Raw genomic sequence first — 55853 nt, 5'->3', positions numbered from 1 at the left:
GGCTCACCCACACCCGGCACTGGCTGGCGACGCTGCTGGAGTTGATCACCAGTGGACCGGTGGCAGGGGAGAGCGTCGAATCGGCGCTCAGGAAGGGTTGGGTTCCCCATGGTTGGCCGACGGCGGATCGATCCCAGCCGAGCTCGATCAGCCGGGCGCGATCGGCCCAGGTGCCGGCCGGTGCGACCCCGGAGCTGCCCAGTGGGACGCCGGTCGCAGCGTAGAGGGGATCGCGGACAAAGGTGCCGATCACTGCCTGGGCGAGGGTGTCCGGCTCGGCCATGGCCTTGACGGCTTCGACGGCCCGCCCGGTGCCGGGATCGCTTGGCGTACCGGAGAAGCGGGCGACCGTCAGACCGGTGGAGCCACCGCTGGCGCCGCCGGAGAAGAGCACGGAGTGGGCGCCGCAGCCCCCGGTCCCGCTGTCCAGGGCGGCCAGGCCCTTCACGGTCCAGTAGGCGGCCCGGATCCCGCCGCCCTCGGCGGCCACCATGATCATCGGCCGGGCGCGCTGGCCGTTCACGTCGACCTCGCAGCCGCCGGATTGCTTCAGCCAGGTCTGGACCATGTCGCCGACCGGTGGCCGCCGCGGCGAGTCCTGAGCGGGAGTGTCGACCACTTGGTGGATGGTGCTGCCGCCGACGGTCAGACCGGCGAGCACGATGGCGAGGACCAGGACGCTGACCAACGGCGTACGCCGCAAGCCGAGGAGCCGGAAGATCTCGGCGGTGGGGCGCTCCTGGATCAGCAGGCCGGCCGAGGCGGCGATGCCGATCAGCAGGGTGAGCGAGGTGATGGTGACCGCGGAGACACCGGCGTACGCGGCTTGCCCCGGGAACACGGAGATGGCCAGGAACAGCGCCAGCACGCCGCCGAGCAGTGCCCACCGCCGGGCCAGCCGGGCCGGCGCTGTGCTCCCCATCGAAGCCATCGGATCCGGCACTTCTCCGGCGACGAAGGCCCAGCTGATCACCCACGGCAGCACGACCGCCACGATGCCGATGGCCAGGAAGAGGACCGACAACCCGAGCCCGACGCCGGTGACCTCGGGTCCGAGGGCGACCACCGACAGGAAGGAGCGGATCAGGCCGATCCCACCGACCGTGACAGCGGTGAGCGCCAATGCCCGCCCGATGAATCTGATCAGACTGACTTCCTGCGCGGTGAACTCGGGCGGGCGATCGGGGATGTACCAGTCTTCGCGGATCTGCCAGGCTCGGCGCAGGACCCAGGAGACCATCACGACCACGAGCGGTACGGCGCAGAACACCAGCAGTCGGGTGCTCAGCAGGTTGGCCGGGGGCATGAAGACTCGGGCGATCAGCGCGGCGACGACCGGGATCGCGATACCGAGCAACCACAGGCTGAGCAGCGCGTCTCCTTTGCCGGCCAGATGATGCAGCCGAGCAGCCAGCCGCCGGGGGTTGGTGACCAGCTCGACGAGCAGGCGGAGGATCAGCAAGAGATCCTCGAGGAGGCGGCGGATCAGGGGTCTGACCCAGGGCTTCTTGGGCACCCTGGAGTTCTCGGGCTTCCCTGGGTTCTCGGGTTTCTGGGTCGTGGATGTGGGCGCTGTTCTGGAGCCCGGGTTCGCCGGGTTGATCTGGTGGCGCACCGCCCAACCCGTACGGAACCGGCCGAGTGCCTCGAGCAGGAAGCCGACCCCGAGCAGCGCGATGACGGCGCAGCCGGCTTGCAGCCAGCCCTGGAGTCCGTTGGACACCCACTGGCGCTGGACGTCGGGGAGCTGCTCGAGGATCGCGCTGCCCGACAGCATGGTGAGCACGGCCAGCGGAATGATCATCGCGACGGAGAAGCGATGATGCATCAGCGCTCGCAGACTCCGGACGACAACCGCTTTCGGACTGTTGACGCCGCCGCCGTCGGCGCCTTCCTGTTTGGACTGGGGAACGACGAAGCGAAGGAGCAGGATCGCCGCGACCAGGACGAGAAGAACCCACTTGGCTGTGGTGCACCACCACAGCAGTCCCACCGGTCCGGACGGCGACCTGGTGATCATCAGCACCAGGATGCAGAGGTTCTCGACGAGATCGGCGAGGACCAGGATCGCCACCAACGCCCAGATCGCGATCCGCGCCTGTCCGGTCCGGAACAGGGCGGCCACCAGTCCGGCGAGCACGGCGGCATAGCAGACGATGAAGACCACATTGATGACGAGGAACCAGCTGAGCAGGGCTCGATAGAGCGGGTCATTGATCAGACTGGTGAGCACCTCGGGCCAGCCCGCGCCCCGCTCGATCCATCCTGGCCCGACCAGCACCGACAACGGCCAGGCCCGCCCCTGTTCGTCGACGATCCGACCGGACTGGGCATTGATCTCGCCGACCGCAACGGTGCATGCCACCGCGAGCGCGATGGCAAGTCCCCACAGATAGCGCCGGGCGCGTAGATGCTGCGGCACCACCTCCTGCTGGCTCCCGCTCATCGGCCCTCCCGAGCTCGACAATCCTGACTCGACGCATCGTGGCGTAGGTCTGGGCTTACCTACAAGAGTCGTGGGTGGGGGAGTGGATACGTGGGCGGATCCGGGTGGCTGAGCCTTCGAGCATGGACACTGGCGATGTGCGCTACCCGTGGGTGATCGCGGTCGTGATCAGCAGTTGGCTGTCGGCGGTAGCGATTCTGTGGGCCGGCAGACCGGCATCGCTCTGGGCGCGCGAGCATGAGGAGGATGAGTCATCTGGCCAAGTCATCATCCAGGCAGGTGTCAATTCTTGCCAACCCGCCCGGCTCGGACTCGTCGGGGGCGTCTGGGCGCGGGAGGCCGGTTCGCACACGCTTCGCCGATAGTCTGAATTGCGAAGGATCACGAAAGTTTGACGGCGCCCCGGGCGCAAAGGAGTAGCACTCTGTGGCGCTGAAGAAGTCAGACCTGTACAGCTCGCTGTGGGCGGGAGCGGACGAGCTCCGTGGCGGCATGGATGCAAGCCAGTACAAGGACTATGTCCTGACGCTGCTGTTCGTGAAGTACGTCTCGGACAAGGCCAAAGCAGATCCATACGCCGACGTTGAGGTGCCCGAGGGCGGCTCGTTCAATGACCTGGTCGCGCTGAAGGGCAAGCCCGACCTCGGTGAGCAGGTCAACGTCGCCATCCGCAAGCTGGCTGACGCCAACGACTTGCAGGGCGTCATAAACAACGCCGACTTCGATGACCCCGACAAACTCGGTAAGGGTAAGGAGCTCGTCGACCGACTGACGAAGCTGATCGGCATTTTCCAGGATCTCGACTTCACCGGCTCCCGTGCTGAGGGCGACGACTTGCTGGGTGATGCTTACGAGTACCTGATGCGTCACTTCGCCAGCGAGTCGGGCAAGAGCAAGGGTCAGTTCTACACGCCGGCCGAGGTATCGCGCGTGATGGCTGCGCTCATCGGCATCAAACCGGACACCCCGAAGTCGGCAACCGTCTACGACCCGACCTGCGGGTCTGGCTCCTTGCTGCTCAAGGTTGCCGACGCGGCACCGAACGGGCTGACGATCTACGGCCAGGAAAGGGACAACGCCACCCGTGCCCTCGCTGTGATGAACATGCACCTCCACGGGAGCGGAACGGCGGAGATCCGTCAGGGCGACACGATTACGAGCCCGCAGTTCCTCAGGGGCAGCGTGCTGCAGACCTTCGACTACCTCGTCGCCAACCCTCCGTTCAGCGTGAAGTCTTGGAACAACGGCCTGGAGAACGAGTACGGCCGGTTCGACGGCTACGGTCGCCCGCCGGAGAAGAACGGCGACTACGCCTTCCTGCTCCACATGCTCAAGAGCCTCAAGAGCACTGGCAAGGGGGCCGTCATCCTGCCGCACGGCGTGCTCTTCCGTGGCAACTCTGAGGCGACCATCCGCAAGGAACTCATTGGGCGCGGCTACATCAAGGGGATCATCGGCCTGCCGGCGAACCTGTTCTACGGCACCGGCATCCCGGCCTGCATCATCGTGCTCGACAAGGAGAACGCGCAGGCTAGGACCGGCATCTTCATGATCGATGCCAGCAAGGGCTTCGCCAAGGACGGAAACAAGAATCGTCTTCGCCCGCGTGACATGCACCAGATCATTGATGCCTTCGCGAATCAGAAGGAGATTGAGCGCTACTCGCGGATGGTGCCGCTCGCCGAGATCGCCGACCTGAGGAACGACTACAACCTCAACATTCCTCGCTACATCGACGGTTCCGAGCCCGAGGACATCCAGGATCTGCACGCCCACCTCAACGGCGGCATCCCGAACCGCGACCTCGACGCCCTCCAGGCCTACTGGGACGCCTTCCCCAGCTTGCGTTCGACTCTATTTCGGCCGTTGCGTGACGGCTACAGTGAGCTGGCCATCGACAAGTCCCATATCCAGAGGACGATCACAGGTTCTGCCGAGTACCAGACGTTCAAGACGAGCAGCAACGGGATCGTCAAACACTGGTGGAACATCCATGAGGCTCTCCTCCAAGGAATTACGCGCACCACACGTCCCGCTGACCTCATCGCTGAGCTCGGTGACGCGTTGCTCGATGCCTTCCGCTTGCGCCCGCTGATCGACGAGTACGGCGTGTACGAACAGCTGATGAGCTACTGGAACGACGTCATGCACGATGACGTCGCCCTGATCATGGGCGAGGGCTGGGACGGTGCAGCGAAGCCACGCGCCGCCCGCATCCTCGGATACGACAGGAACAAGAAGCCAAAGTACGAAACTGCACACATCACTTTCGGCACCGGTGTCAAGGCGCAGCGCTGGGTCATGGATCTTGTGTCGCCTGAACTGATCGTCGCCCGCTACTTCGCCAAGGAACAGGCGGAACTCGATGCACTGGAGGCAGGCGTGGAGACTGCTGGCCAGGCGATCGAGGAGTACGTCGAAGAGCACGCCGTCGAAGAAGGACTGCTGTTCGACGCAACCGACGACGACGGCAAGGTCACCAACAAGGCAGTCGCTGACCGACTCAAAGCAGCGAGGGCCGAAGGTGCCGACGGTGACGAGATCAAGGCACTTGTCCATGTCGTCGGCCTGTTCAAGCGAGAGACCGCCGCGAAGAAGGCTGCCAAGGAAGTCCGTCTCAAGCTCGACCAGCTGACGCTCAAGCGGTATGCGCAGCTCACTACCGCCGACATCCAGAGGCTCGTCATCGACGACAAGTGGGGTGCCCGCGTCGTCGCCGGAGTCCAGGCCGAGCGCGCCGCGCTGATCCAGAAGCTCGTGCAGCGCCTGAATGTGCTCGGCGCTCGCTACGAGCAGACCGTGGGCGACCTCGACGCGGAGGTTGAGGCGCTGAGCGTGAAGGTCACGGCTCATCTGGCCGCTATGGGGGTTGAGGCGAGATGACATCAACATGGACGACCACAACAATTGGTGCCCTCGCGCACGTGTCGCGCGGTGCATCGCCGCGACCCATCGCTTCGCCTCGCTGGTTCGACAGCAGCGGTGATGTGAGATGGGTTCGCATAGCAGATGTCAACCGCTCGAACGGCCGCACTCTACTCGCGACAACGCAAGCGTTATCTGCTGATGGTGTTGCGCGTAGTAGATACCTGAAGCCTGGAACTCTCATCATGAGCATTGCTGCGACTGTCGGTATTCCCGTGATTACCGGAGTCCCCGCTTGCATCCATGACGGCTTCGTCTCGCTTGAGAATCTCAAAGCAAACAAGAGATTCATGTTGTACCTACTGAAGGCATCCGAGCCTCGCCTTCGTGAAGCAGGACAGTCCGGGTCTCAGATGAACGTCAATTCCGACATCGTCCGCGGACTTACGGTTCGGATCCCCTCCAGTGTTGAGGAGCAGGCCCGCGTCGCGTCGGTACTCTGGGATTTGGATGACCTCATCGTTTCGCTTGAAAATGCGATAGTGAAGAAGCGAGCCATCAAGCAAGGCGTGATGCAGGAGTTGCTGACTGGCCGCACGCGCCTCCGCGGCTTCACCGATGAATGGTCAACACGTAGCCTGTCGACGTTTGGTACCTTCCTGCGGGGCGGCGGAATCAAGCGCGACGAGGTGCGGCAGGCCGGGGTGCCGTGTATCCGATACGGCGAGATTTACACCACATTCGAGGACTACACCATTTCAACAGTGTCGTTCGTTAGCGGGTCGGTGGCAGCGATGGCTCTTCCGCTTCGGTCGGGAGACATCCTCTTTGCGGGATCGGGCGAGACGAAAGCCGAGATCGGCATGAACGTTGCCTACATTGGGGACACTCCAGCGGTTGCGGGCGGCGACATCATAGTTCTGCGCGGCACCGAGTACGACCCCGTCTACTTGGCGACACTCCTCAATACCCCCGAGTTGGCGAATCAGAAAGCGCGCGGTGGTCAAGGAGACGCTGTGGTGCACATCAACTGGCGAGTCCTTGCAGGGCTCGAAGTCACAGTTCCAGAACTTCCTGAGCAACATGCAATCGCACAGGTCCTGATCGATGCCGACGACGAGATCGCTGCCCTTCAACGCCGCCTCGACGCCACCCGCGCTATCAAGCAGGGCATGATGCACGAGCTGCTCAGCGGGCGCACCCGGTTGGCCGTCAAGGAGGACGCAGCATGAGCACGGTCGGACAGGTCGAACGTAGGACGCAGGATCGCGTCGTCAAGTTCTTCCACGAGCGCCTCGGCTACGAGTACGGCGGCAGCTGGGAAGACCGCGCAACGAACTCGAACATCGAGGTCGCCTACCTTCGGGACAACCTTCTGGCGCGCGGCTACGACGAGGAGATCGTCGGCAAGACCATCAACGAACTCTCCAAGGCTGCGTCGGTCGGTGGAGCCCGCACGCTGTACGAGGCTAATCGCGAAGTCTACGATCTGCTTCGCTATGGCGTGAAGGTCAAGCGCGTCGTGGGCAACCAGTTCGAGACGGTCTGGCTTATCGACTGGGACAACCCCGAAGCGAACCACTTCGTCGTGGCTGAAGAGGTCGCGATCGCTGGCGCGCACAACAAGCGTCCCGACGTCGTGCTGTACGTCAACGGCCTGGCGCTGGGTGTCGTTGAGTTCAAGCGCTCGAAGGTGAGCGTCACTGAGGGCATCCGTCAGAACATCGGCAATCAGCGGACGGACTTCATCCGGCCATTCTTTTCTACCGTCCAGATCGTGTTCGCGGGCAACGACGTCGAGGGGTTGCGCTACGGCGTGATCGAGACACCGGAGAAGTACTGGCTCGCCTGGAAGGAGCCCGAGCACAGCACGGTCGGTGCCGACGTAGTTGAGCCACTGGACAGGGCGATCCTGCAGATGTGCTCGAAGGATCGCCTCCTCGAGTTGATCCACGACTTCATCGTGTTCGACGCTGGCGTGAAGAAGACTGCCCGCCACAACCAGTTCTTCGGCGTGAAGGCAGCTCAGGAGCGCATTGCGAAGCGTGAGGGCGGCATCATCTGGCACACCCAGGGGTCGGGCAAGAGCCTGACGATGGTGTGGCTTGCAAAGTGGATCCGTGAGCACCAGCCGAAGTCGCGCGTTTTGATCATCACCGACCGCACCGAGCTCGACGAACAGATCGAGAAGGTCTTCGGCGGGGTCAACGAGAGCATCTACCGCACGACTTCTGGCGCGGACCTGCTGACGCAGATCAACAAGCACGACCCATGGCTGATCACCTCCCTCGTCCATAAATTCCGCGGTGGCAACGACGACCGCGACGTTGACCGGGACAGTGAGGACTTCATCGCCGAACTGCACTCGCGGGTGCCTGTCGGGTTCACGCCGAAGGGCAACCTGTTCGTCTTCGTCGATGAGGCGCACCGCACACAGTCGGGCAAGATGCACCGGGCGATGAAGGAACTGTTGCCCGGAGCGATGTTCATCGGCTTCACGGGTACGCCGCTGCTCAAAGCCGACAAGGCGACCAGTATCGAGACCTTCGGATCGTTCATCCACACCTACAAGTTCGACGAGGCGGTCGAGGACGCCGTCGTGCTCGACCTGCGCTATGAGGCGCGCAACATTGAGCAGGACCTGACCAGTCCGGAGAAGGTCGACAAGTGGTTCGAGGCCAAGACCAAAGGCCTCACCGACCTCAGCAAGGCTCGCCTCAAGAAGAAGTGGGGCACGATGCAGAAGGTCGTGTCCGCCGAGCCCCGAGCCAAGCAAATCGTCCAGGACATCCTGCTGGACATGGAGACCCAACCCCGCTTGGTGAGCGGCCGCGGCAACGCGATGCTCGTGGGCGAGAGCATTTACCAGGCGTGCAAATTCTACGAGATGTTCGTCAACGCCGGCTTCAAGGGCAAGGTCGCCATCGTCACGAGCTACGTGCCGAACCCGAGCGACATCTCCAAGGAGGACTCGGGTGAGGGCGCGACCGAGAAGCTGCGCCAGTACGACATATATCGGCAGATGCTGGCCGGCTTCTTCGGTGTGCCTGCCGACCTGGCTGTCGGGCGGATCGAAGAGTTCGAGAAGGAAGTCAAGCGCCGATTCATCGAGGAGCCTGGCCAGATGCGGCTGCTCATCGTGGTCGACAAGCTGCTGACCGGGTTCGATGCTCCAAGTGCCACTTACCTCTACATCGACAAGAAGATGCGCGACCACGGCCTGTTCCAGGCCATCTGCCGGGTCAACCGCCTGGATGGCGACGACAAGACCTACGGCTACATCATCGACTACCGCGACCTATTCAACTCGCTGGAGTCCGCGATCACCGACTACACCTCGGGTGCTCTTGACGGCTACGAGGAGAAGGACGTCGAGGGGTTACTCGAGGACCGCGTCGACCAGGGCCGTCAGGATCTCGACGAGGCGTTGGAGAAGATCCGCGCCCTGGTCGAGCCCGTTGCACCGCCGAAGGGGACGCTGGAGTACCAGCACTACTTCGTGGCATCGGTGCAGGGAGACGCCGCTCAGATTAAGGCCAACGAGGTCAAGCGTGTCGAACTCTATAAGAGCGTTTCGGGCTTGGTTCGCGCGTACGCGGCGCTCGCCAACGACATGGATGCTGCCGGGTACACGCCCGCCGAGGCTGCGGCGATTAAGAACGAGGTGGCGCACTTTGTCGCCGTCCGTGATGAGGTCGAGCTTGGTGCTGGCGAGAACATCGACGTGAAGCAGTTCGAGGCAGGCATGCGCGCGCTGCTCGACACCTACATCCAGGCCGACCCGTCCGAGGTGGTGGCCACCTTCGACAAAGGGCTCGTCGACCTGATCGTCGAGCGCGGCGATGATGCGATTAGTGCTCTGCCGACGAACATTCGCAAGGACCCCGAAGCAGCAGCGGAGACGATCGTCAACAACGTCCGCAAGACGATCGTCGACGAGCGTGCGCTGAACCCGCGCTACTACGACCGGATGTCCGAGTTGCTTGATGCGCTCATCGAACAGCGCCGTCAGGACGCCCTAGACTACAAGGCGTACCTGCAACGGCTCATCGAACTCGCAACCAAGGTCGGCAAGAAGGAGTCCGACACGGTCTATCCCGAGTGGGCCAGGAACGGCGCGCAGCGCGCACTAGTGGACTTCCACTTCGCTGATCCCAATCTAGCCACCGTGGTCGACTGCACCGTGACGCGCCAGAGAGAGCACGGCTGGGTCGGCAACCGGATGAAGGAGCGCGCCCTCGCCCGCGAGCTTCGCCGCGTACTCCCTGACGGGTTTGACCGCTTCGATGAACTGTTTGAATTGGTGAAGGCACGGGATGAGTACCGCTAATGCCTACCTCACCGTCGCCGGGCTCAGGATCGATGTCATCTATAAGGACATCAAGAACCTGCACATCTCCGTGTACCCGCCGGTCGGACGTGTGCGGGTTGCGGCGCCGCACCGCGTCGACGAGGACGCGATCCGCTTGGCCGTCGTGCAGCGTCTGCCGTGGATCAAGAAGCAACGCGAGCAACTGCAGAACGCCGAGCGCCAGACCGAACGTCGCATGCTCTCGGGCGAGACTCACTACGTGTGGGGCCAGCGCCTGCGTCTGGACGTCTCACGGCATGGAAGATCGAGAGTCAGCGTTGCCGGAAAGACCCTTTGGCTGACAACTCCCGCGGACTACGACGAGGACCAGCGCCGAGCGGCACTCGATCACTGGTACCGCAAAGAGCTCAAGGCCGCTGTCCCGGCGCTGCTGGCCAAGTGGCAGCCGATCATCGGTGAAGAAGCCGCCAAGGTCGTCGTGCGCCACATGAAGACCAAGTGGGGCACCTGCCACCTTGAGTCGCGCTCCATCTGGCTCAACCCCGAACTGGCGAAGAAGAACCCACGCTGTCTCGAGTACATCGTGGTTCACGAACTGATCCACTTCATCGAGCGCACCCACAACGCACGTTTCATCGAACTCATGAATCTGCACATGCCCGACTGGCGGGCGCGTCGGGACGAGCTGAACGATGCGCCACTGTCGAGCGAGGAGTGGGACGCGGGGGCACGGCATGAGTCGTAGTGCCCAGCGCCCGGAAGTCAGTAGCCCCTGGAACCTCATTCCTCTGACGCCCGAGTATCTCGAGGCAGAGCATGGCGGCTACGTCGCGGCCATAGAAGCTGCCTTGGCGGACGTGCAGATCCGAAACATTGCGCTCTCCGGCAACTACGGCGTCGGTAAGAGCAGCATTCTTCGGGAAGTCGCGAGGCGGCAGGACGGCCGCGTTGTTGAACTCTCGCTGTCGACGCTCGCGCCGATTGAGGCGTCCAAGATCGATGACTCGGTGCCTATCCAAGCGACGACGCCGACCAACCGCATTCAGCAGGAGATCGTCAAGCAACTACTTTACCGCGAAGACCCGAGCAAGACACCCAGCTCACGGTTCCGACGCATCGAACGCTTCGGCTGGCGACGAGAGATCGGCACCGCGCTTGTGCTGGGGCTCGCCGCTGCGATCATCTTCCTGCTGACCGGTTGGACGGCGCAGATCGCTTCGGTGTTCACAGCGCCGAACGACATCGGCCCTTGGACTCACCTGATGGTCTGGGGTGTGGCAGCGGGCGCCGTCTTGGTGGTGCGCTCGCTGTTCTACGGGAGGCTCCGCATCAAAGAGTTGTCTGCGGGCTCAGCGACGGTCACGCTCGACGATAGCGCGATGTCCTACTTCGACCAGTACCTGGACGAGATCGTCTACTTCTTCGATGTTTCGGGCCGCGACATCGTCATCTTCGAGGACATCGACCGTTTCAACGACTCCCACATCTTCGAGACACTCCGTGCGCTGAACACGCTGCTCAACGCCTCGCCACAGGTCGAGAAGCGGATCCGGTTCATCTACGCGATCAAGGACAGCATTTTCGACCGAATTGGTCTTGAGGCGGAAGGTCGCAAGGTTGAGCCGGACGCGACGGACGATCCCGCGCAGGCCGAGGCGGTGCGCGCCAACCGCACAAAGTTCTTCGACCTCGTCATCCCGGTTGTTCCTTTCATCACGCACCGAAGTGCCCGCAACCTCGCGGCACAGCTACTAGGCGAGATCGAGCACAAGGTCGAGCCAGAGCTGCTCGATCTGGCTGCGCAGTACGTCCCCGACATGCGGCTGCTCAAGAACGTGCGCAACGAGTTCATCGTCTTCCGCGATCGGATCTTCTCCGGCGACGGCGAGCAGCTCGATCTGAGCCAGACCGAACTCTTTGCAATGATGCTCTATAAAAGCACCCACCTGACCGACTTCGAGAAGATCCGGCTCGGCACTAGCACGCTGGATGTCATCTACAAGGTCAGTCGTGAGTTGGTTGCCGAGAACATCAGGCGGATCGAGAGCGAACGGCGTGCGTTGCGTCGGCGGCTCGTGCGAATCAACGGAGCTGCTACTCGCAGCACCCAGCTGGGTCGGCGATTGCTGGCGCACGCGCAAAGGACCGTGCAGGCGGCGGGCTTCCGAACACAGTACGCGACGTACTCGATAGCCGGTGCTGTGAAGTCTGAGGATGATCTCAAGGGAGCGCAGTTCTGGACAGATTTCGTCTCCCCCGATGGAAGTCCAGTGCTCCAGTGGCGCAACGACTACGGTCAGCAGCTGTCGTTCACTCGTGACAGTCTCGTCGGCGCACTTGGCGATCCGCTCGATGCTGAGAGCTGGAGCGATGCGGATAGTGAAGCCTTGACCGAGCAGATCGCCGAGAAGACAGAGGACATCACGTTCCTGCGGAGCGCCGACCTTGGTGACCTCGTCAGACGACCGGAGTTCCGAGTCACCTACGAGGAAGCCGCTCGATCGTTCGAGTCAGTTGCCGAGTGGCTCCTCAAGCCCGGTTTGGCCTACCAGCTTGTTAGAGCTGGGTACATCAACCGGAACTTCACGCTGTATACCTCGACGTTCCACGGCGACCGTGTGAGCCCGGCGGCGATGAACTTCATCATCCATCACGTTGAGCGAGACCTGATGGACGAGCACTTCGGGCTTGACCCAGACGATGTCGACGCCGTTGTCCGCGAGCGAGGAAAGAGCGCGCTGAAGGAACCGGCGCTCTACAACATCGCCGTCCTCGACCGTCTCCTGGCAACCGACGTCGACGCGGCGGACATCATGATCCGTTCCTTCGTGGCCCTCGGGGAAAGTCAGACCCGATTCCTCCAAGCGTATCTCTCTGCCGGTGAGCAGCGTCAGCGGTTCATTGAGCGATTCACAACCGTCTCCTCTCGTGTTTTCCAGTACCTCGTGAGCCAGGCTGAACTGGATGATGCATCGCGGCTGCAGTTGGTCGATGTCGCACTGGCGCACCTTCCGTCGGCTAAGCAGCGAACAGATGCTGCGGTATCTGGCTACTTGGCAACGCACTATGCCGAATTTGCGGCGCTGACGTTCAACGAGACCGAGTCAGCCCAGGCGGAGCGTATTGGTGAGATCTTCGCGGACGCCTGCGTCACTGTGCCTCGCCTGGAGCCGCTCGGCCAACAGGTGCGGTCGTCGTTCGTGTCGCGCAACCTGTACGAGGTCACGCAGGAGAACCTCGCGCTTGCCATCGGCAACACCGAGAGCGTGGCCCTTGACGTCATCCGCGATGCGAATGAGACGGTCTACGACTATGTGCTCAGGCACGTCAGTACCTACCTGGATGCTACAGGGGCCACATCCACAACTGTCGACGCGGACGAGTACTTCGTTGCCGTGATCGAAGATGTGCTCGAGCATGGATTGGATCGTCTCGGCGACGTTGTCGAGCGCGCTGCTCCCGAGTGCCGTGTCGAGGATCTCACCGCTGTGTCGGAGAGGGCGTGGCCGGCATTGGGCGAGTATCGCCGCTTCCCGGCAACTTTAGGCAACGTCAGCGGCTACGTCACCGCCCAGGGGTCGATCGATCTCCAGCTTGCCAATGTGCTCACGGCTGCCGGGAAAATCACCGAAGCCAGCGGTGCTGACGAGGAGTCGAAGGTCACCCTGGCCGTGGCGATTCTGGCGGCTCAGGATATGCTCCCGTCGCCCGTGCTGCGTGCGGACCTGGTCGCAAGTCTCGACCCGGCGAGCCTTCTCGATGTTGGTGCCATTGCGGCCGAGACGGGAGAACTCTTCGCGCTGCTGTTGAAGCACAACCTCATTGCAGACAACGCGGAGTCGTACGAACATCTCGCGGCAACGGACTGGCCAACACGGAAGGCGTTCATCCGGGCGTCGACAACGTTCGCCGGCTATATGACGCCGGAACTGGTGCGGCCAGACCTTGCCGCGCTGCTTGTGGACGACGAGATCGACGCGGCAGTCAAGCACGCGGTTGTCGAGCAGGCCGCGGCGTATGCAGAGGTGGCCGACCGCCGTGGCCTGAACGAGTTGGCGAGGTTCGCCACGCAACATGGGAGTCGGCTCCTGCCTGATGTCGTACAGAAGCTGGCGCAGGGCGGCGTTCCGGCGCAGCAGATCGTCCTGCTCATTGAGCCGCACCTCGGCGTGATGGGCCGTGATCAGCTGTTCACAATCTTGTCCGCGCTCGGCGACGCCTATGCGAAGTTGACCGCGGTCGGATACGAAAAGCCAAAGATTCCGAACACGGCCGCCGACCGGGCGCTTCTTGAACGGCTCAAGCGGGAGGGTATCGTCAACTCCTACGACGAGCGCGAGGCTCTGATTAAGGTCAACAAGAAGCACAAGTGATGTGTCTCTAGGACACTGCCCGGCCAACCAATCGGTGATGCAGCCAGGCGTTGTTCTTCTCCACCCCGCGGTAACGCAGCCGTCGGTTCCCACGGGTCAGCCAGGCGATGCTGCTGACGCGTAGCGCTGGGTGGTACCTGTAGTCCAGCGCCTGGTACTGCTGCTCGGCGCTGTTGGTACTGCCGGTGATCGACGTCGGGGGGCCCGGGCTGGTTGCCGAGGCCACCTGAGCTGCTACTTCCCGTAGGTCTGGTGGGTGCGGTTCTGGTCGTGGCGGAGTTTGCGCATGTCGATGTCGCCGAGCGTCGGCGTATGCCGAGACCGTACCGACGGGCTACAGTCCGCAACGCCGGGTCGGCGCCGTAGACCTCGTCGCCGGCTGTCCATCTCGCGGGGACCCCGGGATGTCTGCAACGGTGCCGCCTCAGGCCTGCGAGCCTTCCGGTCTGTACGTCAACTCTCTCGCCCACCAACCTCGCCGCCTGCGACCAACCGCGGGGCCAACGATCCCTTGCACCACCACGACGCAGTCCGGCGTCCGTAAGACCTGGCGAACAACGACCATGCATCCAGGGTCAATTCAAAGTTGATTCTGTTGTGACTGGTGTGACCTGGGCGTGATCGATCAGGTCGAGCAGTTGGCCGGTTTGGCGACCGAGGCTGCGGGTCGCGGCGGCGATGTTGGTGTGTTTCCCGCGGAGTCGGAGGAGTCCGATCGCAGTGTTGCGCAGGGTTGCCATCAGCTGGGGCAGGGTGCCGGTGCGCACGGTGGAGTGGTCCTCGTCGAAGGTGAGATCACGCACCCAATGCACCTTGTTCTCGATGCTCCAATGACCACGGACCAAGGTCGCGAGGTCGGCCGGGGCGATGTCTGACCAGCCGAGACTGGTGACCACATAGACGATCTCCTGCGTGGTCTCGCCGGTGGCGGTCTCGGTCCGGTTCCGCACGATCCGGCCGGCGAGCCGGGCGTGCGGGAACCCGATCCCGGCCCGGACACCGGTCAGCTGCAGGGTACGGGACTCCCGTCGCCCATGCCCTTTCTCCACCACACGATGAGCGACCGGCACCTTGCTCCACGGGAGCCCGGCGAGCTGGTCGTACAAGGTGGGCTGGTTCCGTTTCACCACGAAGACGTACCGGCCGCCGTGCCGGTGCAGATAGTGGGCATGGCCACGTTGCGTGTGGAGAGCATCGGCGGTGACGATGACGCCGTTGAGGTTGATCCGGTCCAACACCGCCGCGAACGCGGCGATCTCATGATCTTTCCCGCCGGCGTTGACCTGCCCCAACGGCACCCCGGTGGCATGGTCGACGATCGAGAACAGATGCACCCTCGACCCATCCACACCGCGGGCGCCGCGGCAGGTCTTGCCATCCACCGCGACCGCCCGCCACCGCGACGAGACCGGTGTCAGCGTGGCCAGCCAGGCGTGCAGGACCGCGTCCACCACCTCCGGGTCGACCCGCAACAGCACCCGGCGGATCGTCGACAGGCTCGGCGGCCGCCGGGTGATCCCCAACCGTGGCCAATGCCAGGTGGGCAGATCCGCTGCCCATCCGGCGATCGAAGCCAGACTCCGTGATCCGCCGACCACCGCGGCCAACGCGACCACCAGCACGGTGGCCAGCTCATACCGGCGGCCCCGCCGGCCCCGCGGATCGGTGATGATCGACAACACCTCCCACACCTCGACCGGAACACCGTGACCGGGTTCGACCTGATGGGCGCGCAGCGCATCAGCGGCCGGGATGAGAGAAGATACGGGTGCGGGCACGGCAGGACTCCGATCGATCGGCAGTGGACGTCAAGCACCCACCACGATCCCGGTATCCACCGTGCCCGCCCGGCTTATACCTCACCCATGGCGTGTCAACCCGACACCACGCCGCAACCACGACTTTGAACAAGCCCTGACCATGCATCGCCGCCTCTGCTGTAAGTTGACGGGAGCACTGACAGAATCAGACGGCAAACACTAAAGGAGAACCGTTGCCCAAGCGATTTCCGACAGATAGGGGCCTCTGGATTTCTGCGCTGCCCCATCTTTCCAAGCGCGCCGAGCGCAGCGACGAGGAGTCGTTAAGAAGCACGTTCGTGCATTTAGCTGGACTTGCGCCGCGCCTGCGCAACGAAGAACATCAGATTCTCTTCGGCCGTCGCGGGACTGGCAAAACGCACGCGCTCAATCATCTCAAGCAGGAACTACTGGGCGATGATCAGCCAGCAATCTACATCGACTTGCGGCTAACCGGGTCGGCAGGTGGATACTACCTTTCCGCGGAGGCCGGCCGAGGGCTGGCCGCATTGCACGTGATTGTAGATATCATCAGCGAGGTGCATACTGCCCTTTATGCCATCAGCTTGGATCTGCTCGATAAGGGTGAGGAGATTACAGCGTTGGTTAATGGAATGGACAAGCTTGCCGCGGCGGCGACCGAAATCACCACGGACGGCTCCGTGACCGTTGCAAACGAAGTCTCTCGGGCGCACACCGCAACTTCCGAGTTCGCGTTCACGGTGAGCGAGAAAGGCCTTCAAGCTGCAGCGAAACTGGGTGATGAACTCCAAGCGGGTGAGAAGTTATCAAGGCAAGCAACGGGGACAGAGAGGCCCGTGCTCAACTTCACCGGTATCGCGCGGTCCTTGCAGTCGGTGGTGTCAGCACTACCTACTGGGCGACTCTGGATTCTGATAGACGAGTGGAGCGCGATGCCACTGGATATACAGCCGATCGTCGCTGACTTCTTCAGGCGCTGCTTCTTGCCGTGCCGCGGAATGATACTCAAATTGGCGGCTGTTGAGCGTCGGTCGAGATTCTTCGCTCCCGGGGTGAATGGATATATCGGAGTCGAGCTCGGATCCGATATTTCCGCGGGCCTCGATCTCGACTCATACCTCACGGATGGACTGACGTCTCGAACTCCTTCGACCGAATTCTACGAGCATCTCATAAAGCAACACGTGCGCGCCTACTACACTGAGAAATATTCGGGGGATTGGGTGGCAGAATACTTTCAGTACGAGACTTCTTTCCACACTGACTTCCCGGCCTTCAGCGAGGCAATCTACTTTGCGGCGGGAATACCGCGTGATCTACTCGCAATATGCAGCATTGCCGCGCAGCGATGCAGGCCGGCCGAAGGTATAACATTGGCTGATATTGCCTCGGCGTCACGCCAGTACTTCATTCAGGAGAAGGAAGCTCAAGCGAGGTTAAGTCCTCGCACGCGGTCTCTGAGCGGCTTACTCAGGGACTTCGCTGAGTCTGGGCAGCGAAGATTCATGATTGATCGTGATCACAGCCACGAGGAGCCAGAGCTCTTGGATCTACTCGACCAGCGGATAGTCCACCTAATCGAGCGGGGGATTGGGCCCCGAGGAAAATTCGATGTTTTCGCGATAGATTTGGGAATGGTTGCCGATCAATTTGATAACAGCGATGGGCGACTCCTCGACAGGAAGAATCCTTGGGCGAACTGGGACCACGTGCGATCGGATCAGAAGCTCGCCCCCGTTCTGGAGATCGACGGTCCCCGCATAACTTGGCACTAGGACCTTAATTGCATGCTGATTGAGTAATGTTGCGGTCCGATGTGAGAATGTGGCATGTCGCATCATTCCGAATAACCCGAAGTCAAGTAGGTCTTGGTTGACCCAGATCACCCTTGCTGGCGCTCCAAGAACTGCAGCACTTCGGTCTGGTCGACGCCGGGGAAGGCTCCGGCGGGCAGGCTGGCGAGCAGTGCGGAGTGCACTCGCGCACTGGGCCAGGAGGCGTCGGCCCACTTCGCGGCGAGTTCCCGTGGTGGAAGCTGACAGCAGCTCGGGTCGGGGCAACGAGACCTTGAACGATGGGTGGTCTCGCGGCCGCGGAACCATTTGACGTGCTGGTACGGAGTGCCGACCGACACCGAATACGACTCGTGCTCACCGCGCTCGGCGACCGCCGTGCACCAGAAGGTGCCGGCCGGAGTGTCGGTGTACTGCTGGTAAGGCTGTGACCAGTCCGCGGTGCTGAACACCTCTCGGGCGGTCCAATAGCGGCACACCTTCTGGCCCTCCACGGCACCGGAGGAGTCGGTGGGGAAGTCCACTCCGTCGTTGGCGTACGCCTTGTAGATCACGCCACTGGAGTTGATCTTCATGAAGTGCACCGGGATCTGCAGGTGGATCGTCGCCAGGTTGGTGAACCGGTGTGCCGCCATCTCATAGGACACCAGATAGCGATCCCGGAGGTCTTCGATGGCGATGTCCTTGTCCCGCTTGGCGTCGGCGAGGAATCCGACCGCCCAACGCTGCGGTACGAGCACCGCTGCGGCGAAGTAGTTGACCTCCACCCGTTGTGCCAGGAATTCCGCGTAGTCTCGCGGCGGCTCGTGCTCGAGCACGATGTGCCCGAGCGCGGCCAGCGCCATCGTCCGTTGGGCTCCGGCATCCCCGGTCGGCAGATAGATGCATCGGTTCACCAGATCGGTCACCGACCTGGTCGACGCCGGCAGGTCCGGCACCGCGTGCAACGTGAATCCCAGATGCTCGGCGATCGCGCTCACCCGGTGCTTGGTCAGTGGCCCGCCGTCGTGCTCGCTCGCCAGCAGTAGCTCGTCGGCGAGGTTCTCGATGGCCGGAAAGTAGTTGTCCGATGCGCGCATCTTCGCCCGCAGCTCGGCGTTGGCTCGCCGCGCATACTCCGGTGTCGCGTCTCGCTCGGCCGCCAGTTGGTCGATTCGCTCATGCAGCGCGACCAGCGACTCCAAGGCATCCAGTGGCAGCCGAGGGCCGGTCCGCACCGGCGGCACCCCGAGCCCCGAGAACGCGGCCGAGCGCTGGGCCCGCTCCAACCGCAACTCCAGCTCGGCCCGGCGACTGGGCGCTGCATCGCTCAACAGATCGGAAACCTCACAGCGCAGCGCACTCGCCAGCGCCACCACGGTGGAGACCTTCGCCTCGCGCTTGCCCGTCTCGATCAGCGACACCGCCGATGCCGACAGTCCGACCTGCGCCGCCACGGCGTCCAAGGTCAGGTGCAGCGCCTTGCGGCGGTGCCGGATGCGTTTGCCGATCAGCAACGGATCCGGCCCGGCATGCTCCCGTACGGGCTCGCCGCGCGGTGCGACCAGGCGTACCGACGACGTATCAAGAAGTGAAGAACTTGACACATGTTGCTGGCTAGACATCGGCATGTCGTGATTCCACCTGATCGACTGGTTTCATTCAAGTCCTCATTCTCGTCAAGTTTGGCCAGATTTGATATGCCAGCTCCGCCCGCTCCCACCTGCTCAGCCGCCAGAGTCGTGTCATCGCTCGATCCCGAGCACCCACTGACTCAAGTCCAGCAGTACGCAAAGGAGCAGACCATGACCATCACCGCCGGACCTGTCGAGACCCAGCAGCTCTCCGCTCCGCAGCCGACCGCCATCGACCAGAGCGAGCTGACCCCCGAGCAGCGCATCCAGCGGGATTGGGCGACCAATCCCCGCTGGGCAGGCATCGAGCGTTCGTATACCGCCTCAGACGTGGTCCGGCTGCGTGGCTCCCTGGTCGAAGAGCAGACGCTGGCCAGGCATGGAGCCGAGCGCCTCTGGCAACTGCTGCAGGAGCAGACCTTCGTGCGGGCCCTCGGGGCACTGACCGGCAACCAGGCGGTGCAGCAGGTGAAGGCCGGCCTGCAGGCGATCTATCTGTCCGGCTGGCAGGTGGCCGCCGACGCGAACCTGTCGGGTCACACCTACCCGGACCAGAGCCTGTACCCGGCCAACTCCGTGCCCGCGGTGGTGCGCCGGATCAACAACGCGATGATGCGCGCCGACCAGATCGCCTGGGCCAACGGGGACACCCGGGACCGCACGCCGGGGGAGCTGATCGTGCCGATCGTGGCCGACGCCGAAGCCGGCTTCGGTGGCCCGCTGAATGCCTTCGAACTGATGAAGCAGATGATCGTCGCCGGTGCCGCGGGCGTGCACTGGGAGGACCAGTTGGCCTCGGAGAAGAAGTGCGGCCATCTCGGCGGCAAGGTCCTGATCCCCACTCAGCAGCACGTGCGGACGCTGAACAGTGCTCGGTTGGCCGCCGACATCCTGGCTGTCCCGACGCTCGTGATCGCGCGCACGGACGCGTTGGCGGCGAGTTTGATCACCTCCGATGTGGACCCGGTCGATCAGCCCTTCTGCACCGGCGAGAGGACCGGAGAAGGCTTCTATCGAGTCCGGAACGGGCTCGAGCCGGTGCTCGCCCGGGCCAAGGCCTACGCGCCGTACGCCGATCTGATCTGGGTCGAGACCGGCACCCCTGATCTCGGTCTGGCGCGCGAGTTCGCGACCGAGCTCCATCGGCACTTCCCCGGCAAGATGCTGGCGTACAACTGCTCGCCGTCGTTCAACTGGAAGGCGGCGCTGGACGACCGGCAGATCGCCGAGTTCCAGGACCGGCTCGGCGAGCTGGGCTACCGGTTCCAGTTCATCACGCTGGCCGGCTTCCACGCTCTCAATCACTCGATGTTCAACCTGGCCAGGGGATATGCGAAGGACGGGATGACCTCGTACGTGAAGCTGCAGCAGGCCGAGTTCGCCGACGAGAACGACGGCTACACCGCGACCCGACACCAGGCCGAGGTCGGCACCGGCTATTTCGACCAGGTGGCCACCGCGCTCAATCCGACCAGCTCGACCACCGCCCTGGCCGGATCCACCGAGACCGAGCAGTTCCACTGATCCGTACGTGGTCAGCCCGGACGCGATCACCCCGAACAGACACAGGAGAACTGACTCATGACCATCACCAGCGAACCGCCGACGAGGACAGTGCCGAACCGGCCACCGGCCGCACGGCTCACCGTGCTGGGCGCGCACCAGCCGCGTTTCGGCGAGATCCTGACCCCAGGTGCCGTCGACTTCATCGCCGGGCTGCATCATCAGTTCGGCAGCCGCCGAGCCGAGCTGCTGGACCGGAGACGGCGTCGACAGGCGGGCGACAACTCCTTCGACTTCCTGCCGGAGACCGCCGAGCTGCGAGCCGATCCGTCCTGGCAGGTGGCTCCGCCGGCTCCCGGACTGGAGGATCGGCGCTGCGAGATCACCGGACCACCGACGCGGAAGATGACCATCGGCGCCCTGAACTCCGGCGCCAAGGTCTGGATGGCCGACTTCGAGGACGCCACGTCGCCGACCTGGTTCAACCTGATCGACGGGCAGCTCAACCTCTACGACGCGGTCCGGCGCCAGATCGACTTCACCGACGACTCGGGCCGACGCCACGAGCTGAAGGAGCAGGTCGCGACGATCATGGTCCGGCCGCGCGGCTGGCATCTCAGCGAGGAACATCTGCGGATGGACGGCCAGCCGATCGGTGGCGCCTTCGTCGACTTCGGGCTGCACTTCTACCACAACGCGTTGACCTTGATCGCCAGCGGACGGGGGCCCTACTTCTATCTGCCCAAGCTGGAATCGCATCTGGAGGCACGGCTGTGGCACGACGTGTTCGCCTGGTCCGAACGGACCCTCGGCATCCCGCCAGGCACCGTCCGTGCCACCTGCTTGATCGAGACGTTCCCGGCGGTGTTCGAGATGACCGAGATCTTGTCCGAGCTGCGCAGCTACTCCGCCGGGCTCAACGCCGGTCGCTGGGACTACATCTTCTCCGCGATCAAGAGCTTCGCCGGCGACCCGACGATGGTGCTGCCCGACCGGGACAAGATCACCATGACGGTGCCGTTCATGCGGTCCTACGCCGAACTGCTGGTACGCACCTGCCATGAGCGCGGCGCCCACGCGATCGGGGGGATGGCGGCCTTCGTGCCGAGCAGCGCCAGCCCTGAGGTCACCCGACGGGCCTTGGAGAAGACCCGTGCGGACAAGACCCGCGAAGCCCGCGACGGATTCGATGGCTCTTGGGTGGCGCACCCCGGCCTGGTGGACACCTGCACGACGGTGTTCGATCTCGAGTTGGGCGAGCGACCGCACCAGATCTCACGTCGTCGTGACGATGTCCTGGTCTCTGCGGCCGATCTCGCTGATCTTCGGGGCCTGCCCGGTGGGGTGACTCTGCCGGGGGTTCGCACCAACCTGCGGGTCAGTCTGACCTACCTGTGTTCCTGGGTGCTGGGCCGGGGAGCGGTCGCCATCGACCATCTGATGGAGGACGCGGCCACGGTCGAGATCTCCCGAATGCAACTGTGGCAGTGGATCCGGCACGGTGCCTACACCGTCTCCCATGAGAGGGTCACCCGCGACCTGGTGGCCGGCATGTTGGCCGAGGAGGCTGGGCGACTGCGTGCCGAAACCCCTGACCGGGATCGGTGGGCGCTCGAGGCGGCTCGCGACATCGTGGCGTACGGCTGCTTGCGTGCGGAGTTCCCCGCATTCTTGACCGAGTACGGCTACAGCCGCTACCTCGTCCATCGAGCCACGGCAGCCTGACCCCGGGATGACCTCGAATTCGAGACACTGGTGGAATGCATCCGCGATTGGCGATCGCAGTCGTGGTCGGCGGCTGGCTGACGGCGGCGGTGATCCTGTGGGCGGGCAGTTATCCGTCGGGTGGGCTGGTAGCTGGACTGGTTGCGGCCGGGCTTCTACTGATCACGGGAGTGCTCTGGCTGGTGCTCCTCGTCCGCGAGTTGGTCAAGCGCCGTTTTGCGTTGGTCGCCTTGACGACCGGGTTGGTGCTGGTCATGGTCGCGGGCGCTGCGTTCGCCTCCCGGATAGAGCTTCCGCTGCTGGCTCGCTTCGCGCTCGCACGTCCGGCTTTCGATCGTGTCGTCGCCGAGCGGGTCGCCGCAGGCGACCATGCGGAACTCTGCCCGGCATGGATCGGCACCTATCGCATCGGCAATTGCCGCACGGTCGGCACAGATACCTACTTCACTGAGCGCGACGGCGGATTCCTGAATGGCGTCGGCTTCGCCTACCTGCCCGAGGGGCCGCCCTCCGATCCGCCAACCGTCAGCTCGATCACCTACGGTCAGCTTCGCGGTCCCTGGTATTGGTATGTCGAAGAATGGTGATCATCAGACGGCGAGTGCGGGTGACAGGACGGGTCCAGGGCGTCTTCTACCGCGACTCGTGCCGGCGAGAGGCCAACCGCTTGTCCGTGGCGGGTTGGGTGACCAATCGCGAGGACGGTTCGGTAGAGGCAGTCTTCGAGGGCACCAGGTATGCCGTGGAGGCGATGATCGGCTGGTGTGGCCGTGGTCCGGCGCACGCCTGGGTGGACCGAGTTGAGGTGATCGAAGAGCGGCCGATCGGCGAGACGGGCTTCCAGATCGTCTAGCCGCACTGCGGCCAAGGAACTACACCGCAGATTTCTTGAGCCTCATCGCAAACCTTGAGGATCTCCTGAGCCACGGCGGGTACAGAATGGAGTCGCCCCTGCGGTTGAAGTGTCAATCTTTTCTCACGGGGGTTACACGGACCCGGACGGTAGGCGTCAACATCGGGGGATAGTGCGCACATCGACCGGAGCTGAAACGGCCCATGGCGCTCGAGAAGGGGACTTGAGCGTCATGGGCCGGATCCGTTTCCAGCCCGCTCAGATCCAGACGGTCCTGATGTCCTTTGGCGGCTGATCGAACTGTCAGCTGGTGGCGACGACCTCGCTCGGCGTGACCAGCCCATTCACCGGCAGATCCCAGGCGTCGACGGGCACCTCGTCCAACACTTCGTCGTCATTGAGCAGCAGCCAGGTCTCCAGCGCCATACGTCCAGCCCGGGCGCGGTCGTACCAGCCGCCGCCACGACCCAGTCGGTTTCCTCGCCGGTCCGCGGCCAGACCCGGGACGATCATCAGGTCAACCGAGGCGAGGACGTCCGCAGGCAGGACGGGGCTCGTCGGCTCGAGAATCTTCGAACGACCCTCGCGCAGCCGGTCAGCGCCTTGATACGCGGCCCATGCCGGATCGGCCAGCCAGGCACCGGCACCGTCGGTGAGCACCGGCAGCAACACCTCGACGCCGAGGCCGCTGACCCATTCGACCACCTGTCGCGAATCCGGCTCGGTGCCGGCAGAGAGATGGGCGGCCAGTCGACGAGGTCTCTTGGCTGCGAGCAGTCTGCGCAACAAGGCGAATCGCTGCCGATCGTCGACCTCTCGCTGGCCTGGCTCGCGGGCTGCTCGCCGTTGCCGGACCACCTGGCGAAGCATGACCTTGGTTGCAGCAATGGCCGCTGCGTCTGCCGACGGTGTCACCTGAGCAGGGTAGTGCCGTCAACCAGCACAAGCTGCGTGATCGTCACCGATGTCGGTGGCGATCACGCAGCTTAAAGTCAGCCGACTCCGCGCGGCCTGAGTTCCTTGACCCTGACGTAGCGTCAACCCGTCACCATGGGTCCATGACCGAACCGACCACCGGCCCGGCCCCGACGACGCCCCGTACCTCCAAAGCCTCGCTGCCCTTGTTCGTTGCCGCGGAGGCATTCTCCCTGTTCGGCAACTCCGCTATCAGCATCGTGCTGCCCTGGCTGGTGCTCAGCCGCACCGGGGACCCGGCGATCACCGGTCTGGTCGCCGCCGTGTCAGCCGTGCCTGCCATCGCGGCCGCGCTGGTCGGGGGATGGCTGATCGACAAGGTGGGGCAGCGGCGGATGAGCGTGCTGTCGGACTTCGGCAGCGCGATCTCGGTCGCCGGTCTCGCGATCGTCGACCGGCTGTTCGGCCTCGACATCGGCTGGTTCGTGGCTCTTGGGGTGCTGGGCGCCCTGTTCGACGTGCCCGGCATGACCGCCCGCGAGACCTTGATGGGCCGCGTCAGCCGGACCAGCGGAATCAGCCTGGACAAGATCGCCTCGCTCCGCCAGGCGGTCTTCAGCCTGGCCTTCCTCGCCGGCCCGGCGCTGGCGGGTGTGCTGCTCGCTGTGCTCGACCCCATCCAGGTCGTCTGGGTCACCGCGGGCTGCTCGTTCGCCGCCGGAATCTGCATGCTCATCCTGCCGCTCACCGCGCCCGAGATCCCAGCTCACGACGCCCGGGAGATCGGTGGGATCGCCACTATCCGCGCCAGTGCCGCGCTGCGGGCGATGCTGGTGATCGGCTTCGGCAGCGCGATCGTGGTCGCCCCGCTCCTCGGCGTGCTGCTGCCCGCACACTTCGCCCGGCTGAACGCGCCGACCTGGTTCGGCGCCACCATGTCAGCCTTCGCGGTGGGCTCGATGATCGGTGCGATCGCGTACGCGGCTCTGTCCAAGCGCTCGCGCAAGATCGTCTGGATCGGCGGACTGCTGCTGCAGACCATCGGGATGGTCGGATTCACCACCCTGTACGGAGTGTGGCCGGTCGCCGTCGGCTCGGCGCTGGTCGGGGTGGGCAGTGGTCTGCTCTCGCCGGTGTTCATCGTGTTCTTCACCGAGCAGGTCGCCGAGTCGGTACGCGGCCGTGTCCTGGGCCTGTTCAACGCGCTCGCCCTGATCGCGGCACCAATCGGTCTGGGCGCCATCGCCATTGCTCTCAAGGTGACCACGCTGGAGATGGCGGCCCTCGGACTGCTGGCAGCCTGGATCGTCGTGATGGCGTACGCGTTCCTGAGCAAGGGCATGCGTGCCTTCGCCGGAAGTGATGCCCATGCTGACGATTAGCCAGCTGGCCGCCTATGTCGGCGTCAGCGTGCGTACCGTCCGGCACTATCACCAGCTGGGACTGCTGCCCGAGCCGGAGCGGGACCAGTCGGGCTACCGCCGCTACCGGGCGAGTGACGTGATCATGCTCAAGCGAATCAGCACCTTGGCCAAGGCCGGGGTGCCGCTGGCCCGGATTCCGAGTCTGTTGGAGGCCGACCCGGCCGACTTCGCCACCGCGATCGCCGAGATCGACAGTGAGCTGGATGCGCAGATCGCCGAGCTGCGGCAGCGCCGGGAAGACCTGGCCGAGCTGCCCTCCGCGGAACGGCTCTGCATCAGCGACGAGGTCGCCGACATCCTCGACATCGAACGCAAGCTCGGCGTCAGCGAGCGGACCGTGGCCATCGAGCGGGACAGCTGGATCTTGCTGTCGGCCGCCTACCCCGACTCCCTCGAAGCGTCGTTGGTCCTGCGGAAGGCCTGTCTCGATGATGATGACTACCGGCGGATGATGCTGACCATGGACGCAGCGATCGACTGGGACCGCGACGATCCACGACTGCCGGAGCTCGCCGAGCTGAGCATGACCGTTCTCGAACGCCTCTATCCGGTCGAGGTGGCGTGCCAGGAAGCCGAGAAATGGACGGGCACCGACGAGGTCACGGCCCGGCTGCTGAACGAGATGAACGAGATCTCCCCGGCCTGGCAGCGACTCTACGAGCTGGTCGGTGAGCTGACTCGGGCCAAGGGCTATCCCGCGTTCTGATCAGTGATTCGCAGGTAATAGCCACTGGGATCGAGGATGCGGAAGTCACAGAGTCCCCATGGGCGAGCGGTGAGGTCCTCCTTGATCGGCCACCCGGCCTCGGCGACCTGGGCCCGCTGCCCCGCGATGTCATCGACCTCGAGCACGATCTCGACACCCTGAGGCGGACGCCTTCCCGGTTGCCCCGGAGGTTCGCGTTGGACGCCGGCATCGGACGCGCGACCGACGCCAGTCATCAGATCGTGGCGATACCCAACACCGCCGCGGTCCGGCTTAGGGTGGCAATATGCCTTTGTTCTCCCGCAAGAAGTCTGAGGATGCGCCGGCGCGTCCTGCCTGGGAGCCGTTGCCGCCCCCGCCGCCGGTCCGCGAGGACGGGCTGCGGTCCTTGGAGGACCATCGCGACTATCTGCTGTCTTGTGTGAACGAGCTGCCGGCGTTCGGGCAGCAGTTGCTCGACGCCGTCGACCTCGCCATCTGCGAGGAGGTCATCTCACCGGTCAGCCTGCCCGGCTTCGACAATTCCGCGATGGACGGGTACGCGGTCCGCGCCCAGGACGTCGCGTCCGCCTCGGTCGAGAATCCCGTACTGCTGCCCGTCGTCGGCGAGGTGCCGGCCGGTCGTCCGGCACCGCACCGGCTCTCGCCCGGTACCGCGATGAAGATCATGACCGGGGCGCCGATCCCGCGCGGAGCCGATGCGATCGTGGCCTATGAGGGCACCGACCGGGGGGCGACCGACGTCGAGGTCTACGAGTCCAGCGAGGTCGGCCGGCACATCCGGCGTACCGGCGAGGACGTGGCGGCCGGCCATCGGGTGTTCCGGCCGGGCGACCAGCTCCGGCCGCGGGCCATCGGTCTGCTGGCGGCGATCGGCAAGGACAAGGTGCTGGTCCGGCCCCGGCCGCGGGTGGTGGTGGTCGCGACCGGTTCCGAGCTGGTCCAGCCGGGGCAGCCCCTGCCCAGCGAGTTCCAGATCTTCGACTCCAACTCCTATCTGCTTGCGGCGGCCGCCCGGGCGGCGGGTGCCCAGGTGTTCCGCGTCGGCATGGTCAGCGATGATCCTCAGGAGGTCCGGGACCTGATCATCGATCAGCTGGTCCGGGCCGATCTCGTGCTCACGAGCGGGGGAGTGAGCCAGGGCGACTATGACGTGGTCAAGGCGGCGATGCCGGAGCTGGGTGCCACCGAGTTCGTCCAGGTCGCGATGCAGCCCGGCAAGCCGCAGGGCTTCGGGCTGATCGGGCACGACCGGATCCCGATGATCATGCTGCCGGGCAATCCGGTGAGTGCATTCGTCTCGTTCGAGGCGTTCGCGCGGCCGGTGATCCGGAAGCTGATGGGCGTCACTCCGTACGTGCGTCCGGCCGCCAAGGCCAGGGCGACCCATGCGATGAGCTCGACCACCTCGCGCCGGCGGCTGGCCCGCGGCATCGTCACCCACGACGATGACGGCAACCGGCTGGTATCGCTGGCCGGCGGGTATGGCTCGCATCTGATCGGCGACCTCGCCCGAGCCAATGCCCTGGTGGTGCTGCCGGAGGACACCGATCTGGTGGCGGCCGGTGACCAGGTCGAGGTGTGGCTGCTGGACGAGGGCCTGTGAGCGAGTCCCCGGCCGGGCTGACTCACCTCAACGAGGCCGGCGAGGCTCGGATGGTCGACGTGTCGGGAAAACAGGTGACCGCCCGGACTGCGACCGCGGCTGGTCGCGTACTGCTGTCGGCGACCTGTGTCGCCGCGCTGCGCGACCGAACCGTACCCAAGGGAGATGCCCTGGCCGTCGCTCGCATTGCCGGACTGCAGGGCGCGAAGCGTACGCCGGAGCTGATCCCGTTGTGCCACCCGCTGTCGCTCAGCGGGGCCGATGTCAGCATCGAGATTGTCGACGACGGGGTGGAGATCACCGCGACGGTGAAGACCGCCGACCGTACGGGGGTGGAGATGGAGGCGCTCACCGCCGTCTCGGTGGCCGCGCTGACCATGATCGACATGATCAAGGCGATCGACAAGCTCGCGGTGATCACCGACATCCGGGTGATCGCGAAGTCGGGAGGTCGCAGTGGTGACTGGACCCGGACGGATCTTGTGGGATGAACGACTCGGCTGATCCTGGGCATGAACTGGCTGGTTCGCCGCATGACCACGGTGCAGCTGCGCACGGCCAGGTCGGCACCGCCCTGGTGATCACGGTGTCCACCCGGGCCCATGCCGGGGTCTATGCCGACGAGTCCGGCCCACTGATCGTGACCGCGCTGACGGAGATCGGCTTCCTGGTCGACGGGCCTCAGATCGTGCCCGATGGCAAAGCGGTCGGTTGGGCGCTGCGGGACGGTGTTGATCATGGCTATGACGTGATCATCACCACCGGCGGTACCGGATTGGCTCCCTCGGATGCCACCCCGGAGCAGACCAAACCCTTGCTGGAGAAGGAGATTCCGCAGCTGCCGGCCGAGCTGGCGCGACATGGGGTGGAGAGCGGGGTGCCGACGGCTGTGCTCAGCCGAGGGGTGGCCGGACTTGCCGGCCGGACCTTGATCGTGAACCTGCCCGGGTCGCTGGGCGGGGCCGCGGACGGCATGACCTTGCTGGGTCCTTTGCTGCCCCATGCGGTCGCGCAGTTGCGCGGCGGCGATCACCGGCGACCGGGTCATTGACCATGGCCGGGCTGACGGGGCGGGAGTCGTACCAGGTCATCGGCCGGGGCGGCTACGGGCACCGATGGCCGGTGACATTGCAATACGGCCAGCTCGAGCTGGCTCCGATGAAGACCCGTCATCAGGGTGAGTGGGAGCGGGTCCGGGAGGTCAATGCCGGCTGGCTGCGCCCCTGGGAGGCGACGTTGCCCGCGGGTGCACGACCAGGTCCGGCTACCTATCCGGCACTGATTCGCACGCTCGGCCGGCAGGCCAAGGAGGGCCGGCTACTGCCGTGGCTGATCTTCCTGTTGCCGGATGATCCGCGTCGCCGGCCGCAGTTGGTCGGGCAACTCACCGTGAGCGGCATTGTGGGCGGGTCGGCCGCCTGGGGGCAGATCGGCTACTGGGTCGACCAGCGGGTGGCAGGGCGGGGGATCGTGCCGACCGCGGTCGCGCTGGCCACTGACTACTGCTTCGACGTGCTGCGGCTGCATCGGATCGAGATCGCGATCCGTCCGGAGAACACCAAGAGCCTGCGGGTGGTGGCCAAGCTCGGGTTCCGGCCGGAGGGCCTGCGGCCTCGCTATCTGCACATCGACGGCGACTGGCGCGACCACCTGGTGTTTGCGCTGAACGCCGAGGAGGTGCCTGGCGGTCTGTTGCAGCGCTGGCTCCACCTGCGGCCGCCAGTACCGGGTGAGGGCCGCTAGGCCTCCGCTAGGCCCGCCGAACTCAGGCGCGGAGGTTCTGCAGGGCCACCTGGCCGGCGGCGACCAGCCGATGTGAGTCGTCGTAGGTCTCGACGCGCCAAACCTGCCGGGCACGCCCGCGGTGCAGCGGTCGGGCAGTCGAGGTGAGTCGCTCGCCGGTGCCGGTGGCCCGATAGAAGTCGGTGCTGTTGGTGGTGCCGACCACCCGGCCTTCAGGGCCGAGCCAGATGGAGGCGGCGACACTGGCCAGGGTCTCGACGACAGCGCAGTGAGCGCCGCCGTGCAGCAGCCCGTACGGCTGCAGAAGGGCCTCGGTGACTTGCCAGGTCGCCTGCACCTCATCGGAACTAGCGGCGGTCACCGTGAGGCCGAGGGCATTGGCGTACGGACCAAGATCACTGAGGTCGAGCTGGGTGGGCGCGTCTTTCGGCATTGGCACGCTTTCACTGTACGGGTGTGTGTGGTGCGGTTGCGCGACCGCTCGATGACGCTGGATCGGGCGGAATCCGTGCTGTGGAGGCCTTTTCTAGTGTCGATTCGGCGACACACCGCAGCGCTTGGTGGGGCAGAGGACACCGGGCCCATACGGTCTGGTTTGTGGGGACGACGGGTGTGATCTTCGGAGCGATTGCGATCGCGTGGCTGGCCTATCTCGTGCCCCATTTCGTCCGGAAGCGTGACGACGAGGCGGTCGTTGACGCCGATGATCCAGCCGAGCGTTTTGCCCAGTCGATGCGGGTTGTCCAGCACGGCACGGCTCCGCTGCTGGACCAGGACCTGTCCGAGATCGGGACCTACGAGGTGTCCACTCCACTGACCCGGCGGGCCGCGGTCGCTGACCTGCGGCGACTGGATACGGTGGCGGCGCTGCGGCGGCGTCGGGTGCTGCTGGGGTTGCTGGCGGCGTTGAGCCTGGTGGTCGGTCTGGCCGGCGCTCAGGTGCTCCCGTGGTGGACGACGGCAATCCCTGGCGGCCTGCTGGCCCTGTTCTTTGCGGTGTCCCGTTTCAGCGTGATCGCGATGCGCCGCAGCCTTGATGCCCGGTACACCGACATCATGCGCGGCGGTGACGAGGTCACCGTCTTCATCAATCGGGCCAAGATCAAGAAGGACACCAAGGCTGCTGACAAGGCAGTCGAGGAAGCACCCGCCGAGAGCGAAGCGAAGCCTGTTGCTGGGGCGCTCTGGGACCCGGTGCCGATCACCGTTCCGACCTACGTGTCCAAGCCGTTGGCGCCGCGGACCGTCCGCACCATCGACCTGTCCGGGCCGGCCGCGACCTTTGCCGCCGCCGTACAGCACCCGGTCATCGCCGATGCCCGCCCAGCAGCAGCTCCGCCGACTGCGGGAGAGTTGGCCGAGGAGTCCGCCGCGGACGAACGGCGTGCAGCATCCGCCTAGGGTGGTAAAGTCTGCGTGCTGATCCGCCTGGGAGTCCTTGTTAGGAAGCCCGCTGGGATCAGCAGAGGGGCTATGGCGCAGTTGGTAGCGCGTCTCGTTCGCAACGAGAAGGTCAGGGGTTCGAATCCCCTTAGCTCCACCCAGTTGCTGTCAAAAGTGCATCCGACGCTTTGCTGAGGCCGCCCGAGAGGCGGCCTCAGTCGTCTCCGGACGCGCGAGCAAACCTGGGCTGACCAGAGCTTTTGCTGGCATCAGCCGTGTTTGAGTAGGTTCTCCTTTCTTCTATGCCCGGGGCGGTTCTACTACGGCGACTTGGGTTGCCGGGGTCTCATCCAGGCTGGGTGATGCTGGCGAAGGGCTCGTTGAGCTCGGCGCGGATCTGGCCGGGTTCTGGGCCGAGGAAGATCCCGGAGAAGATGGCCCCCCGGGCTTCCAGTTCGGCGGCCAGGCGGGTGACGCTCCACTTGCCGGTGGCGTAGGCGCGGAAGGCCCAGATGATGTACTCGGCTCGTTCCGGTCGATCGTGATGTGCGGACTTCACGGCCGTCGTCGAAGCGACGCTCGTTGAGATGGCCGAGCGGTGCCCGCCCCGGCGTTCCTCCCGGGATGGCCTTCTGCCGCAATCCCCTCATTACCTCAGTGGCGAGATTCTGGGAGTAGGTCTCCGCGATGGACGCCATGATCCCATGCAGCGGCCTCCCGCTCGGTGTCGTGCTGGTCCCCTCAGTTGTAGAGACCAGGTACGCGCCCGCTCCCAGGATCGTCTTCATGATCGCCGAATCGTCGGCCCGGTTGCGGGCGAGGCGGTCGATCTTGTGCACGATCACGAAGTCCACCGGGCGGTCCTGGATGTACTCCAGCATCCGCTGCAGTTCCGGCCGCTGTAGCGACCTGCCCGAGCGGCCGCCGTCGATTCGCCTCCCGCTGCGCCGGGATCGACAACCCCTCCGGCTCTGAACCCCACCGGGCTTGATCGAGGGTCGAGACGCGGACATAGGACACAGCCCGAAGGCGGAGACAACGGACTCTCTGTGGTTGTAGCAGTCATGCCTCCAACGCTTCGGGACGCGGACGCGCGCTACGTGCGAGGCAAGGTGTCACCGTGGTTGAACACGGGATCCAGGCAGGAGGCCACCAGCGCCATTTGCTCGTCGAGGTCTGCTTCGCAGACTGCCTCCAGTCGCTCCTTGCGACGCCAGGCGGCCCACTTGGCCTGACCGACCTGCCCATAGCCGACCACGTGCGGTGCGATGGGTCGGAGGGTGACGCCGCGGTAGCGGGCCACGGCTTGTGCGGAGCGAAGCAGCTCGTCGGTGTCGATGCCTTGCCGGGCGAGTTGGACGATGTCGACGTAGTCGCGCCACCTCGTGCTGGTGATTCCCCGCTCCAGGATGGTGACGCCCTTCTCGGCGATCGTGGTCTCGGGCGCGTAGCCGAGCAGCACGATCGGGTCGCCCAAGACGCGGTCGATGCGTACCTGGCGGGGAGCGGGCACGATCGGATCTCCGGTGGAGACATCCCACGCAGCGGTGCCTTTCCAGGGCCCGATCGAGACCCCGGCTCGAACCCGGAATCCGGGGTAGTCGGCGTGCTCGCGGATCTCCTGCATGCTGATCGAGTCGAGATCGAACACCACGCCATCATCGGTCTCGACGGCGGCGATGTCGTGAACCACTGCGATGAGGTGATCGGCTGTGACGTCCGCTCCGACGGCGTTCGCGTCTGCGTCCTTCGTCGGCCGGCGCACGCCGTAGGCGGCCAGCAGGATCCCGCCCTTGAGCACGAAGTCCTCGGCATGGGTGGTGCGAGTGAGACGATCCAGGAACGACTCCAGCGTGTGCCGGATCAGATACTCCTGCGTCGGCGCACCCGTCCCAGCCTTCGCGCCCGCGGCGCGTGCCGCGGACTGGAGGCGGCGGAACACCTCATCGCCCACGCTCACGCCAGCGCCTCCAATGCCTGAAGGGCCGGGGACTTCGCCCGAGGAAGCTGAGAGGCGATCTCCATCAGCCGAGCAGGCTTACCGCCGCGGCGCAGCCACTCCTTCAACGATTCCCGTGCTAACTCGTACCCGACCTCGCCACGCAGCCGGAACGCATCGGCGATCGACCGCTCGGGCGAGTGGATCCCGATGGTCTGATCCGTGCCCGGAATCGGGATCTCCTCTCGGCCGATGTCGAACGTGGCCCGATCGAACTGATGCCACGCGATCGCCCCCGTGCTCACCGGCGTGCGCGACCCGCGCGGAATCGCGACATCCAACGCGGTGGGGATCGCATCAGTCAGCTCATGGTGCGCGAGCGCCGACGCCAAGCAGATCGTCGCGTCCGAGCGACGAGTCGCCGCCTCGATCCAGTCCCAGTCCGCCGCCGGCGCATCCGCAGGCAGGTAGATCCCCCGCGCGATCCGCTCCAACCGCCCCTCACGTGCCGCACGGTACAGTCCGCTGCGCGAGAGACCCGCCTCCTCGGCCGTACCCGGCCTCAACGTCGACATCGCCGCCACCTCCCTCATGACACAAATCGTATACACGTAAGCATAGCTGATGACGGATCGTGTCGACCGTCACTCACTGGTCGATGACGGTGCGGCCAACAAAGATCTCGATCCTGCGCAGCTGCTCCACACCCGCTGGGAGCCGAACCTCCCCGAGGACGGGTACCTGCCACCGGAGCGGTTCCGCACCCAGGCCGCAGCCCGCGAGCTCGGCCGCATCCTCCACACCGCTCCAGGAGAACCTGTTCGACAAGACCGGCCTGGACAGGTTCGACCGGCACGCCGCATCCGTCGCCGCCGCACCTGATCGAAGACCTCCTTGAATCCATCGGAGGCGTCTTCCAAGTCTGGGACGAACACGACGACACTGATCCCACCGACGACGTGGCAGACCATGAGTGGGATGCGCGAGGCGACCCGTCGCACCACCTTCGCCTACCTCGTCGCGGACGCAGCCGCCGAGCACAAGAGCCGACTTGGGCTTCGTTGAGCGGCAGACGTTGTCTGCATGACCGAGCACGAGCCGCCAAGCGAGGCTGCGCCTTGTTCTCGTGTCTATCGGCACCGCCTAATGCGCGCGTGACGGGCTAAGACGAACAGGTACCTGCCAGGGAGGTGAGCTGTGTCATCCGCGGCCTGCACCTGCGTGATCGCGTCACCTACGCTTCTGCCGGCGGCGCCGCAGGTGAGGAAACGGGTCGATAGCGAACCCGAACCGTGGAGGTTGTGTCGCCGTCCGCCAACGGACTGAGGCGAATCGGAGCACCATCGGGTTTGCTGTACAGCCGTATGCCGTCCCCGACCAGGACGGGTGCGATGTGCAGATCGATCTCGTCGATCAAGCCGAGGTCGAGAAGCTGAGCGCCGATGTTCGGGGAGAACACCATGATGTCCTTGCCTCCCGCAGCGTCGAGCGCCAGCTGAACGACCTCGGCTGGGTCGCGATGTAGAAAGGTCACGTTCTCGACAGGTTCTGCGTCTTCGGGATGGTGGGTGAGGACGAAGATCGGCCCCTGCCACGCACCTCCCCACGGGCTGTGCCCGACCGGTGAGTCCCAGCCGTCCCGCCCAGCGATGATCGCGCCCGTGCGTTCGACATAGCCCTCGATGACGCCTGGCTCCGCCCGGTATCCGCCTGTCCGCATCCAGTCCATGCTGTGGTGTCGCCCGGCGACGAAACCGTCCAGCGACATCATGAAGCTCCACAGCACTCTTCCGCGCCGCCCATGGGGCCGTTCTGCGTCCTGCAACACCCGCTCACTCATTGGAATCCCTTCCTCTGGCGTCGAGGCGACCACCTGCTGCAGCGATGTGTCTCGTGAACAAGACCATTTACCAGTGGTGATCTGCAACTGGTTGTCAGGGTATGCGATCTAGTTGTACTGTGCAAGTGGTCTGGCAGGGGGTGGCATGGAGCATCGGTCTGGGTGTCCGATCAACCTGTCCCTCGAGGTGTTCGGTGACAAGTGGTCGCTGGTCGTGATCCGCGACATGATGTTCGGCAATCGCCGGCACTTCAACGTGCTGCTGGCCAACTCCGACGAGGGCATCGCATCGAACGTTCTGGCCAACCGACTGCAGCGTCTCGTCGAGTTGGGGATGATCACGCGCGAGCCCGACCCGAGCCACAAGCAGAAGGTGCTGTACAGCCTCGCCGAGCCGGCGATCCAACTCGTCCCGGTGCTCGCGCATCTCGGCGCGTGGGGTCGGCGTCATCTGCCGGTGAGTCGCGAGCTGTCCGTACGCGCGGAACTGCTCGAGCGCGGCGGGCCCGAGTTCTGGGATCGCTTCATGGATGAGCTGCGCGAGCAACATCGTGGCATCCCTCGGCCGGAAGGAACGGCGTCAGCCTTCGACGAACTGCGCGAGGCATACGAAGAGGCATACGAAGCCGAGCGAGTGGGGACCTGAGCAGACCGCCCCGGCAGAAGACATTCCGACGCGGTGCGTTGGGGTCAGGCGCCGCGGGCGCCCTTGCCGCCGTCGACGGTGAGGACAGTGCCGGTGGTGTACGACGCGGACGGAGATGCCAGCCAGGCGACCGCCTCAGCCACTTCTTCGGGTCTGCCCAGACGGGCGAGCGGGGTGTAGGAGCCGATCTGCTGCTTGATCTGCTCGGGTTGGGTGGTGATGCCGCCGGAGTCGATAGGCCCCGGCGCCACGGCGTTGACGCGGATGCCGCGGCCGGCGTAATCGAGCGCCGCGGTGCGGGTCAGGCCCACGATGCCGTGCTTGGCCGCGACGTAGACACCCATCCCGGGCGCTCCAGCCAGGCCGGCGGTGGAGACGACGTTCACGATGCTGCCGCTGTCGGGCAGGACGGCGAGCTCATGCTGCATCGCGATGAGGGTGCCGCCATTGGTGCCGATGATCAGCGCGGTGCGTCCGTTCAGGGCGTCGTTCATGCTCGTTCTCCTTGCGTGTGACGGGTCTTGGGAAGCAGGAAGCCGGCGGCGACGAGCCAGATCAGCGACCCGAATCGGCCGATCGGGATGAGGAACTGCAGCGGCTCGATCACCATCGTCAAGAAGCTGAGCTCGGCAAGGATCGCGACGACCAGGCCGACCCAGGCGAACCAGACTGGGACGAGCCGCAACAGCAGGGCAGGGACGGCGATGCCGGCGACGAGGAGTCCGAGGCCGAGGACGTGCGCGAATCCGCCGGCGGCAAAGCTCAGGTAGGCGAACGTGTGGGTCAGCTCGGGGTTCGCGCTGACGATCGGCTGGCTCTGGGTCCAGGTGATGATCGCGGAGACGGCGAGCAGGATCGCGGCGGTGGTGCCGCCGAAGAGGCCGATGTTCGGGCCGGGGACGCGGATGCCGAGGCGCTGCTGCCGCGCGTAGACGGTGGCGGCGTAGATCCCGAGCGGGATGGACGAGCCCAGCTGCAGCATCGAAGCGAAGCGGGCTGCAAAGCCGTGGTCGGCGAAGAAGCCGGCCACGGTCTCGGTGTCGCCGAACGGGGAGGTGATGGTGCCTCCACCGGAGAGCACCGCCATCGAGATCAGGCTCCCGACCAGCAGGCCGAGGGAGACAAGGCCCAGGATGCCGGGGTCGGGGCCGCCGGCCGCGCGGGCCGGTGCGTTGCTATGGGTGCTCATCGGGAGCTCCTTTCGTTCATAGAACCAATCGTACATACTATGAATAGTTCTGCATATGAGTTATGCTGGCAGATATGAGTTCTCGTAGACCTCGCCGTATCGCCTTCCTGCTCGCCCAGCTCGGCTCCGACGCGTCCGCCGCCTTCGAGCGGGCTCTTGCCCCGCTGGGCATCACGGCGTCGGAGGCAGGTCTGCTGCGGCTGATCGGGCGCAATCCGGGCATCGGTCAGAAGGCGGCAAGCGAGCAGCTCGGCGTAGGTCCCAGCCGTGTTGTCGCGGTCCTGGATCGCCTCGAGCGGCAAGGAAACGTCGAACGCCGCCGCAGCACGACCGACCGTCGCAACCACGAGGTCCATCTCACCGCTCAAGGTGAGCGGCTCTTGGCCGCATTGCGTCCCATTGCCGAATCGCACGAGGCTGCCTTCACCGAGGGCCTCGACGAGGGCGATATCGATCGGCTCGCCGACTATCTGGAAGCGATCGCGGCATCGCGCGGACTGAGCCGCGACGTCCATCGCGACACCCGTGGCCGGTCCAACGCTCCTGTCAGGTCGCCGCGGCGATCCGACGGGAACACACTCCGATGACCGCTGAGGCGCAGGTCTTCGCGGGCCTTCCGGTGCGCGATCTCTCCGCAGCGCTCGACTGGTACGCGGCGCTCTTCGGGCGACCGGCAGGCCTGGAACACAGCCCGTCGACCAGAAGACGCCTTCTGTGGGAATGTTCTCGGCTGGATCAAAGTGCTGGACCGGCGTCGGCGGCCTTCGCGTACTGGCGAGTCAGCATCCGGTATTGAGGGGTGAGCAGAGCCACGACGACGAGGAGGACGCAGGCGATGCCTGCGGCGAGCAGGATGAGGGCGATGCCGCGGTTGTGGCCGGCGCCGAGCAGGGGTGCCCAGAGGCGCATCCCCTCCTCGGTGCGTAGCGCGGGGATGATCCAGAGCTCGGCGAGTGGTGCGATCAGCAGCGCGGTGACTGGCGCTGCGGCGGCTTCAAACGTGTTGGCGAATCCGAACACCCGCCCCTGCTTCTCATAGGGCACCACACGCTGGATGACGGTCTGCTCGGCCGCCTCCACGGCCGGGATCAGTGCCATGAACAACCACACCCCGGCGATGTACACCCACCCGTGCTCGCGGATCGTGCTGAGTGCGCCGGCGGCACCGATCGCCGCGGCCAGCAGCAGCATGGTGCGGATAGGGTTCGCGCCGAGCCCTCTGGCCGCGACGATCGCGCCGCCGACGATGAACCCGGTGGACATCACGGCGAACCAGATGCCCCAGCCTTGCACGCCGAACATCTCGATGCCGTACGGATCCATCACCGCCATGGCGACGCCGCCGAACAGGTTGTTCAGCGTGCTGAACAGCACCAGGGCGAGCAGCCCGGGCACGGCCTGCACCGCTCGCCAGCCACCGCGCACATCCACCCAGGAGGTCGTCTGCTCCGCGGAGACGATCCGCTGCTCGGGGATGCGCAGCGACAGGAGATGGAGCAGCGTCGCCGTGAGCGCGCCGATGCCGATGATCAGCGTCCATCCCATGCCCAGGAATCCGACCGAGAGTCCGCTGAAGACGCTGGTGACGATCATCCCGACGCCCTGCACCGTGCCGACCAGCCCGTTCGCGTTGGCGCGGCGCTCGTCGGGAACGAGCAGGGTCACCGTGGTCGACAAGGCGATGGCGCGCAGTTGCTCGACCACGGCGCCGGCCAGCAGCACGACGGCGAAGATCCAGAACCAGGGGAGGCCGAGATCGACGATCCGAGCCTCGCCGATCGCGAAGAACAGTCCGGCGTCGAGGGTGAAGACGATCAGCGCGATCAGGGTTGCCCACGTCATGACCGCCTTCTTGCGGAACCGATCGACCAAGGTGCCGAAGAACATGCTGAACAGCGATACGAACAGCATGTAGGCGGCGGCGACCACGCCGGCGACGATCACATTGCGGGTCTCGGCGTACGCCCAGAACGTGAGCGCGAACCAGAGGAAGCTCGTCGTCACGTTCGCGGCGGCGGTGTTCACGAGCACCGCCAGGAAGGTGCGATACCCGCGAACCGCCACCTCGGTGCCGGTGGTTGCCGTCGTGTCCATGTCGCTGTGCGGCGAGGTCATGCGCTGCCGGGGCCGGGTGGGAGCGGTGCATCGAGCAGGCGGGGGCGGTGGTCGACCATGAGTTCCATCAGCGTGACTCCTTCTCCACTCGGCGAGTCAGGGGATGCCGACTCGTCATCTAACTTCATTTAGTAAAGCAAGCATCAACAAAGCAAGTCAAGTGCTATTCTCGCTTCATGCGAAATCGCGAGTACGGACAGTTCTGCGGCCTGGCGCGTGCCGCCGAGGTGCTGGGGCAGCGATGGACCCTGCTGATCCTGCGCGACCTCCTCGTCGGACCGCGGCGGTATTCCGACCTGGCGGCGGGGCTTCCGGGCATTCCGTCCAACCTGTTGTCCACCCGCCTGAAGGAACTGGAGCAGGACGGTTTGATCGTGCGTGAGGCTCGGACCGGGGCGGATCGCTCGATCGTCTACGTCGTGACCGATCGTGGTGCCGAGTTGCAGCCCGCGCTCGATGCGCTGTCACGCTGGGGAGCGGCAGCGATGCGGGAGCCGCGGGAGGGCGAGATCGTGACCGATGCATCCCTGGTGTCGGCGCTGCGGGTCGCCGCAGAAGGCGTTGCGCGGACCGACCGGCGGCTGACCTTCACCGTCAGGGTCGCAGACGCCGTCGCGCACGCGATCGTCGGCAGCGACGGGGTCGAGGTCGGCGCCGGCGAGCATCCCGATGCCGACCTGGTGATCACCGCCGGACCGGGGTTGCGCGATCTGCTGGCCGGCACGCTGACGCCGGCGACCGCGATCTCGGAAGGGGCCGTGACTCTCGACGGCGACCCGGTGCTGCTCGAGGACTTCGCTTCTGTCTTCACCGTCCCGTACAGCCTGGCGGCGACCGCGAGCACCCGCTGACGACGGGCTCCGCCCCGCGGCGCAGACCGGGTCGGGGGTCACCACGTCGACGGTCGTGCCGTCACGGTGCACGTCGGTCAACGCATCCATCACCTCGGTCGTCGTCTTGCTGTGCAACGCTCCGGTGGGCTCGTCCGCGAACAAGATGGACGACTCGCAGGACAGCGCTCGGCGGATCACCGTGCGAGGGCCTCTCGACATCACGAGTGAAGGGCGAGCACTGCGACGAAGACCGCGACGAGGACATCGAGCACGGCGCAGAACTGGGCCAGCGACTGAGCGACGACTCGGTCGGCGCGAAAGTGGTGGATGTCCCAACCCGCGTGCCCGAGCAGCGCGGCCGCGACCAGTAGGCCACCCGCAGCCGGGTTCAGTTGCAGCGCCACGAAGGCGATCGCGCCGAGGACGACCATCGCCGCTGCCTGCAGCGGGAACGACCACCAGGGCCGGCTGCGGCGGCCGGCAATCCCGACCACCAGCAGTGCGGCAGCCAGGGCGAGGAGCCACGGCAGGGCATCCAGTCCGACAAACTTCTGCAGCGTGATCAGGGCGAAGGTGACGGCGAAGGCTATCCACGCCGCGCCCCGCCGCCCGCTTGCTCCGGCCGCAAGATAGACCAGGCCGGAGGCCGCGACGATCGGGGCGACCGCACGCGCGTCGGTGAGGCCATAGGCGGTGCCCGCGGCGACGAGCACTCCGAGTGCGGCGGGCCAACTGCGATGCCAGGTCGAGCCGCGATGGCGGTGCGAGTCGGTGGCTGCAGTGGAGCGATGGAAGCTCTTCGGAACGGCGCCGGTGTCCATGTCGGATCTCCTTCTTGAACATCTCGGTACGAGTTACATAAACTGTACATAGCAGTTCAAGTTCACTAGGGTCGTGGCTTCCACAGAGTTCTGCCTGCCAGGGACCGTGGGTCACCTACAGTCACCTTCGTGGCGGTCTGATCGAGGTGAACCTGATTGCTCGCTCTAGGAGGCAGTTGATGACTGACGCCCACGCCGAGGCGAGAGTGCTTGCCGAGGATGGCGCGGCTGCCCGTCCGAAGCGTGCCGATGCGCTGCGCAACATCGAGGCGATCGTCGATGCTGCGACGCGGTTGCTCGCGGCCGATCCCGACGCCAGTCTGAACGAGATCGCCAAGGAGGCGGGAGTCGGGCGCATCACTCTCTATGGCCACTTCGACTCGCGGGCCACGCTGCTGCGCGAGGTTGCGGAGCGGGCAATCGCTCACAGTGAGCAGGAGCTCGGCGAAGTCGATCTTGCCGGAGATCCGCGCGAGGCACTCGGTCGGCTGCTGGAAGCGTCCTGGCGGCTGACCCATCGCTTCGGTGCTCTGGTCATCGCCGCTTCCCAGGCGTTGTCGCCGGAGCAGCTGCGCCGCGCGCACGACGAGCCTGCCGCCCGCGTACGTGCGTTGCTGTCGCGTGGCAGGGAGGCCGGCGAGTTCCGCGACGACGTCCCGATCGACTGGCAGCTCAGTGTTGTCCAGGCCATCCTGCATGGCGCTTCTGCGGCGGTTCACCGTGGCGAGATCACCGCTGAGGACGCCCCGGGCCTGGTCGGTGACACAGTCCTCGCTGCCCTTTCCGTGGCGAATTCTCGATGAGCTGCGAACCCGCGCCGCCGTCCACTTGTTGCCGATTGGACCGCGACGTGAGGCCGGTTGATGTCGTCCAATGTCAACACTGACCATCTCAACCGTGGGGGCTCGATGATCGCGACCGAAGCTCGAACGACAGCACCACGTGCGTCTGACCCCGTCCTTCGGGACAGACTGTGAAGACCACGATCGGTACTCGGGCATGGGCCGACCTCGAAGGCGATCCGGAGACATTGGACCTGGTGCGCCCACCGAGCCCGCCGATCGCGCTCTCCTCGACCCTCGACGTCGCAGGGATCCTGGGGGATTGCGTGGGGCTCGCCACGCTCGCCGCGGCGGAGATCCAGGTCGCCCGCGGACTCCTACCCGCCCTCGGCCCGGTCAGAGTCGATGGCGCACGCGTCACCACCGCATCGCAGAGCGAACGCCATTTCCAGCTCAACGGCGAAATACCGGAGGTGTGGGCGCCGTACTCCGGGTTCTGGCAGGTAGCCGACGGCTGGGTCCGTACGCACGGGAACTATCCGCACCATGCCGAGCGCCTTGCCCACCTTCTCGGCATCGCGTCCGATTCCTCGAAGGACCAGATCGCCGCAGCGATTGCCCGGTGGTCGGCTATCGACTTGGAGGACGAGGCGGCAGCCAGCGGTGCGATTGCAGGGGCGGTCCGCACCAGTGCTGACTGGGCCCAACATCCGCACGGGCAGGCGACCAGTCGGCTTCCCCTCGTCGAATGGCTCGTGACCGATGGCGCCGCCCCTCGGCCCTGGGCGCCCACGAGCGAACGGCCATTGTCCGGCGTACGGATCCTGGACCTGACCCGTGTCCTCGCCGGGCCGATAGCCACCCGCAACCTCGCGTTGCTCGGCGCCGACGTTCTGCGCATCGACTCACCGCATCTCCCCGAGACTGACTGGATCCACCTCGACACGGGCGCCGGAAAGCGGTCGACCGTGCTGGATCTGCGTGTGGCGAGCGACCACCGGGCCTTCGAGGAACTGCTCGACGACGCCGATGTCGTGGTCACCGGCTATCGCCCCGGGGCACTGGATCGACTCGGGCTCTCGCCCGAAGCGCTCTCCGAACGGCAGCCCGGCATCGTGGTCGGGTCGGTCAGCGCCTGGGGACGCCGTGGACCCTGGGGGAGTCGGCGCGGTTTCGACAGCATCGTCCAGGCTGTGACCGGGATCGCGATGCGGGTCAGCGCTGACGGCGTACGGCCGGGCGCCCTGCCCGCGCAAGCGCTCGACCACTCTGCCGGCTACCTCCTGACGGCCGGCATCTGCCGAGCGCTGCGCCTGCAGCGCGAACGTGGTGGCACCACCTGTCTGGCGGTGGCTCTGGCAGGGATCGCCCGTGAGCTGTTGACCACGACCGGCGGTCGGACGGCCGCGGTTGCCGAGCCGACGCTGCAGGCCGGTACGACGGCAGCGGGTTCGCTGATCTGCGCCATGCCGCCGCTGGTCGGCCCGGACATCCCCGGTCGATACCCAGCGCTCGCAGCACCGTGGGGAAGCGATGAGCCCTGCTGGCGCGACCAGGTCGCCGACCGCGGCGGTGCGGCATGACGACGGCCTTCCTCGGGCTCGGCACCATGGGTGAGCCGATGGCCACCAGGCTGTGTGACGCGGGGGTGGATCTCGTGGTCTGGAACCGAAGCCTTCGCGTATGGGGAGCGGCGTGGCGTGGACCTGTCGCTGTTGCGACAGATCTTGGACGCCGGCCCGATGGCAAGCACGGTCTCGCGCGGCAGACTGGCCAAGCTGCTGGGCCGATGACCTGTCGGCTCAGGCGTCAATCCGAGACGTCCGCTACAACACTCGGTTGAGAAGCCTCTCGACATCATGAGCGAACGGCCAGCACTGCGACGAAGACTGCGACGAGGATATCGAGCACAGCGCAGAACTGGGCCGGCGACTGAGTGACGACTCCGTCGGCGCGAAAGTGGTGGATGTCCCATCCTGCGTGCCCGAGGAGGGCGGCGGCGACCAGGAGTTGAGCCTGGGGTTCGCTGGATGTACCTACTCCCCGATAGGAAGTAGGTACTTTGGAGAGTATCTCTCCCCGAGGTGCGAGAGCGGAGACCGATGATGCCCACGATGACAGAGCGCGACACACGGACCATCGTGTTGCTGCGCGGCATCAACGTCGGCGGTCACCGGCTGGCCATGTCCACGCTGCGGTCGGTGCTGGAGGCGACCGGCTGCACCGAAGTCGTCACGTACATCCAGTCAGGCAACGCGGTCGTGACCCCGCCATCTCCCGCGCCGAGCAACCTCGCCGCGACCTTGAGCGCGGCGATCTCGTCCGCCGCCGGCTACGGCGTGCCGGTAGTGCTGAGGACCAGGGCCGAACTCGCCGCTGTCGTCGACGCCAACCCGTACCCCGGCACCGACGGCAAGCACCTGCACGTCGTCTTCTTCGCCGACGAACCGCCCGCCGGGCCCTTCGCTGCCCTCGACCTCCCGGCATTCCTCCCGGAGGCGTGCACGTTGGCTGGGCGGGACCTCTACCTGTACCTACCGAAGGGCATGGGTCGCGCAGCCCTGCCGACCGCGCTGGAGAAGGCTGGTCGCCGGACCGGCGCACCCGTTGTCGGCACCGCACGTAACTGGAACACTGCGCTCAAGCTCTTGGACCTGGCCGGCGGCTGACAGGCACCGAACGCCACGATGCTGAAGCGCTGCCCCTCCTCGTCGGAGGTGCATCCTGTCCAGCCATCCGTCGGAGGCTCACCCTCACTGGGTCGAGTTCACTGGGCCGAGGCGAGCAGTTCCAGTGCGTATGTCTCGGCCTGGTACATCGCTGCGACTGGCTCGCCGACCTCCGGCAGCTTGCCGACGGTCTGGTCGCGATCGAGCTGGAGCTCCCAGCGGGCTGCGTCTTCGCGGTCGATCGCCTCCCGCAGTTCGTCGCCGGGCGCCAGTGCCGCGTCGATGATCTGGTCCCAGCAGGCGGCCGCTTGTCGCCAGGCGGTGGCTACCTCGGTGAGCGAGTCTCGATCCAGCAGTTCGGCGGCTTCGTCCAGGAAGTCGGCGTACAGGCCGCGCAGGTGGGCTCCGTGCGCTGCCTCGGCATAGATCGACGCGCGCAGGCTGCCGGTGCCCAGACCGTCGGCGAACACCGTTGGCCAGCCCTTCTTGTTCCGCACGTCGGTCGTCATCCGCCCCCACTTGCGCCAAGCCGGCAACGAGAATGAGTCCGACCGCTCGCTCAGATGCTCGACCTGGAGTCGCAGGCCTTCTTCGACGGCCGGCCGCAGATCGAGGTCGATCCGCTCGGGGTCGATGGTGATCAGCCGGTGCTTATAGGAACCCACCCGCGCCCGAGCCGCGGCGAGGCGCTCGGCCGGCACCAGGACCCGTGTCGTCGAGAGATCGTCGATCGCGTAGGAGTCACCGACCCGCTCGTAGACGATCAGCGGCGCTCCGCCGTAGCCGTCGCGCCACTCCGGTTCCCCGCGGTGCCCGAGGGTGTAGGTGTCGATCCAAGCGATCGCCGGCAGTCCGCGTTCGAGTTGGGCATCGAGCGCCGCCGCTGCGGCTCGGGCGCTGCCGGTCTCGTGCACTTCGGCGTGCAGGCCGAGCCGGCTGGTGGTCTCTCGTGCCCATCGGTCCGGGTACTGCCACAGTCGTCGGAAGCCGAGCGTCAGCACCCGCGTACGGAACTGGTGCGCGTTGAACTCCCACAAGATGTAGCCGGCGCCGAGGCCTCCGCCGACACCGAGCACCATCGCCTCGGTCAGCGGCTCGCCGGTGTGCGGCGCGACGACGCCGAGATTGGCCAGCACGTTGGCGAGCGCGGCGGTATCGCCGTGGACGCCGCCGCGCAGGCTCCAGGAGATGTGGGCATCCGCGTCCGCGATGTGTCGACGCGCCACGGTGTAGGGCTCGCCGGTCTTACGCATGCGTTCGCGAACCAGAGACTTGAGGTGCTTGCGCGTGGTCATGACTGCTTCCTTCGCCCGGCGCTCGGCCTCGGACTCCACGCGACCGACGCCCGCCGGATACGGGAAGGGTCTGCACTGCTCGCTCGTTCCTCGAGGACATCGATCCCCTTTGCCTCCGCATCGTCGGCCGGCGTGGACGGCCGATCAGGAGGTCCGGCGCTGAGGAGCCGCCGTGACGGCGAGAATACACCCGTCCGCAGCCCGCCGGCACGGTTCGGACTGCGCAGCGATCTGGCGCTCACCCCACCGTGCAAGGGCCGTCGTCACTTGGGGCAGGCCTCGGCGTACGGAGCATCGGGACGCACTTGACGGCCGACCCGACCTCGCATCGAGCCGGGGAGCAGGACCTCCAAGACCGGTTCCCGTCTCGCCGCACTGGTGATGTATGCCGCGTTCCAGAGCGTGAGCAGGATCATCGCCGCGATCATGAGTGCCGTGGAGAGACCGACCATGACCTCGATCGGCAGCAGGTAGATCAGGGGAATCCGCAGCACCGCTTCGGCCAACATCCCTAGTCCCCAGCCGAGCGTGCTGATGCGGAAAGCGCGACGCCCGGCTGGCACCTCCCGGTACAGCCGCTCCAGTTCCTCACCGAGACCTGGTCGCCACGACTGGGCGGCGCTGAGAGTGAGCGGTCTGCTGCCGGCCAGGCTGGACAAGAAGACCGCGCCGATCACGGCGGTGGTGAAGGAGTCCTTGAGCAGCAGGAACCGAGGACTGCCGCCGATGAAGGCCAGGGCAAGCCCGACGCCGAACACGCCCAGCATGATCGCCGCGAACCAGGAGACCCGGCGAGTCCAGAGCGCGACTGCGATCAGCCTGGCTCCGGCCGCCGCGGTTGCGACGAGGAGGGCGAGCCAGTCGTCTGCTCCCATGGCGTGCAGCGTGTAGTAGCCGGCGAGCGGCAGCCCGATGTCAGCCGCCAGTCCGAGCCAGGCAGAGGAAGGCCTATACGGTGTATAAGACATGGCGATTACTATACGACGTATAGTCGGCGACGTGAAGAAGTCGTCAGCCGGTCGAACTCGTCGGCCGGATCTGACGGCGGGTGCCGTCGTCGGGCTGGCGGTCGAGATTGCCGACCGGGAGGGACTCGCGGCGGTGTCGATGCGCCGCCTGGCCAGCGAACTGTCCGTGACGCCGATGGCGTTGTACTGGCACTTCTCCGACAAGAGCCACCTGCTGGACTCGATGGCCGAGCACGTCGTGGCGGAGGCGGCCTTCGTTGACGAGGTCAAAGACGCCTGGGCCGACCGCTATCGGCAGACGCTGGTTGCGCTGGTCGCCATGCTGCGGGCCCATCCCTGGGCGAACCGCCTGGTCATCGAGCGGTTGGTGCCGCTGCCCAACTACCTCGCAGCCTTGGAGATCATGCTCGACTGCCTCCGGGTTGCCGGACTCACTCCGTCGCTGGGTGCGGTGGTTGCTCAGCAGTCCGTGCAGTCGATGGCGGTTCTGGTGGAGTATCGGCCCGGCCGGGCCGATGCTGCGGCAAGCGATCCGGCGGAGTGTCGGCGGGTCGCGGCGGCCTTGTCCTCGCTCGATGACACGGTCTTTCCGAATGTCGGTGCGGCGGTCGTGCCCCTGACCTCCCCGCCGGACACCGAGCTCTACTTCCGGCTCGGGATCGAGACGAACGTACGTGGTGTTGCTGCTTTGGCTGGCGTTTCCCAGCCATCCCATCCGCAATACCCATAACGCCTAGTGGTTTAGTATGGTTTGTGGCCGACAACCACAACGATCGAGGATCTGGCGTGACCGCTCTCAAGTTCCACTGGTTCATCCCCACCAACGGCGGCGACGGCCGATCCATCGTGGGAGGTGGCCACGGCGTCGTTGGCGGCACCGGCACACGACCTGCCTCGGTGCGCTATCTCGGTCAGATCGCACGTTCTGCCGAGCAGGTCGGCTTCGAGGCTGCTTTGATCCCGACCGGGCTCTGGTGCGAGGACGCGTGGGTCACCTCGGCGATGCTCACCGCCGTCTCGGAGCGGCTGAAGTTCCTGGTCGCTCTCCGTCCCGACGCCGTGGTGCCCTACGTCGCAGCGCAGATGGCGACGACGTATGTGAACCTCGCACCTGGCCGACTCGCGCTCAACGTGGTCACCGGCGGTGAGGACCACGATCAGCGCATGTACGGCGACTTCCTCGGCAAAGAGGAGCGCTATGCCCGGTGCGACGAGTTCCTCACCATCGTCAAGGCCTTGTGGGCGGGCGAGACGGTCGACTTCGCCGGCCGATACCTGTCCGTGGAGGATTCCTCGTTGCAGCACCTGCCGCGAGAGATCCCGGAGATCTACTTCGGCGGCTCCTCTGCTGCCGGAATCGCAGTCGCGGCCAAGCATGCCGACGTCTACCTGACCTGGGGCGAGCCGCCGGCGGCGGTCGGTGAGAAGCTCGAACGCGTCCGGCAGGCCGCCGCCGAGCATGGCCGTGAGCTGCGTTTCGGCGTTCGGCTGCACTCGATCGCTCGGGAGACCTCCGCGGCCGCCTGGACCGAAGCGGCCCGTCTGGTGGCCGACATCAGTGACGAGGACATCGCCCGTACGCAGGCGGGCCTGCGGCGCAGCGGATCGGAAGGCCAGCGCCGAATGCTCGATCTGCACGGCGGCTCCAAGGATGGCCTCGAGATCTATCCCAACCTGTGGGCGGGTGTCGGACTCCTCCGTGGTGGCGCCGGGACCTCCCTGGTCGGCTCCTACGCCGAGATCGCGGATCTCATCGAGGCCTACCGGGAGGTGGGTGTCTCGGAGTTCATCCTGTCCGGATACCCCCATCTGGAGGAGTCCTACTGGTTCGGTGAGGGTGTCCTCCCGGAGCTGGAGCGCCGGGGTCTGTGGTCCAACCCAACCTCGGCGGCGTAGCTCGCCCCCCGCGCCTGAACGCGAGGGCGCCTGAACTCGGGGACGCCTGAACTCGATGGCGTCTGAACTCGGGGACGCCTGAACTCGAGGGCGCCTGGAGACTCTCCAGGGCCCAGGGTAGACGCTACTGCGCGGCCCCGTCCTGAGCCCGATAGATGGCTTCGGTCAGGGTGTCGCGCAACTCGACGAAGGTCGGATGCGTACGCAACTCAGCACTGGGAATCTCGACGGGCAGTCGGGTCGGCAGGTCCATCAGGACCCGACCCGGTCGGGCGCTCATCACCAGCACCCGAGTGCCGAGGAAGATGGCCTCGTCCACGTCATGGGTGATGAAGACCAGTGTCTTGCGACGCTCCCGCCAGATCTGGAGCAGCTCGACCTGCATCCGCTCGCGGGTGAGGGCGTCCAACGCCCCGAAGGGCTCATCCATCAAGATGACCTCGGGGTCGTTGGCGAGCACCCGGGCGATCTGAGCCCGCTGCTGCATGCCTCCGGACAACTCGTACGGCTTGCGGTCCGCGAAGGCGGCCAAACCCACCATGGAGAGGAAGTGCTCGGCCCGGGTGCGGCGCTCCGCCTTCCCGACACCGCGGATGCGGGGCCCGAGCTCCACATTCCCGCGGGTGGTCAGCCACGGATAGAGATTGGCCTGCTGGAACACGACGCCGCGTTCCGCGTCCGGACGTCGCACCTCGACCCCGTCGAGCAGCACACGGCCGGACGTTGGGTGATGGAAGCCCGCCAGCATCTGCATCAGGGTCGACTTGCCGCAGCCAGAAGGGCCGACCACGCAGAGGAACTCGCCCTCCGCGATGTCGATCGAGGTCTCCGACAGCGCGATGACGGGTTGACCGCTGTCGGTGTCATAGACCTTGGAGACTCGGTCGAAGCGAATCTTCGGCACACCGGCCGAGGTGAGACCCGCGTCGTCGATCAAGGTGTTGGTCATCTCACTTCGCCGCTTTCTCGATGGAGGCCGAGTAGATCCCTGCCTGGTATTTCGACAGCTCGCTCACGGAGTCCACCTCGCCCTGTGTGGCCAGGAACTTGCCGGTGGCCAGCAGCTGTTCGGGCAAGTCGGCCAGGAGTTCGGCCTGTCGCTTGGCCCGGGGATAGGTGTAGCCCGGGAACTGGGCGAGCACGGCCTCGGGAGTGCTGCCCAGCTGCACCGAGACCGATTGCGCGGCGGCCTTGGCGTCGCCGCCGGTCAGCTCGCCGACCGCGTGGTCCTGGATCGCCGTCCAGGTGTCGAGGAAGCCCTGGTTGGCCTGCACGAACGTCCGAGTCGCCCCTTGCAGGTCGAAGGTGGGGTTGCCCTGCTTCGCGGTGACCTGGCTGCTGGTGATGATGTGGCCGTGAGCGACGAGCTCGCTGAGCACTGGGTCCCAGACCCAGGCCGCGTCCACCTGGGAGCCGTTCCAGGCGGCCAGCATCTTGTCAGGACTGAGATTGATCAGCTTCACGTCCGTGCCCGGGGTCAGGCCGGCCTCCTTCAGCGCCATCAGCAGACTGAAGTGCGAGGTCGAGCCGAACGGCACCGCAATCGTGTGTCCGCGCAGGTCGGTGAGCGTCTTGATGCCGGGATCCTTGGCAACGAGAGACTCGGCGGTGCCGATCACGTCGTCGATCCAGACGATCTGCATGTCCACGTTCAGCGGGGCCGAGAGTGCCTTGGTCGCCGGGCTGGAGCCCAGGGTCGACAGGTCGACCGATCCGGACCCGAAACCTTGCACGACGTCCGCGCCGGAGTCGAACTTGATCCAGGTCACGGTCACGTTCGGCAGGCAGGCCTCGATCCAGCCTTTGTCCTTGACCAGCAGGTTGGCGCTCGGGATGGCCTGCCAGCCGATGCGTACGGCGCCGGTGGCTGTGCTGTTGACCTCGACCGGGCACGTGACCGCGCTGTTGTTCGCGGCGTTGGCCCGGGCTTCCGCCTCGCGAGCGGTGGTGCAGCCGCTGGTGGCCAGGCCCATCGCGATGACCGAGGCGGCGGCCACCAGTCGGATCAGGGCGGTGGCTGACATTCTCATGGTGCTGGTGCGTCCCTTGGGTGTCGTCGAACGTGTCATGCCTTGCCCTGCCAGGGAACGAGGAGGCCGCCCAGGCGCTTGATCGCCGCGTCGAGGGCGATGGCCGCCAGACCGATGATGATGATGCAGGCGATGGTGAGCGGCGTCTGCAGCTGTGTGCCCGACAGGTACGCCAGACCGCCGATGCCGGGGATGCCGTTGTTGAGCTCGGCGGCGACCACGGTCGTCCAGGCGAACCCGGTCGCGATTCGGATGCCGGACAGGATGCTCGGCAGGCTGGCCGGCAGGACGACGTGGCGCAGCACGCCCACGGAGTTCGCGCCCAGGGCCTGCGCGGCCAGGATGCGGTCGGTGCGAATGCCTCGGACGCCGTCGATGGTCGCCATTGCGATGGGCGGGAAAGCGGCCAGGAAGAGCAGCCAGATCTTCGAGGTGTCGCCGATCCCGAACCAGACGATCAGCAGGCCGATATAGCCCAGCGGTGGCAGCGAGCGCAGGAAGTTCAGGTACGGCTCGAACAAGCGACCCAGCAGTGGGACCAGAGCCATCGCGAAGCCGATGACCACGCCTACGGCGATGCCACCCAGCACACCAAGACCGATGCGCTGCAGGCTGGCCAGCAGGTGTTCCCACAGGAAGTAGCCCTGGGCGCCGCACACGATGCGGGTGCTCCCCTCCTGGATCGGATGGCAGCCGTTGGCTTCGATGAAGGCACCCACCACAGCCTGCGGGCTGGGCAGAAACAACGGTGGGACCAGGCCGGAAGCGGTGACCGCCCACCACAGCGCGAGCACCCCGAGGAAGACGGCGACATTGGTGGCCCAGTCTCGCCAACGCTCGGACAGGCGGTTGGTGGGTGGGGTTGGCTGAATCTCGGGGGAGAGCTCTGAGTCGGTAGCGGCGACCGCGGTCTCGGTGGTCATCTCTGGACCTCCTCGTGCACCGGAGATCGAATCGCCAACGTCGACACCAGGCTGATCAGGCCAGTGAACAGGAAGTAGGCGATGATCAGACTGCTGCTGCCACCGCGCACGGCCAGCAGCCAGGTAAGGATCAGGGGCGTGAGCCCGGAGGCCACGATTCCCGAGATCTGGTAGACGGCCGAGATCCCCGTGTAGCGCACTCGCGCTGGGAACAGGCCGGCGAAGAAGGCGGCCTCCGGCGCATACATGATCGGATAGATCACACCCAGTGCGACCAGGATCGCCAGTCCGAGCAGCAGCTCATTGCCGCTGGCCAGCAGCGGGAAGCCGACCAACGGCACGATTGCCGAGAGCAGGACGCCGAGAGCATAGGTTCGTCGGGGCGTCCAGCGATCCGCGATCAGACCCCACACCGGGATGAACACCAGCAGCACGCCGGCGGCCGCCATCACCGCGATCAGAACCGGACCGCGGGACAGACCCAGTGTGTTGGCCACATAGGAGATCGAGAACACCGCCCACGCGTTGAAGGCCACGCCCTCGACCCAGCGGGCTCCCATGCCGAGCAGCAGATTACGACGGTTGACCGGATCGCGGACCAGCTCGAGAGCAGGGACGGTCGCCTTCGACTCGGTCTCTTGAAGCCGGCGAAACGCCGGCGTCTCCATCACCCGCAGGCGAACCACCAGGCCGATCACGACCAGCAGCAGGCTGAGCCAGAAGCCGACGCGCCAGCCCCAGCTGAAGAACGCAGCCTCGCTCAGCACCGCTTGGCCGAGCGCGAAGACACCTGTGCCCAGCAGGAGCCCGAGCGCCAGGCCCATCTGCGGGACCGAGCCGAAGAGGGCGCGGCGACCCGGCGGCGCGTACTCGACCGACATCAAGACCGCGCCGCCCCACTCGCCGCCGATCGCCACTCCCTGGCACAGTCGCAACAAGACCAGGAGGGCGGGCGCCAGCAGGCCCACCTGGCCATAGGTGGGGAGGCAGCCGATCAGGAAGGTTGCGACACCCATGATCAGCATGGTGATCACCAGTGCCTGTTTCCGGCCCAGCCGGTCGCCCAGATGGCCGAAGAAGAGTCCCCCGATCGGGCGCGCGATGAAGCCGATCGCGAAGGTGGTGAATGCCAGGAGCGTGCCAACGGTGGGGTCGTGGCTCGGGAAGAACTGCTTGTTGAAGACGATGCCGGCTGCTGTGCCGTAGAGAAAGAAGTCGTACCACTCGACGGTCGTCCCCATCACGCACGAGACCAGGACGGTACGAAGATCGCGGCGTCCGCTGGATGCTGGAACGTCGACCTGGACGGTGGCGCTCATCGGGTGCCGCCCTCTCCGGACGGTGACGTGGAGACGACGCCGAGAGCATCGCCGGCGGTCTGCCGGGGTGGGGCCGAGAGCTGCCCCACCCGGATCGATGTGCCCATGACGGGCACCTCCTGTCGCATAGTGCATATTTCCTAGTAGGTTAATGGGTAATACTGATGGCGCCAAGTGCGTCCATTCGCCGGATGCTGAGCATCCCTAGTAGATGAGTGGGGTAATGTCTCGCCTGCGACGCGGGTCGGCATCGAGATTCGGCCCGCTGACCGGCAACCCACCACACCTAAGGTCATGACTCATGGGCATCGTGTCTGACGACACCTCACGCGGCGGCGTCGTTGCGCTCGTCGGCAACCCCCGACCAGGATCCCGCACCCTCGTCGTGGCGCAGCGACTGGCTGCCGGTGTTGCGGGCCTCCTGAACGGAGCGGCTGATCCGGTGACGACGCTGGATCTGGCGGAGATCGCCGGGCAGCTGCTGGTCCAGGAGGGGCCCGACGCTGATCGCTATCGCGCGGTGGTTGCGTCCGCTGCGGTAGCGGTGATCGCCACCCCCGTGTACAAGGCGAGCTACACCGGTCTGCTCAAGGCGTTCGTCGATCGCTATCCGGCGGGCGCGCTCCGCGGCGTCCTCGCGGTGCCGGTCGTCGTCTCGGCCAGTCCGGCGCACAGTTTCGTCGGTGAACACCTGCTGCGTCCGCTGCTGGTCGAGCTCGGCGCGACCGTGCCGGTCCCGTCGTTCGCCGTCGTCGAGGGTCAGCTCGATGACCTCCAGAACAGAGTCGACGGTTGGCTCGAGCAGAACGGCGAGGTGTTGAGCAGGTTGGCACTTCGGGCCGACGCGGTTGGTGTGCGATGACGGCCCACAACTGCATCGAGACCGGGCAGCGGCCCGAGGATCTGGCGTCCGATCGGTTCCGTGCCATCTTCCGGCGGCATCCGGCCGGTGTGGCCGTCGTGACCTTCGCGGACGGAGAGCGACCGATCGGTTTCACGGCTACCTCGGTGATCTCGGTGTCTGCCGAGCCGCCGTTGCTGGCCTTCTCGGTTGCCGGCACATCATCGTCGTGGCGAACCCTCGCCGTCGTACCGAGTGTTGTGGTCAACTTCTTGGCCGCCGGGCAGGTGGACATCTCGGCGCGATTCGCGACCAGTGGGATCGACCGCTTCGCCGGGGTCGACTGGCGTCGGCTGCAGACCGGTGAGCCGGTGCTGGAGGGCACCCTGTCGTGGGTCCGTGGGGAGGTCGTGAATCGCACCAGCGTGGGTGCCAGCCATCTCGTGATCGTCCGAGTCGTCGAGTCGCATCACGGTCCCGATGCCGCCCCGTTGATCTACTACGACCGCGCCTACCACCAGGTCGACGGCTCCTCCGCCTTGTAGGGAATGCCCGCTCGCAGCCGCATCGACGCACCAGTCCCTTACCTGAGGGACGCCAATTGGCGGGTCTCACATCGCGTCGACGTAGTGCCAGCGCCCGTCCACACGGGTGAACCGCGAACGCTCGTGCTGGATCCCGACCCCACCGCCCGGGAGGAGGTAGGTCGCTCTGAACTCGACGATGCCAGTCTTGTCACCAAGGCCGCCCGCGACCGTCTCGACGATCTGGAGCCCTCGCCAGGTCGGATTGTCGCTGAGGTCCAGCGAGGAGGGTCGGGTCGACGGGTGCCAGGAGGCCAGCAGCCAGAGGGCGTCACCATCACGGAACGCTTCGAAGCGCGACCGCATGAGAGCCTCGGCCGTGTCCGGCCACGGCCGTCCTTCCGGTCTGGTGCACATGGTCGACAGTCTGCCTGACGGCTCCGAGGCTAAGGTGGTTCTTGATGAGCGAACCTGTGCCCTTCGAGGTCTATCAGCCCGGTGTCTATCTGCACGGCACGAAGGCTGACCTGACGATCGGCGACCTGCTGGTCCCCGGCCGCGAGTCGAACTTCGAGCAGGGCCGGCTGATGAACTACGTCTACTTCACCGCGACCCTCGATGCAGCGACCTGGGGTGCCGAACTCGCCGTCGGCCATGGCCGTGGGCGCATCTATCTCGTCGAGCCGACGGGCGCCTTCGAAGACGATCCGAACGTGACCGACAAGAGGTTTCCCGGAAACCCGACGCAGTCCTTCCGCAGCCGTGAGCCCTTGCGGATCGTCGGCGAACTCACCGACTGGGTCGGCCACTCGCCCGAGAAGCTCCAGGCCATGCTGGACGGAATCAAGGGGCTCATGCAGCAGGGTTCGGCACAGATCGAGGACTGATCGCAGCCGAAGGGTTTGCCCAGTTGAGATCCCTGGCTACGTATCACCGTCGCTACGTATCACATAGCGTGGCAATGCTCTCTTCGCTCACGAACGGCTCTTCATAGCCTGATAGGAGCGAACGATGGCAACTTATGTGAAGGTCTTCTCCAACCCCACCGATCCTCGGCTGGGTCGAAATGTGGGCCACGACCCGCGTTCGTGGAACTACGCGTACGCGGCCGCTGATGTCAGCAAGCTCTCGTCAGCCAGGCATCAGTCAAACATCCCGACGCTCGACCAGGGCAATATCGGGTCGTGCACCGGCAACGCTGCCACCAAGTGCCTGTCGTACCAGCCCTTCTGGAGCCAGCCGGTGGTCCAAGCGGTCATCGGGAGCGACCCGGCGGCCAACGAGGCGTACGCCGTGGGTGTCTACTCAGATGCCACGAAGATCGACAGCTATCCGGGCACCTACCCGCCCAACGACACCGGATCCGACGGGCTGTCCGTGGCGACCGTGCTCAAGTCCCGCGGACTGATCAGCGGCTATCAGCACGCGTTCTCGCTGGAGGCACTGCTGACCGCATTGGCGGAGCAGCCGGTCATCGTCGGCACGGAGTGGCGCCAGAACATGTTCCAGCCTGCGCCCGACGGCCGGCAGAGGATCACGGGCAAGGTCGCAGGCGGCCATGAATACTGCCTCGACCAGCTCGATGTCGAGAATGAGCGCGTCTGGATGCAGAACTCGTGGGGTGATTCCTGGGGGGTGCAAGGCAGGGCGTACTTCACCTGGGACGACATGCGCAAGCTGCTCGAGGCATCAGGTGACTGCACGATCTTCGCTCCTCTCCAGTCGCCTCCGCCGCCGCCGGCGCCGGCCGACCCGCAGACCGAGTTCGTTGCGGCCGCCAAGACCTGGCTGTCGTTCCGGCACACGTCCAAGCAGAATGTCGCCTTCGCGAGCGACTTGAGGAGGTACCTCGACACACTGTGACTCGACGAGGCCGAGGGATATCTGATCGAGCTGCGCCGCCTCGCGGCGGAGGCCGCCGACCGCATCGGTCTGCGCCCGGCGACCCTCGAGTCGGCCGACGTCATCGACGCCGTACGGCGGTTGTCCACTCTGCCCGATGCCGCCGCGGCTCGCGCGGCAGGCGGTTCCTTCACTGCTCGCGCGGCGATCGCCTTCGCGCTCGGACCGCGGCTGTCGGCTGGTCGGCGAGAGGGGGCGGCGCCGTTCACCACCCGCGAGCTCGAGATCGCGAACCTGATCGCGATGGGCGTGGCGAATAGGCAGATCGCGGGGTTATGGC

At 65.7% G+C, this 55853-nt stretch carries 55 protein-coding genes, 1 tRNA gene and 1 pseudogene (2 of these 57 only partly in view); 33 read left to right on the top strand and 24 right to left on the bottom strand.

The window, feature by feature from the left end; genetic code table 11:
• Positions 1-2446: the 5' portion of a hypothetical protein gene (locus MLP_RS22180; RefSeq protein ID WP_013865437.1), read on the bottom strand. 824 nt of this gene lie to the left of the window's left edge; 2446 of the gene's 3270 nt are visible here — the first part of the coding sequence; its start codon is at positions 2444-2446; its stop codon lies beyond the left edge, outside the window.
• A 122-nt stretch (positions 2447-2568) separates the two neighbouring features.
• Between MLP_RS22180 and MLP_RS22175 the strand changes: the two genes are divergently transcribed.
• From MLP_RS22175 to MLP_RS22150, 6 genes are all read left to right on the top strand, one after another.
• The gene (locus MLP_RS22175) at positions 2569-2811 is read left to right on the top strand and encodes a hypothetical protein (protein WP_013865436.1); all 243 of its coding nucleotides are present in this window, start codon (positions 2569-2571) and stop codon (positions 2809-2811) included.
• Between the two features lie 61 nt (positions 2812-2872).
• Complete coding sequence (locus MLP_RS22170) at positions 2873-5329, top strand: type I restriction-modification system subunit M (protein ID WP_013865435.1); 2457 nt, start codon at positions 2873-2875, stop codon at positions 5327-5329.
• Complete coding sequence (locus tag MLP_RS22165; protein WP_013865434.1) at positions 5326-6543, top strand: restriction endonuclease subunit S; 1218 nt, start codon at positions 5326-5328, stop codon at positions 6541-6543. Before MLP_RS22170 ends, MLP_RS22165 begins: the two co-directional genes overlap by 4 nt.
• On the top strand, positions 6540-9641 hold the full coding sequence (locus MLP_RS22160; protein ID WP_013865433.1) for a type I restriction endonuclease subunit R: 3102 nt from the start codon (positions 6540-6542) through the stop codon (positions 9639-9641). The genes MLP_RS22165 and MLP_RS22160 overlap by 4 nt, the downstream gene beginning before the upstream one ends.
• A gap of 70 nt (positions 9642-9711) precedes the next feature.
• Positions 9712-10368 carry a M48 family metallopeptidase gene (locus MLP_RS22155; protein WP_231851370.1) on the top strand — a complete coding sequence of 219 codons (657 nt, stop codon included), beginning with the start codon at positions 9712-9714 and terminating at the stop codon, positions 10366-10368.
• The gene (locus MLP_RS22150) at positions 10358-13996 is read left to right on the top strand and encodes a YobI family P-loop NTPase (RefSeq protein ID WP_041790461.1); all 3639 of its coding nucleotides are present in this window, start codon (positions 10358-10360) and stop codon (positions 13994-13996) included. Before MLP_RS22155 ends, MLP_RS22150 begins: the two co-directional genes overlap by 11 nt.
• Positions 13997-14003: 7 nt before the next feature.
• Here MLP_RS22150 and MLP_RS22145 read toward each other — a convergent pair whose 3' ends face one another.
• Both MLP_RS22145 and MLP_RS22140 read right to left on the bottom strand, forming a co-directional pair.
• Positions 14004-14222, bottom strand: coding sequence for a hypothetical protein (locus MLP_RS22145; RefSeq protein ID WP_013865430.1), 219 nt, complete (start codon positions 14220-14222; stop codon positions 14004-14006).
• Between the two features lie 349 nt (positions 14223-14571).
• On the bottom strand, positions 14572-15774 hold the full coding sequence (locus MLP_RS22140; protein ID WP_013862866.1) for an ISAs1 family transposase: 1203 nt from the start codon (positions 15772-15774) through the stop codon (positions 14572-14574).
• Positions 15775-15989: 215 nt separating this feature from the next.
• On the opposite strand from MLP_RS22140, the gene MLP_RS22135 reads away from it, so the two are divergent.
• A complete protein-coding gene (locus MLP_RS22135) occupies positions 15990-17552 on the top strand; it encodes a P-loop NTPase family protein (RefSeq protein WP_013865428.1) in 1563 nt (520 codons plus the stop codon).
• Positions 17553-17659: 107 nt separating this feature from the next.
• On the opposite strand, the gene MLP_RS22130 is transcribed toward MLP_RS22135, so the two are convergent.
• The gene (locus MLP_RS22130) at positions 17660-19156 is read right to left on the bottom strand and encodes a helix-turn-helix domain-containing protein (RefSeq protein ID WP_197536458.1); all 1497 of its coding nucleotides are present in this window, start codon (positions 19154-19156) and stop codon (positions 17660-17662) included.
• A 198-nt stretch (positions 19157-19354) separates the two neighbouring features.
• Here MLP_RS22130 and aceA point away from each other — a divergent pair, with 198 nt between their 5' ends.
• From aceA to MLP_RS22110, 4 genes are read left to right on the top strand one after another with little or no spacing between them, the layout of a single operon-like run.
• Positions 19355-20707, top strand: coding sequence for an isocitrate lyase (aceA, locus tag MLP_RS22125; RefSeq protein WP_013865426.1), 1353 nt, complete (start codon positions 19355-19357; stop codon positions 20705-20707).
• A 57-nt stretch (positions 20708-20764) separates the two neighbouring features.
• Positions 20765-22411 carry a malate synthase A gene (gene aceB / locus MLP_RS22120; protein ID WP_013865425.1) on the top strand — a complete coding sequence of 549 codons (1647 nt, stop codon included), beginning with the start codon at positions 20765-20767 and terminating at the stop codon, positions 22409-22411.
• Positions 22412-22446: 35 nt separating this feature from the next.
• Positions 22447-22998 (top strand): hypothetical protein, encoded by a 552-nt coding sequence (locus tag MLP_RS22115; RefSeq protein WP_013865424.1) that lies wholly within the window; start codon positions 22447-22449, stop codon positions 22996-22998.
• Positions 22992-23264, top strand: a complete 273-nt coding sequence (locus tag MLP_RS22110) for an acylphosphatase (protein WP_013865423.1) — start codon at positions 22992-22994, stop codon at positions 23262-23264. The genes MLP_RS22115 and MLP_RS22110 overlap by 7 nt, the downstream gene beginning before the upstream one ends.
• A gap of 303 nt (positions 23265-23567) precedes the next feature.
• Here the strand turns inward: MLP_RS22110 and MLP_RS22105 are convergent, their stop codons facing one another.
• Entirely contained in the window at positions 23568-24179 is a 612-nt protein-coding gene (locus MLP_RS22105) for a 5-formyltetrahydrofolate cyclo-ligase (RefSeq protein ID WP_013865422.1), read from the bottom strand.
• Positions 24180-24322: 143 nt separating this feature from the next.
• Between MLP_RS22105 and MLP_RS22100 the strand changes: the two genes are divergently transcribed.
• Together MLP_RS22100 and MLP_RS22095 are read left to right on the top strand one after the other, a co-directional pair.
• Positions 24323-25561, top strand: coding sequence for an MFS transporter (locus MLP_RS22100; protein ID WP_013865421.1), 1239 nt, complete (start codon positions 24323-24325; stop codon positions 25559-25561).
• Positions 25548-26309 carry a MerR family transcriptional regulator gene (locus MLP_RS22095; RefSeq protein WP_013865420.1) on the top strand — a complete coding sequence of 254 codons (762 nt, stop codon included), beginning with the start codon at positions 25548-25550 and terminating at the stop codon, positions 26307-26309. Before MLP_RS22100 ends, MLP_RS22095 begins: the two co-directional genes overlap by 14 nt.
• On the opposite strand, the gene MLP_RS28170 is transcribed toward MLP_RS22095, so the two are convergent.
• Positions 26294-26455: a VOC family protein gene (locus MLP_RS28170; protein WP_156821256.1), complete on the bottom strand. Its 162-nt coding sequence runs from the start codon at positions 26453-26455 to the stop codon at positions 26294-26296. The two genes, MLP_RS22095 and MLP_RS28170, sit on opposite strands and share 16 nt — an antisense overlap.
• A gap of 140 nt (positions 26456-26595) precedes the next feature.
• On the opposite strand from MLP_RS28170, the gene glp reads away from it, so the two are divergent.
• From glp to MLP_RS22070, 4 genes are read left to right on the top strand one after another with little or no spacing between them, the layout of a single operon-like run.
• Positions 26596-27915, top strand: a complete 1320-nt coding sequence (glp, locus tag MLP_RS22085) for a molybdotransferase-like divisome protein Glp (RefSeq protein WP_013865418.1) — start codon at positions 26596-26598, stop codon at positions 27913-27915.
• Positions 27912-28406, top strand: a complete 495-nt coding sequence (moaC, locus tag MLP_RS22080) for a cyclic pyranopterin monophosphate synthase MoaC (RefSeq protein ID WP_013865417.1) — start codon at positions 27912-27914, stop codon at positions 28404-28406. Before glp ends, moaC begins: the two co-directional genes overlap by 4 nt.
• On the top strand, positions 28403-28966 hold the full coding sequence (locus tag MLP_RS22075) for a MogA/MoaB family molybdenum cofactor biosynthesis protein (protein WP_013865416.1): 564 nt from the start codon (positions 28403-28405) through the stop codon (positions 28964-28966). The genes moaC and MLP_RS22075 overlap by 4 nt, the downstream gene beginning before the upstream one ends.
• 2 nt (positions 28967-28968) lie before the next feature.
• On the top strand, positions 28969-29658 hold the full coding sequence (locus MLP_RS22070; RefSeq protein WP_013865415.1) for a GNAT family N-acetyltransferase: 690 nt from the start codon (positions 28969-28971) through the stop codon (positions 29656-29658).
• 22 nt (positions 29659-29680) lie between these two features.
• On the opposite strand, the gene MLP_RS22065 is transcribed toward MLP_RS22070, so the two are convergent.
• The gene (locus MLP_RS22065) at positions 29681-30091 is read right to left on the bottom strand and encodes a PaaI family thioesterase (RefSeq protein WP_013865414.1); all 411 of its coding nucleotides are present in this window, start codon (positions 30089-30091) and stop codon (positions 29681-29683) included.
• Positions 30092-30255: 164 nt separating this feature from the next.
• Here MLP_RS22065 and sepX point away from each other — a divergent pair, with 164 nt between their 5' ends.
• On the top strand, positions 30256-31059 hold the full coding sequence (gene sepX, locus MLP_RS22060) for a divisome protein SepX/GlpR (RefSeq protein ID WP_013865413.1): 804 nt from the start codon (positions 30256-30258) through the stop codon (positions 31057-31059).
• Positions 31060-31125: 66 nt separating this feature from the next.
• Positions 31126-31198, top strand: a tRNA-Ala gene (locus MLP_RS22055).
• Between the two features lie 189 nt (positions 31199-31387).
• Here MLP_RS22055 and MLP_RS29085 read toward each other — a convergent pair.
• The 4 genes and pseudogenes from MLP_RS29085 to MLP_RS22035 all read right to left on the bottom strand — a co-directional run bounded on the left by MLP_RS29085 (position 31388) and on the right by MLP_RS22035 (position 33573).
• Positions 31388-31600 (bottom strand): hypothetical protein, encoded by a 213-nt coding sequence (locus MLP_RS29085; protein ID WP_041790457.1) that lies wholly within the window; start codon positions 31598-31600, stop codon positions 31388-31390.
• 76 nt (positions 31601-31676) lie between these two features.
• Positions 31677-32054 (bottom strand): annotated as a pseudogene (locus MLP_RS29585) (recombinase family protein); the annotation flags it as partial.
• 83 nt (positions 32055-32137) lie between these two features.
• Positions 32138-33001, bottom strand: a complete 864-nt coding sequence (locus MLP_RS22040) for a nucleotidyl transferase AbiEii/AbiGii toxin family protein (protein ID WP_013865411.1) — start codon at positions 32999-33001, stop codon at positions 32138-32140.
• Positions 32998-33573 carry a type IV toxin-antitoxin system AbiEi family antitoxin domain-containing protein gene (locus MLP_RS22035; protein ID WP_231851369.1) on the bottom strand — a complete coding sequence of 192 codons (576 nt, stop codon included), beginning with the start codon at positions 33571-33573 and terminating at the stop codon, positions 32998-33000. The genes MLP_RS22040 and MLP_RS22035 overlap by 4 nt, the downstream gene beginning before the upstream one ends.
• A gap of 31 nt (positions 33574-33604) precedes the next feature.
• On the opposite strand from MLP_RS22035, the gene MLP_RS22030 reads away from it, so the two are divergent.
• Positions 33605-33862: a hypothetical protein gene (locus MLP_RS22030; protein ID WP_013865409.1), complete on the top strand. Its 258-nt coding sequence runs from the start codon at positions 33605-33607 to the stop codon at positions 33860-33862.
• Positions 33863-34214: 352 nt separating this feature from the next.
• On the opposite strand, the gene MLP_RS22025 is transcribed toward MLP_RS22030, so the two are convergent.
• Positions 34215-34907, bottom strand: a complete 693-nt coding sequence (locus tag MLP_RS22025) for a dihydrofolate reductase family protein (RefSeq protein ID WP_231851368.1) — start codon at positions 34905-34907, stop codon at positions 34215-34217.
• Between the two features lie 58 nt (positions 34908-34965).
• On the opposite strand from MLP_RS22025, the gene MLP_RS22020 reads away from it, so the two are divergent.
• Entirely contained in the window at positions 34966-35466 is a 501-nt protein-coding gene (locus MLP_RS22020) for a winged helix-turn-helix transcriptional regulator (protein WP_013865406.1), read from the top strand.
• 44 nt (positions 35467-35510) lie between these two features.
• Here the strand turns inward: MLP_RS22020 and MLP_RS22015 are convergent, their stop codons facing one another.
• Positions 35511-35960, bottom strand: coding sequence for an SDR family NAD(P)-dependent oxidoreductase (locus tag MLP_RS22015; protein WP_013865405.1), 450 nt, complete (start codon positions 35958-35960; stop codon positions 35511-35513).
• Positions 35957-36655, bottom strand: a complete 699-nt coding sequence (locus MLP_RS22010; RefSeq protein WP_070100490.1) for a hypothetical protein — start codon at positions 36653-36655, stop codon at positions 35957-35959. Before MLP_RS22010 ends, MLP_RS22015 begins: the two co-directional genes overlap by 4 nt.
• A gap of 74 nt (positions 36656-36729) precedes the next feature.
• Here MLP_RS22010 and MLP_RS22005 point away from each other — a divergent pair, with 74 nt between their 5' ends.
• Complete coding sequence (locus MLP_RS22005) at positions 36730-37242, top strand: MarR family winged helix-turn-helix transcriptional regulator (protein ID WP_070100488.1); 513 nt, start codon at positions 36730-36732, stop codon at positions 37240-37242.
• A 148-nt stretch (positions 37243-37390) separates the two neighbouring features.
• Here MLP_RS22005 and MLP_RS22000 read toward each other — a convergent pair whose 3' ends face one another.
• Positions 37391-38770: an MFS transporter gene (locus MLP_RS22000; protein WP_013865402.1), complete on the bottom strand. Its 1380-nt coding sequence runs from the start codon at positions 38768-38770 to the stop codon at positions 37391-37393.
• A gap of 176 nt (positions 38771-38946) precedes the next feature.
• Here MLP_RS22000 and MLP_RS21995 point away from each other — a divergent pair, with 176 nt between their 5' ends.
• Positions 38947-39621: a winged helix-turn-helix transcriptional regulator gene (locus MLP_RS21995; protein ID WP_013865401.1), complete on the top strand. Its 675-nt coding sequence runs from the start codon at positions 38947-38949 to the stop codon at positions 39619-39621.
• A gap of 200 nt (positions 39622-39821) precedes the next feature.
• Here the strand turns inward: MLP_RS21995 and MLP_RS21990 are convergent, their stop codons facing one another.
• Positions 39822-40424 carry a hypothetical protein gene (locus MLP_RS21990; protein WP_013865399.1) on the bottom strand — a complete coding sequence of 201 codons (603 nt, stop codon included), beginning with the start codon at positions 40422-40424 and terminating at the stop codon, positions 39822-39824.
• A 179-nt stretch (positions 40425-40603) separates the two neighbouring features.
• Between MLP_RS21990 and MLP_RS21985 the strand changes: the two genes are divergently transcribed.
• The 4 genes from MLP_RS21985 to MLP_RS21975 all read left to right on the top strand — a co-directional run bounded on the left by MLP_RS21985 (position 40604) and on the right by MLP_RS21975 (position 43875).
• A complete protein-coding gene (locus tag MLP_RS21985) occupies positions 40604-41227 on the top strand; it encodes a TetR/AcrR family transcriptional regulator (protein WP_049804633.1) in 624 nt (207 codons plus the stop codon).
• Positions 41228-41397: 170 nt separating this feature from the next.
• A complete protein-coding gene (locus tag MLP_RS21980) occupies positions 41398-42789 on the top strand; it encodes a CoA transferase (RefSeq protein WP_013865397.1) in 1392 nt (463 codons plus the stop codon).
• The gene (locus tag MLP_RS29365; RefSeq protein ID WP_083843912.1) at positions 42786-43049 is read left to right on the top strand and encodes an NAD(P)-binding domain-containing protein; all 264 of its coding nucleotides are present in this window, start codon (positions 42786-42788) and stop codon (positions 43047-43049) included. Before MLP_RS21980 ends, MLP_RS29365 begins: the two co-directional genes overlap by 4 nt.
• A gap of 271 nt (positions 43050-43320) precedes the next feature.
• Positions 43321-43875, top strand: coding sequence for a DUF1697 domain-containing protein (locus MLP_RS21975; protein WP_041790452.1), 555 nt, complete (start codon positions 43321-43323; stop codon positions 43873-43875).
• 98 nt (positions 43876-43973) lie between these two features.
• Here MLP_RS21975 and MLP_RS21970 read toward each other — a convergent pair whose 3' ends face one another.
• Complete coding sequence (locus tag MLP_RS21970; RefSeq protein ID WP_049804632.1) at positions 43974-45170, bottom strand: BtrH N-terminal domain-containing protein; 1197 nt, start codon at positions 45168-45170, stop codon at positions 43974-43976.
• Positions 45171-45433: 263 nt separating this feature from the next.
• Positions 45434-46138: a VC0807 family protein gene (locus MLP_RS21965; protein WP_013865393.1), complete on the bottom strand. Its 705-nt coding sequence runs from the start codon at positions 46136-46138 to the stop codon at positions 45434-45436.
• A 31-nt stretch (positions 46139-46169) separates the two neighbouring features.
• Here MLP_RS21965 and MLP_RS26775 point away from each other — a divergent pair, with 31 nt between their 5' ends.
• The gene (locus MLP_RS26775; RefSeq protein ID WP_013865392.1) at positions 46170-46868 is read left to right on the top strand and encodes a TetR/AcrR family transcriptional regulator; all 699 of its coding nucleotides are present in this window, start codon (positions 46170-46172) and stop codon (positions 46866-46868) included.
• Positions 46869-46924: 56 nt separating this feature from the next.
• Positions 46925-48034, top strand: coding sequence for an LLM class flavin-dependent oxidoreductase (locus MLP_RS21955; RefSeq protein WP_013865391.1), 1110 nt, complete (start codon positions 46925-46927; stop codon positions 48032-48034).
• Positions 48035-48158: 124 nt separating this feature from the next.
• Here MLP_RS21955 and MLP_RS21950 read toward each other — a convergent pair whose 3' ends face one another.
• From MLP_RS21950 to MLP_RS21935, 4 genes are read right to left on the bottom strand one after another with little or no spacing between them, the layout of a single operon-like run.
• Positions 48159-48983 (bottom strand): ABC transporter ATP-binding protein, encoded by an 825-nt coding sequence (locus MLP_RS21950; RefSeq protein ID WP_013865390.1) that lies wholly within the window; start codon positions 48981-48983, stop codon positions 48159-48161.
• A gap of 1 nt (position 48984) precedes the next feature.
• Entirely contained in the window at positions 48985-50058 is a 1074-nt protein-coding gene (locus MLP_RS21945; protein WP_041790449.1) for a taurine ABC transporter substrate-binding protein, read from the bottom strand.
• A 41-nt stretch (positions 50059-50099) separates the two neighbouring features.
• Positions 50100-50987, bottom strand: coding sequence for an ABC transporter permease (locus MLP_RS21940; RefSeq protein WP_013865388.1), 888 nt, complete (start codon positions 50985-50987; stop codon positions 50100-50102).
• On the bottom strand, positions 50984-52306 hold the full coding sequence (locus tag MLP_RS21935) for an MFS transporter (protein WP_013865387.1): 1323 nt from the start codon (positions 52304-52306) through the stop codon (positions 50984-50986). Before MLP_RS21935 ends, MLP_RS21940 begins: the two co-directional genes overlap by 4 nt.
• 301 nt (positions 52307-52607) lie before the next feature.
• On the opposite strand from MLP_RS21935, the gene MLP_RS21930 reads away from it, so the two are divergent.
• Positions 52608-53168 carry an NAD(P)H-dependent oxidoreductase gene (locus MLP_RS21930; protein ID WP_013865386.1) on the top strand — a complete coding sequence of 187 codons (561 nt, stop codon included), beginning with the start codon at positions 52608-52610 and terminating at the stop codon, positions 53166-53168.
• On the top strand, positions 53165-53692 hold the full coding sequence (locus MLP_RS21925) for a flavin reductase family protein (RefSeq protein WP_013865385.1): 528 nt from the start codon (positions 53165-53167) through the stop codon (positions 53690-53692). Before MLP_RS21930 ends, MLP_RS21925 begins: the two co-directional genes overlap by 4 nt.
• A 66-nt stretch (positions 53693-53758) precedes the next feature.
• Here the strand turns inward: MLP_RS21925 and MLP_RS21920 are convergent, their stop codons facing one another.
• The gene (locus MLP_RS21920; protein WP_013865384.1) at positions 53759-54088 is read right to left on the bottom strand and encodes a YchJ family protein; all 330 of its coding nucleotides are present in this window, start codon (positions 54086-54088) and stop codon (positions 53759-53761) included.
• A gap of 44 nt (positions 54089-54132) precedes the next feature.
• Between MLP_RS21920 and arr the strand changes: the two genes are divergently transcribed.
• Both arr and MLP_RS21910 read left to right on the top strand, forming a co-directional pair.
• Complete coding sequence (gene arr, locus MLP_RS21915; RefSeq protein ID WP_041790446.1) at positions 54133-54558, top strand: NAD(+)--rifampin ADP-ribosyltransferase; 426 nt, start codon at positions 54133-54135, stop codon at positions 54556-54558.
• A gap of 124 nt (positions 54559-54682) precedes the next feature.
• Positions 54683-55534, top strand: a complete 852-nt coding sequence (locus MLP_RS21910) for a C1 family peptidase (RefSeq protein WP_013865382.1) — start codon at positions 54683-54685, stop codon at positions 55532-55534.
• A 312-nt stretch (positions 55535-55846) separates the two neighbouring features.
• Here the strand turns inward: MLP_RS21910 and MLP_RS21905 are convergent, their stop codons facing one another.
• Positions 55847-55853 carry the final stretch of a phosphotransferase enzyme family protein gene (locus MLP_RS21905; protein WP_013865381.1) on the bottom strand. Its footprint extends 800 nt past the window's final position, so only the last 7 of its 807 coding nucleotides appear in the window; the start codon falls outside the window, past its right edge; the stop codon is at positions 55847-55849.

Source organism: Microlunatus phosphovorus NM-1, assembly GCF_000270245.1.
GTDB classification, from domain to species: domain Bacteria; phylum Actinomycetota; class Actinomycetes; order Propionibacteriales; family Propionibacteriaceae; genus Microlunatus; species Microlunatus phosphovorus.
The sequence above is the reverse complement of the archived record's forward strand: the minus strand, read 5'-3'. Positions and strand labels throughout refer to the sequence as shown.

What these genes read in the sequence shown, in the direction of transcription:
- MLP_RS21935 (WP_013865387.1), bottom strand. Translation starts at nt 52,306, where the DNA reads ATGAGCGCCACCGTCCAGGTCGACGTTCCAGCATCCAGCGGACGCCGC.
- MLP_RS21995 (WP_013865401.1), top strand. Translation starts at nt 38,947, where the DNA reads ATGCGAAATCGCGAGTACGGACAGTTCTGCGGCCTGGCGCGTGCCGCC.
- MLP_RS22035 (WP_231851369.1), bottom strand. Translation starts at nt 33,573, where the DNA reads ATGAGGGAGGTGGCGGCGATGTCGACGTTGAGGCCGGGTACGGCCGAG.
- MLP_RS22115 (WP_013865424.1), top strand. Translation starts at nt 22,447, where the DNA reads ATGCATCCGCGATTGGCGATCGCAGTCGTGGTCGGCGGCTGGCTGACG.
- MLP_RS22015 (WP_013865405.1), bottom strand. Translation starts at nt 35,960, where the DNA reads ATGAACGACGCCCTGAACGGACGCACCGCGCTGATCATCGGCACCAAT.
- arr (WP_041790446.1), top strand. Translation starts at nt 54,133, where the DNA reads ATGAGCGAACCTGTGCCCTTCGAGGTCTATCAGCCCGGTGTCTATCTG.
- MLP_RS21970 (WP_049804632.1), bottom strand. Translation starts at nt 45,170, where the DNA reads ATGACCACGCGCAAGCACCTCAAGTCTCTGGTTCGCGAACGCATGCGT.
- aceA (WP_013865426.1), top strand. Translation starts at nt 19,355, where the DNA reads ATGACCATCACCGCCGGACCTGTCGAGACCCAGCAGCTCTCCGCTCCG.
- MLP_RS22100 (WP_013865421.1), top strand. Translation starts at nt 24,323, where the DNA reads ATGACCGAACCGACCACCGGCCCGGCCCCGACGACGCCCCGTACCTCC.
- MLP_RS21975 (WP_041790452.1), top strand. Translation starts at nt 43,321, where the DNA reads ATGACAGAGCGCGACACACGGACCATCGTGTTGCTGCGCGGCATCAAC.
- MLP_RS22175 (WP_013865436.1), top strand. Translation starts at nt 2,569, where the DNA reads ATGGACACTGGCGATGTGCGCTACCCGTGGGTGATCGCGGTCGTGATC.
- MLP_RS22110 (WP_013865423.1), top strand. Translation starts at nt 22,992, where the DNA reads ATGGTGATCATCAGACGGCGAGTGCGGGTGACAGGACGGGTCCAGGGC.
- MLP_RS22020 (WP_013865406.1), top strand. Translation starts at nt 34,966, where the DNA reads ATGGAGCATCGGTCTGGGTGTCCGATCAACCTGTCCCTCGAGGTGTTC.
- MLP_RS22160 (WP_013865433.1), top strand. Translation starts at nt 6,540, where the DNA reads ATGAGCACGGTCGGACAGGTCGAACGTAGGACGCAGGATCGCGTCGTC.
- MLP_RS21910 (WP_013865382.1), top strand. Translation starts at nt 54,683, where the DNA reads ATGGCAACTTATGTGAAGGTCTTCTCCAACCCCACCGATCCTCGGCTG.
- MLP_RS22065 (WP_013865414.1), bottom strand. Translation starts at nt 30,091, where the DNA reads ATGCCGAAAGACGCGCCCACCCAGCTCGACCTCAGTGATCTTGGTCCG.
- MLP_RS22150 (WP_041790461.1), top strand. Translation starts at nt 10,358, where the DNA reads ATGAGTCGTAGTGCCCAGCGCCCGGAAGTCAGTAGCCCCTGGAACCTC.
- MLP_RS22010 (WP_070100490.1), bottom strand. Translation starts at nt 36,655, where the DNA reads ATGAGCACCCATAGCAACGCACCGGCCCGCGCGGCCGGCGGCCCCGAC.
- MLP_RS21945 (WP_041790449.1), bottom strand. Translation starts at nt 50,058, where the DNA reads ATGTCAGCCACCGCCCTGATCCGACTGGTGGCCGCCGCCTCGGTCATC.
- MLP_RS22075 (WP_013865416.1), top strand. Translation starts at nt 28,403, where the DNA reads ATGAACGACTCGGCTGATCCTGGGCATGAACTGGCTGGTTCGCCGCAT.
- MLP_RS21985 (WP_049804633.1), top strand. Translation starts at nt 40,604, where the DNA reads ATGACTGACGCCCACGCCGAGGCGAGAGTGCTTGCCGAGGATGGCGCG.
- MLP_RS22165 (WP_013865434.1), top strand. Translation starts at nt 5,326, where the DNA reads ATGACATCAACATGGACGACCACAACAATTGGTGCCCTCGCGCACGTG.
- MLP_RS22095 (WP_013865420.1), top strand. Translation starts at nt 25,548, where the DNA reads ATGCTGACGATTAGCCAGCTGGCCGCCTATGTCGGCGTCAGCGTGCGT.
- MLP_RS22070 (WP_013865415.1), top strand. Translation starts at nt 28,969, where the DNA reads ATGGCCGGGCTGACGGGGCGGGAGTCGTACCAGGTCATCGGCCGGGGC.
- MLP_RS21950 (WP_013865390.1), bottom strand. Translation starts at nt 48,983, where the DNA reads ATGACCAACACCTTGATCGACGACGCGGGTCTCACCTCGGCCGGTGTG.
- MLP_RS22005 (WP_070100488.1), top strand. Translation starts at nt 36,730, where the DNA reads ATGAGTTCTCGTAGACCTCGCCGTATCGCCTTCCTGCTCGCCCAGCTC.
- MLP_RS21990 (WP_013865399.1), bottom strand. Translation starts at nt 40,424, where the DNA reads ATGGACACCGGCGCCGTTCCGAAGAGCTTCCATCGCTCCACTGCAGCC.
- MLP_RS21965 (WP_013865393.1), bottom strand. Translation starts at nt 46,138, where the DNA reads ATGTCTTATACACCGTATAGGCCTTCCTCTGCCTGGCTCGGACTGGCG.
- MLP_RS22030 (WP_013865409.1), top strand. Translation starts at nt 33,605, where the DNA reads ATGACGGATCGTGTCGACCGTCACTCACTGGTCGATGACGGTGCGGCC.
- MLP_RS21925 (WP_013865385.1), top strand. Translation starts at nt 53,165, where the DNA reads ATGACGGCCCACAACTGCATCGAGACCGGGCAGCGGCCCGAGGATCTG.
- MLP_RS22000 (WP_013865402.1), bottom strand. Translation starts at nt 38,770, where the DNA reads ATGACCTCGCCGCACAGCGACATGGACACGACGGCAACCACCGGCACC.
- MLP_RS21920 (WP_013865384.1), bottom strand. Translation starts at nt 54,088, where the DNA reads ATGTGCACCAGACCGGAAGGACGGCCGTGGCCGGACACGGCCGAGGCT.
- glp (WP_013865418.1), top strand. Translation starts at nt 26,596, where the DNA reads ATGCCTTTGTTCTCCCGCAAGAAGTCTGAGGATGCGCCGGCGCGTCCT.
- MLP_RS21940 (WP_013865388.1), bottom strand. Translation starts at nt 50,987, where the DNA reads ATGACCACCGAGACCGCGGTCGCCGCTACCGACTCAGAGCTCTCCCCC.
- MLP_RS21930 (WP_013865386.1), top strand. Translation starts at nt 52,608, where the DNA reads ATGGGCATCGTGTCTGACGACACCTCACGCGGCGGCGTCGTTGCGCTC.
- MLP_RS29365 (WP_083843912.1), top strand. Translation starts at nt 42,786, where the DNA reads ATGACGACGGCCTTCCTCGGGCTCGGCACCATGGGTGAGCCGATGGCC.
- aceB (WP_013865425.1), top strand. Translation starts at nt 20,765, where the DNA reads ATGACCATCACCAGCGAACCGCCGACGAGGACAGTGCCGAACCGGCCA.